Source organism: Lysinibacillus sp. NPDC093688 (assembly GCF_050280145.1).
Lineage (GTDB): Bacteria > Bacillota > Bacilli > Bacillales_A > Planococcaceae > Lysinibacillus > Lysinibacillus xylanilyticus_B.
Map to the genome: position 1 here is coordinate 1 of NZ_JBNNUX010000006.1, position 57,671 is coordinate 57,671.

The 57,671-nt window shown below is 38.4% G+C and carries 51 protein-coding genes, 1 other RNA gene, 1 pseudogene and 2 other annotated features (1 of these 55 running past the window's edge); of the genes and pseudogenes, 8 read left to right on the forward strand and 45 right to left on the reverse strand.

The window, feature by feature from the left end; genetic code table 11:
* Nucleotides 1-185 precede the first annotated feature (185 nt).
* From ACQKN2_RS06955 to ACQKN2_RS06970, 4 genes are read right to left on the reverse strand one after another with little or no spacing between them, the layout of a single operon-like run.
* Nucleotides 186-1,268 carry a DUF871 domain-containing protein gene (locus ACQKN2_RS06955; protein ID WP_427414333.1) on the reverse strand — a complete coding sequence of 361 codons (1,083 nt, stop codon included), beginning with the start codon at nt 1,266-1,268 and terminating at the stop codon, nt 186-188.
* A gap of 27 nt (nt 1,269-1,295) precedes the next feature.
* Complete coding sequence (locus tag ACQKN2_RS06960; RefSeq protein WP_427414334.1) at nt 1,296-2,624, reverse strand: PTS sugar transporter subunit IIC; 1,329 nt, start codon at nt 2,622-2,624, stop codon at nt 1,296-1,298.
* A 45-nt stretch (nt 2,625-2,669) separates the two neighbouring features.
* Complete coding sequence (locus ACQKN2_RS06965) at nt 2,670-2,990, reverse strand: PTS lactose/cellobiose transporter subunit IIA (RefSeq protein WP_323647520.1); 321 nt, start codon at nt 2,988-2,990, stop codon at nt 2,670-2,672.
* A gap of 13 nt (nt 2,991-3,003) precedes the next feature.
* A complete protein-coding gene (locus ACQKN2_RS06970) occupies nt 3,004-3,312 on the reverse strand; it encodes a PTS sugar transporter subunit IIB (RefSeq protein ID WP_323647521.1) in 309 nt (102 codons plus the stop codon).
* 140 nt (nt 3,313-3,452) lie between these two features.
* Between ACQKN2_RS06970 and ACQKN2_RS06975 the strand changes: the two genes are divergently transcribed.
* Nucleotides 3,453-3,575, forward strand: a complete 123-nt coding sequence (locus ACQKN2_RS06975; RefSeq protein WP_427414335.1) for a hypothetical protein — start codon at nt 3,453-3,455, stop codon at nt 3,573-3,575.
* A gap of 206 nt (nt 3,576-3,781) precedes the next feature.
* Here ACQKN2_RS06975 and ACQKN2_RS06980 read toward each other — a convergent pair whose 3' ends face one another.
* The 9 genes from ACQKN2_RS06980 to hisS all read right to left on the reverse strand — a co-directional run bounded on the left by ACQKN2_RS06980 (nt 3,782) and on the right by hisS (nt 12,662).
* Nucleotides 3,782-4,957, reverse strand: a complete 1,176-nt coding sequence (locus tag ACQKN2_RS06980) for a GNAT family N-acetyltransferase (RefSeq protein ID WP_427414336.1) — start codon at nt 4,955-4,957, stop codon at nt 3,782-3,784.
* Between the two features lie 110 nt (nt 4,958-5,067).
* On the reverse strand, nt 5,068-5,337 hold the full coding sequence (locus ACQKN2_RS06985; RefSeq protein ID WP_427414337.1) for an HPr family phosphocarrier protein: 270 nt from the start codon (nt 5,335-5,337) through the stop codon (nt 5,068-5,070).
* A gap of 17 nt (nt 5,338-5,354) precedes the next feature.
* Nucleotides 5,355-6,074, reverse strand: a complete 720-nt coding sequence (locus ACQKN2_RS06990; RefSeq protein WP_427414338.1) for a sugar isomerase domain-containing protein — start codon at nt 6,072-6,074, stop codon at nt 5,355-5,357.
* A 4-nt stretch (nt 6,075-6,078) separates the two neighbouring features.
* Nucleotides 6,079-6,801 carry a GntR family transcriptional regulator gene (locus ACQKN2_RS06995; protein ID WP_427414465.1) on the reverse strand — a complete coding sequence of 241 codons (723 nt, stop codon included), beginning with the start codon at nt 6,799-6,801 and terminating at the stop codon, nt 6,079-6,081.
* A 31-nt stretch (nt 6,802-6,832) separates the two neighbouring features.
* Nucleotides 6,833-7,990: an N-acetylglucosamine-6-phosphate deacetylase gene (nagA, locus tag ACQKN2_RS07000; RefSeq protein ID WP_427414339.1), complete on the reverse strand. Its 1,158-nt coding sequence runs from the start codon at nt 7,988-7,990 to the stop codon at nt 6,833-6,835.
* Nucleotides 7,991-8,391: 401 nt separating this feature from the next.
* Nucleotides 8,392-8,937 carry a GrpB family protein gene (locus ACQKN2_RS07005; protein ID WP_427414340.1) on the reverse strand — a complete coding sequence of 182 codons (546 nt, stop codon included), beginning with the start codon at nt 8,935-8,937 and terminating at the stop codon, nt 8,392-8,394.
* A gap of 112 nt (nt 8,938-9,049) precedes the next feature.
* Nucleotides 9,050-9,248: non-coding RNA, 6S RNA (gene ssrS / locus ACQKN2_RS07010), on the reverse strand.
* Between the two features lie 139 nt (nt 9,249-9,387).
* Nucleotides 9,388-11,157, reverse strand: coding sequence for an aspartate--tRNA ligase (gene aspS / locus ACQKN2_RS07015; RefSeq protein WP_427414341.1), 1,770 nt, complete (start codon nt 11,155-11,157; stop codon nt 9,388-9,390).
* A 239-nt stretch (nt 11,158-11,396) separates the two neighbouring features.
* The gene (gene hisS / locus ACQKN2_RS07020; RefSeq protein ID WP_427414342.1) at nt 11,397-12,662 is read right to left on the reverse strand and encodes a histidine--tRNA ligase; all 1,266 of its coding nucleotides are present in this window, start codon (nt 12,660-12,662) and stop codon (nt 11,397-11,399) included.
* 116 nt (nt 12,663-12,778) lie between these two features.
* Nucleotides 12,779-13,020, reverse strand: a binding site (T-box leader).
* Between the two features lie 163 nt (nt 13,021-13,183).
* On the opposite strand from hisS, the gene ACQKN2_RS07025 reads away from it, so the two are divergent.
* On the forward strand, nt 13,184-14,767 hold the full coding sequence (locus ACQKN2_RS07025) for an SH3 domain-containing protein (protein ID WP_427414343.1): 1,584 nt from the start codon (nt 13,184-13,186) through the stop codon (nt 14,765-14,767).
* Between the two features lie 341 nt (nt 14,768-15,108).
* Here ACQKN2_RS07025 and ACQKN2_RS07030 read toward each other — a convergent pair whose 3' ends face one another.
* From ACQKN2_RS07030 to ACQKN2_RS07050, 5 genes are all read right to left on the reverse strand, one after another.
* Nucleotides 15,109-15,327, reverse strand: coding sequence for a DUF2642 domain-containing protein (locus ACQKN2_RS07030; protein ID WP_427414344.1), 219 nt, complete (start codon nt 15,325-15,327; stop codon nt 15,109-15,111).
* Nucleotides 15,328-15,397: 70 nt separating this feature from the next.
* Complete coding sequence (dtd, locus tag ACQKN2_RS07035; RefSeq protein WP_427414345.1) at nt 15,398-15,838, reverse strand: D-aminoacyl-tRNA deacylase; 441 nt, start codon at nt 15,836-15,838, stop codon at nt 15,398-15,400.
* Between the two features lie 101 nt (nt 15,839-15,939).
* Complete coding sequence (locus ACQKN2_RS07040; protein WP_323647538.1) at nt 15,940-18,135, reverse strand: bifunctional (p)ppGpp synthetase/guanosine-3',5'-bis(diphosphate) 3'-pyrophosphohydrolase; 2,196 nt, start codon at nt 18,133-18,135, stop codon at nt 15,940-15,942.
* 211 nt (nt 18,136-18,346) lie between these two features.
* On the reverse strand, nt 18,347-19,261 hold the full coding sequence (locus ACQKN2_RS07045) for a pseudouridine-5'-phosphate glycosidase (RefSeq protein WP_427414346.1): 915 nt from the start codon (nt 19,259-19,261) through the stop codon (nt 18,347-18,349).
* Between the two features lie 4 nt (nt 19,262-19,265).
* Entirely contained in the window at nt 19,266-20,357 is a 1,092-nt protein-coding gene (locus ACQKN2_RS07050; protein ID WP_427414347.1) for a carbohydrate kinase, read from the reverse strand.
* A gap of 466 nt (nt 20,358-20,823) precedes the next feature.
* Here ACQKN2_RS07050 and ACQKN2_RS07055 point away from each other — a divergent pair.
* A pseudogene (locus ACQKN2_RS07055) lies at nt 20,824-21,420 on the forward strand (DUF3885 domain-containing protein).
* A 229-nt stretch (nt 21,421-21,649) separates the two neighbouring features.
* Here the strand turns inward: ACQKN2_RS07055 and ACQKN2_RS07060 are convergent.
* Together ACQKN2_RS07060 and ACQKN2_RS07065 are read right to left on the reverse strand one after the other, a co-directional pair.
* Nucleotides 21,650-22,357 carry a M23 family metallopeptidase gene (locus tag ACQKN2_RS07060; protein ID WP_427414348.1) on the reverse strand — a complete coding sequence of 236 codons (708 nt, stop codon included), beginning with the start codon at nt 22,355-22,357 and terminating at the stop codon, nt 21,650-21,652.
* A 154-nt stretch (nt 22,358-22,511) separates the two neighbouring features.
* The gene (locus ACQKN2_RS07065; protein WP_427414349.1) at nt 22,512-23,768 is read right to left on the reverse strand and encodes an MFS transporter; all 1,257 of its coding nucleotides are present in this window, start codon (nt 23,766-23,768) and stop codon (nt 22,512-22,514) included.
* Between the two features lie 233 nt (nt 23,769-24,001).
* Here ACQKN2_RS07065 and ACQKN2_RS07070 point away from each other — a divergent pair, with 233 nt between their 5' ends.
* On the forward strand, nt 24,002-24,448 hold the full coding sequence (locus ACQKN2_RS07070) for a MarR family winged helix-turn-helix transcriptional regulator (protein ID WP_323647548.1): 447 nt from the start codon (nt 24,002-24,004) through the stop codon (nt 24,446-24,448).
* A gap of 275 nt (nt 24,449-24,723) precedes the next feature.
* Here the strand turns inward: ACQKN2_RS07070 and ACQKN2_RS07075 are convergent, their stop codons facing one another.
* The 10 genes from ACQKN2_RS07075 to ACQKN2_RS07120 form a co-directional block, all read right to left on the reverse strand.
* A complete protein-coding gene (locus ACQKN2_RS07075) occupies nt 24,724-25,236 on the reverse strand; it encodes an adenine phosphoribosyltransferase (RefSeq protein WP_323647549.1) in 513 nt (170 codons plus the stop codon).
* A 33-nt stretch (nt 25,237-25,269) separates the two neighbouring features.
* Nucleotides 25,270-27,360, reverse strand: a complete 2,091-nt coding sequence (gene recJ / locus ACQKN2_RS07080) for a single-stranded-DNA-specific exonuclease RecJ (protein ID WP_427414350.1) — start codon at nt 27,358-27,360, stop codon at nt 25,270-25,272.
* 115 nt (nt 27,361-27,475) lie between these two features.
* Nucleotides 27,476-29,365 (reverse strand): group II intron reverse transcriptase/maturase, encoded by a 1,890-nt coding sequence (gene ltrA, locus ACQKN2_RS07085; protein WP_427414351.1) that lies wholly within the window; start codon nt 29,363-29,365, stop codon nt 27,476-27,478.
* A gap of 710 nt (nt 29,366-30,075) precedes the next feature.
* The gene (locus tag ACQKN2_RS07090; RefSeq protein ID WP_427414352.1) at nt 30,076-30,366 is read right to left on the reverse strand and encodes a single-stranded DNA-binding protein; all 291 of its coding nucleotides are present in this window, start codon (nt 30,364-30,366) and stop codon (nt 30,076-30,078) included.
* A gap of 148 nt (nt 30,367-30,514) precedes the next feature.
* Complete coding sequence (gene trpA, locus ACQKN2_RS07095) at nt 30,515-31,306, reverse strand: tryptophan synthase subunit alpha (protein ID WP_427414353.1); 792 nt, start codon at nt 31,304-31,306, stop codon at nt 30,515-30,517.
* Nucleotides 31,306-32,514 carry a tryptophan synthase subunit beta gene (trpB, locus tag ACQKN2_RS07100; RefSeq protein WP_427414354.1) on the reverse strand — a complete coding sequence of 403 codons (1,209 nt, stop codon included), beginning with the start codon at nt 32,512-32,514 and terminating at the stop codon, nt 31,306-31,308. Before trpB ends, trpA begins: the two co-directional genes overlap by 1 nt.
* On the reverse strand, nt 32,514-33,128 hold the full coding sequence (locus ACQKN2_RS07105) for a phosphoribosylanthranilate isomerase (RefSeq protein ID WP_427414355.1): 615 nt from the start codon (nt 33,126-33,128) through the stop codon (nt 32,514-32,516). The genes trpB and ACQKN2_RS07105 overlap by 1 nt, the downstream gene beginning before the upstream one ends.
* Nucleotides 33,125-33,916 (reverse strand): indole-3-glycerol phosphate synthase TrpC, encoded by a 792-nt coding sequence (gene trpC / locus ACQKN2_RS07110; RefSeq protein WP_427414356.1) that lies wholly within the window; start codon nt 33,914-33,916, stop codon nt 33,125-33,127. The genes ACQKN2_RS07105 and trpC overlap by 4 nt, the downstream gene beginning before the upstream one ends.
* Nucleotides 33,913-34,944 carry an anthranilate phosphoribosyltransferase gene (trpD, locus tag ACQKN2_RS07115; RefSeq protein ID WP_427414357.1) on the reverse strand — a complete coding sequence of 344 codons (1,032 nt, stop codon included), beginning with the start codon at nt 34,942-34,944 and terminating at the stop codon, nt 33,913-33,915. Before trpD ends, trpC begins: the two co-directional genes overlap by 4 nt.
* Nucleotides 34,944-36,317, reverse strand: coding sequence for a chorismate-binding protein (locus ACQKN2_RS07120; protein WP_427414358.1), 1,374 nt, complete (start codon nt 36,315-36,317; stop codon nt 34,944-34,946). The genes trpD and ACQKN2_RS07120 overlap by 1 nt, the downstream gene beginning before the upstream one ends.
* 501 nt (nt 36,318-36,818) lie before the next feature.
* Nucleotides 36,819-37,103, reverse strand: a binding site (T-box leader).
* Between the two features lie 320 nt (nt 37,104-37,423).
* Between ACQKN2_RS07120 and ACQKN2_RS07125 the strand changes: the two genes are divergently transcribed.
* Complete coding sequence (locus ACQKN2_RS07125; RefSeq protein ID WP_427414359.1) at nt 37,424-39,112, forward strand: methyl-accepting chemotaxis protein; 1,689 nt, start codon at nt 37,424-37,426, stop codon at nt 39,110-39,112.
* Between the two features lie 109 nt (nt 39,113-39,221).
* On the opposite strand, the gene secDF is transcribed toward ACQKN2_RS07125, so the two are convergent.
* The gene (gene secDF, locus ACQKN2_RS07130; RefSeq protein WP_427414360.1) at nt 39,222-41,489 is read right to left on the reverse strand and encodes a protein translocase subunit SecDF; all 2,268 of its coding nucleotides are present in this window, start codon (nt 41,487-41,489) and stop codon (nt 39,222-39,224) included.
* 349 nt (nt 41,490-41,838) lie between these two features.
* Nucleotides 41,839-42,147 carry a post-transcriptional regulator gene (locus ACQKN2_RS07135; protein ID WP_427414361.1) on the reverse strand — a complete coding sequence of 103 codons (309 nt, stop codon included), beginning with the start codon at nt 42,145-42,147 and terminating at the stop codon, nt 41,839-41,841.
* 93 nt (nt 42,148-42,240) lie between these two features.
* Between ACQKN2_RS07135 and ACQKN2_RS07140 the strand changes: the two genes are divergently transcribed.
* Nucleotides 42,241-43,758, forward strand: coding sequence for a putative polysaccharide biosynthesis protein (locus ACQKN2_RS07140; protein WP_427414362.1), 1,518 nt, complete (start codon nt 42,241-42,243; stop codon nt 43,756-43,758).
* On the opposite strand, the gene ACQKN2_RS07145 is transcribed toward ACQKN2_RS07140, so the two are convergent.
* Nucleotides 43,755-44,390, reverse strand: a complete 636-nt coding sequence (locus tag ACQKN2_RS07145; RefSeq protein WP_323647565.1) for a DUF421 domain-containing protein — start codon at nt 44,388-44,390, stop codon at nt 43,755-43,757. The genes ACQKN2_RS07140 and ACQKN2_RS07145 overlap by 4 nt on opposite strands.
* 727 nt (nt 44,391-45,117) lie before the next feature.
* Between ACQKN2_RS07145 and ACQKN2_RS07150 the strand changes: the two genes are divergently transcribed.
* Complete coding sequence (locus tag ACQKN2_RS07150) at nt 45,118-45,972, forward strand: polysaccharide deacetylase family protein (RefSeq protein ID WP_427414363.1); 855 nt, start codon at nt 45,118-45,120, stop codon at nt 45,970-45,972.
* Between the two features lie 65 nt (nt 45,973-46,037).
* Here the strand turns inward: ACQKN2_RS07150 and yajC are convergent, their stop codons facing one another.
* The 7 genes from yajC to ACQKN2_RS07185 form a co-directional block, all read right to left on the reverse strand.
* Complete coding sequence (yajC, locus tag ACQKN2_RS07155; RefSeq protein ID WP_427414466.1) at nt 46,038-46,310, reverse strand: preprotein translocase subunit YajC; 273 nt, start codon at nt 46,308-46,310, stop codon at nt 46,038-46,040.
* A gap of 169 nt (nt 46,311-46,479) precedes the next feature.
* Nucleotides 46,480-47,625: a tRNA guanosine(34) transglycosylase Tgt gene (gene tgt / locus ACQKN2_RS07160; RefSeq protein WP_323647571.1), complete on the reverse strand. Its 1,146-nt coding sequence runs from the start codon at nt 47,623-47,625 to the stop codon at nt 46,480-46,482.
* 53 nt (nt 47,626-47,678) lie between these two features.
* Nucleotides 47,679-48,722 carry a tRNA preQ1(34) S-adenosylmethionine ribosyltransferase-isomerase QueA gene (gene queA / locus ACQKN2_RS07165; RefSeq protein WP_386845414.1) on the reverse strand — a complete coding sequence of 348 codons (1,044 nt, stop codon included), beginning with the start codon at nt 48,720-48,722 and terminating at the stop codon, nt 47,679-47,681.
* 17 nt (nt 48,723-48,739) lie between these two features.
* Nucleotides 48,740-49,744, reverse strand: a complete 1,005-nt coding sequence (gene ruvB / locus ACQKN2_RS07170; protein WP_427414364.1) for a Holliday junction branch migration DNA helicase RuvB — start codon at nt 49,742-49,744, stop codon at nt 48,740-48,742.
* An 18-nt stretch (nt 49,745-49,762) separates the two neighbouring features.
* Nucleotides 49,763-50,383, reverse strand: coding sequence for a Holliday junction branch migration protein RuvA (ruvA, locus tag ACQKN2_RS07175; protein ID WP_323647576.1), 621 nt, complete (start codon nt 50,381-50,383; stop codon nt 49,763-49,765).
* A 295-nt stretch (nt 50,384-50,678) separates the two neighbouring features.
* Nucleotides 50,679-51,557, reverse strand: a complete 879-nt coding sequence (locus ACQKN2_RS07180; protein WP_323647696.1) for a phosphotransferase — start codon at nt 51,555-51,557, stop codon at nt 50,679-50,681.
* On the reverse strand, nt 51,547-52,596 hold the full coding sequence (locus tag ACQKN2_RS07185; RefSeq protein WP_427414365.1) for a LysM peptidoglycan-binding domain-containing protein: 1,050 nt from the start codon (nt 52,594-52,596) through the stop codon (nt 51,547-51,549). Before ACQKN2_RS07185 ends, ACQKN2_RS07180 begins: the two co-directional genes overlap by 11 nt.
* 142 nt (nt 52,597-52,738) lie before the next feature.
* Between ACQKN2_RS07185 and ACQKN2_RS07190 the strand changes: the two genes are divergently transcribed.
* Entirely contained in the window at nt 52,739-53,272 is a 534-nt protein-coding gene (locus tag ACQKN2_RS07190) for a transcription repressor NadR (RefSeq protein WP_427414366.1), read from the forward strand.
* 309 nt (nt 53,273-53,581) lie between these two features.
* Here the strand turns inward: ACQKN2_RS07190 and ACQKN2_RS07195 are convergent, their stop codons facing one another.
* The 5 genes from ACQKN2_RS07195 to ACQKN2_RS07215 all read right to left on the reverse strand — a co-directional run.
* Complete coding sequence (locus ACQKN2_RS07195) at nt 53,582-53,971, reverse strand: thiol-disulfide oxidoreductase DCC family protein (protein ID WP_427414367.1); 390 nt, start codon at nt 53,969-53,971, stop codon at nt 53,582-53,584.
* 30 nt (nt 53,972-54,001) lie between these two features.
* Nucleotides 54,002-54,877, reverse strand: coding sequence for a prephenate dehydratase (pheA, locus tag ACQKN2_RS07200; RefSeq protein ID WP_427414368.1), 876 nt, complete (start codon nt 54,875-54,877; stop codon nt 54,002-54,004).
* Nucleotides 54,878-55,456: 579 nt separating this feature from the next.
* On the reverse strand, nt 55,457-55,912 hold the full coding sequence (locus ACQKN2_RS07205; protein ID WP_053484814.1) for an ACT domain-containing protein: 456 nt from the start codon (nt 55,910-55,912) through the stop codon (nt 55,457-55,459).
* 24 nt (nt 55,913-55,936) lie between these two features.
* On the reverse strand, nt 55,937-57,226 hold the full coding sequence (obgE, locus tag ACQKN2_RS07210) for a GTPase ObgE (protein WP_427414369.1): 1,290 nt from the start codon (nt 57,224-57,226) through the stop codon (nt 55,937-55,939).
* Between the two features lie 5 nt (nt 57,227-57,231).
* A protein-coding gene (locus tag ACQKN2_RS07215) for a Spo0B domain-containing protein (RefSeq protein WP_323647586.1) crosses the window boundary here: on the reverse strand, nt 57,232-57,671 show its 3' portion. The gene runs 88 nt beyond the window's last position; the window shows 440 of its 528 coding nt (coding positions 89-528); the start codon falls outside the window, past its right edge; it ends in the stop codon at nt 57,232-57,234.

Below are 57,671 nucleotides of genomic sequence, written 5' to 3' on the forward strand. Positions count from 1 at the left end.
ACGCCCCCAGGAAGCTCTGCTCTGCGCGAAAGCGAAGCGTCAGCGGCAAATGTTTTATCTGTGCGAAAGCGAAGCGTCAGCAACAAAGCGCCCAGCCGGAACGGAAATCAACCACACGTTTTGGTGATGAACCATAAAAAAGGATTAAGCACTGTTAACGAATGGCTTAATCCCTTCTTCTGTAATCATTTCGTAAAGCCAAATGATCCCCATGGCTGAATATGTGCTAATAAGAATTGTTCTTCTTCTACAACTCTTGCCACAACATTTGTTGACCCGGCATTCGGTATTTCCTTTAAAACAATTTGTAGCTCACCTTTATAACGAACATCTAAATTATTATCGATTGTCACGTCCCCCAATGTTAATGGGTGGCTATCATGTACAGGGAAGTCACCATTTTTATATTTAACACGGGATTGTGTACTACGGATCACATACTCTGAAACATCGCCACGATTAAAATGTGGCTCCTTATAAAGGATTGCTTCTTCTAAAATTGACGTTTCAACAGACTGTTCAACCTTCAGCTCTAGCTTATGGCGATTTAATTGGCCTAATTCACGTAATTCTTCCTCAGACGCATACATATTGCCGATAATACAATCATCTATTAAACCAGTGTGCCATAAATCCTTAGCCTGCACAGTAATTGGCAGATGACGATGCTCTTCTAATGTTGGTAAGCCATGCTCGGTTTCTTCCCAAGGTCCAAACTTAGCATGCTGAGATGAAATCATTGCTGCTGTTCGAATATGATTCGCTTTAAATTGTTGAGATGTTTGTAAAAAATGTTGACGTGATAGACCTGTGAAACGTCTCGGATAAAAATTATGACAACCAATAATATTATCTTTATTCGGTTGATAGGATAATATATTGTCTACATATTTAGTACCGTTACTAATATTTAACTCTATTTTTAAATTGCTTGCATCGAGGGACATAAACGCTTCTTCCTGGCCTGAAAAACCCATATCTAAGCGCAATGCCGCTAAATGATAATGCTCTTTAAAGTACCCAATATCTTTATACGTTAAGCCTAAATCTTCAAAAACAGCTGGTGCAATATCAGCTGAAATTTCAAAGCCAAGCTGCTGCGCAAATTTGTTTATCTGCTGTAATTTTTGTCGCTTCTGATCGTTATTTAACGACATAAGGCATGTAAATATTCGATCAAAACCATTATCATGAGCGAGCTGAACATACCGCTTCATATCTTCTAGTGTACTATGCTGAGGATATAGTGAAATCCCTAATCTTCTCAATTGCAAATACCTCCATTAGTTTCACAATTACACTTCTACTTTTTGATTTTCTAATTCTGTAACTTGCTGTTCGTTATGAGACTCTGATTCTGCGGCTCGCTGTTCATTCTGTTTTGCGATACGGTTTGCCATCGAAATAAACGGTAAATAAATACACACTGCGACGATCAGTAAAACAAGACTAAGTACAGCACCTTGCCAAGATTGAGTCGCTAAGAATCCATTAATAATTGGTGGCGTTGTCCATGGTGGTGAAACTGTAGCTGCCGGCACAAAGCCCCACTTTGTTGCAAAGAAAGCAATTGTTACGTTAATCATTGGTGTCAAAATAAACGGTACAAATAACACTGGATTTAACACAATTGGAAGACCGAAAAGTAATGGTTCATTAATATTGAAAAGACCTGGTGCTGCCGACAATTTTCCAACGGTATTATATTGTTTATTCTTTCTAGCGATAATGAAAATAGCAATAATAAGTGCTATTGTCGTACCCGAACCACCCATATTGATGAAGGCATCGAAGAATGGTTTATTGACGATGTATGGTGCTACTTCCCCAGATGAAATTGCTTTTACATTCGCTTCAATTGCTGGTAAATTTATTGTTTGCATAAATGGTTCGATAATGTTAGCGCCGTGAACACCTAATGTCCATAAAAACGTAGGAATGAATGCTAAAGCTAAAGCCGCAACCCATGTATTCGTTAAGCCCATAAACGGCTCTTGAATCGCTGAGTAGAATGAACCGACAATATCAGGAATATCAAAGCCTGCCGAAATAATTGTACGAACTAAAGCAAATAAACCAATTGTAATAATAGCAGGTAATAATGCAGCGAATGATTTTGAAACAGCTGGCGGTACACCATTCGGCATTTTTATTAGTAGCTTAGGATTGCCAGACAATCTACAAAATACTTCAGTTGACAGCAAAGCAACAATAATGGCTATAAACAAACCACCTGTACCTGTTGTTAATCCTGTTAATCCACCTTCAGCAAAGGTACCAAATGTCATATAACTGGAAAGGCTGATGACACCGGCTGAAAGTCCATCCTTGTCGTAGCTTTTTGCAAGATTGTAAGCAATTGTAAAGGCTAGTAATAGCGAGAGAATTCCAAACGTTGCTCCCCAAATATTGCCGCCCCACTGTGTCCAAGTTTCATGCTTCCAAATAGCATCAAGTGCATTTTGATAAAATTTGATAGGCAAATTATTAACAAGTACCGCAAGTGATCCAACAATTGTCAATGGCATGATTGTAATAAAACCATCTCGTATGGCAACTAAATGACGCTGACTCCCTACCCTAGCTGCAACTGGCACAAATTTTTCTTCTAAAAAACGGAACATTTCACACACTCCCTTTACTTTTTATTGTGACATCAAAACTTGATGCTACTCCCCTTTGATTCGTTCATACAACTCAATCATTTCAGATGCTAGATCACGAAACGTAATGGCATTCATTAAATGATCCTGCGCATGAATTAACAGCATCGACACTTCTACTTTTTCTCCCCTTGCCTCTTGTGAAAGTAAAGCCGTTTGAGAATGATGCGCTTCAATCAATGAATCATTGGCTAGCTGTATTTTTCCCTTTGCTTCCTGAATCTGCCCCTTTTTTGCTAGCTGGATCGCCTCCATACACTCACTTTTCGTATTACCACTATGCACAATCAATCCCATAATGGATTCCATCAAAACTGTTTCTTCCATTGTCGTAGCCCCCTTAACCAATCAACTTTAACGCCTGCTTTAAAACATTTTCGCCATTCATCATGCCGTAATCCATCATGTTAATGACATCAATCGGAAAATTTTCCTTGTATTTTGTTTCAAATGTTCCTTTTAAGTAACGGACTTGCGGACCCAGTAGCAGCACGTCCGCCATTTTAGTAGCTAATATTTTGTCGACCTCACTTTCAGCAATCGCATAAATATCCGCCTCAATATTTTGTTCTTGTGCTGCTTTTTGCATTTTCGACACTAGCAAACTAGTACTCATTCCAGCTACACACACTAGCATAATGTTTTTCATCTAAACACTCCTTTTCGTGATTTAAGTTCGTCTTTCTAGCGATTATATTTATCAATTATGCCTCGGCATAATTGCGTCCGGAATCGTCTTTGTGCTAGCACAAAGAACTCCTTTCCGATGCCGTGACATCCGCCGGAGGCTTGGGCCAACATGACGTTGGTCACTCAGTCGTTGCCACAGGACGTGGCGTTCTTAGACTGAGTTCCTCTACTTCAGCGAATGTTTGGACATTTGCTGAAAGACGTATGAAATCGCTTTCTTAAGTTGAGAATAGCACCTATTGGTATATACCACAATATCCTTTTTACACTATTTTCTTCCTTAAGAAATGGTTTTGAAAATTGGGCTATATCGTTGTTACAGACTACTAAAAGGATTCATTTAAGTGGTATAGTCCAGAAAAAAGTTTAAAAAAATTTAAATTTTCAGAACTAACTGATCGATAGTTATTCATTCATGAACGCTTTTCTTAAAAGTATTCATAAAATGCTGGTTTATTAGAGGGTAATGCAAGCTGCCATCGACCAATCATGTCTTCAGTCAAATGTTTATTTGCATACAAAACCGCATCCTTTACAGAAAAATAGCCAACCATCATCGCTGAAAAAAGATTAATTGGTAATGTTAACATATGCATTTCTGGGATAGAATTAGTCTCAATTATCGAGACATCCCCACTTTTATTTATTTGATATACGTGTTCATTCCAACTACAAAACGCATCTTCAATTTGAATATATAACGGTTCCTGAATATCGCCCCACGGATAAAGTTGCATAAACCTCAAAGCGTCAACGATCCTTACCATCACATCTTGAACGACTTCTTTTTTAAACTGTGGTTCATTAAAATAAAAGCCAAATTGATGGTTGTTAGAAGTAACCCCCTTGATGTTACTTACACTCGCCGCATGCGACGTTATAAAACGCCAAATCGCTTGTTCTGCAAGTAAATCCTCAGCTAGAAAATCATGAATCTCAAACGTCCCATCCTTAATAGTATAACGAATATAACCTGCAATTTTATCATCCTTAAAATATGCCGCAAAATGACTATCAGGCATCCTTCGTTCTATTCTTTTCCACCACGCGTCATCTCGTAGCATACTTCCATTATTGAAAAGAGCCTGTGCATTATGAAAATCCTTAATCGCCTGAAAAAGATCGCGCTCTGGCCATTCAAAGCTCATACGTTTTACGACGTCCAATTGCTTTCCGAAAGAAGGAAACATCGATTGCGGAATCGTGTAATATAGCTTCTCAAAAAATAATTCCCATCCAAAATAACGATAAAAGGATACAGAAAATGGTGCTAATACAGAAATGCTTTGCCCATTCTCGCGCATTTTCTTTAGTGCCTCCGTCATAAGCTTTTTGATAATACCTTGCTGCCGATACTCAGGATAGGTTGCAACAAAGCCAATTCCGCCCATATCATAATTTTCACCATGGATTGTCATATTAAGTGGCAATATTAATAGCTGTCCAACTACTTTATGTTCATCGTAAGCACCCAATGTTGTGCTATGCTCAACCCAATAGTGAAAATCATCCCGTCGCGCACCAGTATACTTATTAGGAAAACAATAATCTCTTAATTGATGTACCTGTAAATAATCTTTTGGTGGGATTATTTTTATTTCCATAGAAAAAATCGCCCCTTCTAACACTGAATATTCTTACAATTAAAGAAAAACTTAAAAACTACCTTGAATCTTTATAGTTTGCCCCTGAGATACAACAATGCCTTTTATTTTTAGCATTCTTCTCCAATTTCTTTAGACACAATTACTTCTGTTACTGTTTGAAAAAGCTTCTCAGCATCTGGCCCATCTGCTGAAATTTCTACAATGCTTCCGGGCGCTACTCCTTGTGCCATAACACCCATAATTGATTTTAAATTGACCGATTTCTCTTTATAGGTTAACTGTACGTCACACTCAAATGGTGTGACTGCAGTTACAAGTAAAGCTGCGGGTCTAGCATGTAGTCCCTCCGGCGCTGTTATTTTATATATTTTCTTCATAGATATCCCTCCGCTTGTCATTTAAAGTTAATTCGATGTTGATAATAGGCAATCATAGCTTCATTATGAGACGAATCCGAGTCAACATTATTACTTTTAAATACTGGTAATACTTCGTCAGATTTGGCCATGATCTCAATGACTTCACTGAATAATGTATTTAAAATAATTGAACCAATAACTGTAGAGGATGGGGCATACTGTATGTCATTGTGATACAGTAAACCATCTCCTATTGGTATATGCGTATTAACCACTATATCTACTACTTCCTCTAAGCGCTTGCCACTTTGATGACGGGTCCTTTGTTCGCAATAAGCAAGAGATTGCAAAGACATGACAAGTACTCCTGCTTCTTTCGCTAAAAATGCTACATCTATAGGTGCTTGATTTCTCCCGGATGTCGAAATAACAATGCAAACATCATTTTCATGAAAATCAAAATGATCTTTATACTGTTCAATGATCGTCGGGTCCTTTTCGTTTTTTGATGATGTCATTGCTCCTGCATGTAATGTTAAAGGTTCAATAATTATAGGACGTACAGGTACAAGCCCTCCCGCGCGATAAAATGTGTCCTGTGCTAAAAGGTGCGAATGGCCACAACCAAATAATTGGACAATTCCTCCGCGTTGAAGCCTTTGTACAATAAATTGTGCGGCTTCTTTTATTTGGGCATATTCTTGCTCCTTGACGAACTGCATTATCTTTTGAATTTCTCGAAAATATGCATCCATAAGATCACCTTTTTATTTCACTAATGAATTTGTATCGATCAGCTCGATAAGTACTTCGCACAAGCTCAAACGGAATTCCATCAGATAAATAACTTGTACGTTTAATAATTAACACCGGTGCAGTATGATTTATTTGCAAAAATTTACTATCTTCTTTTAGAACAATAGCCGCCTCCATTTGCTGAATAGCGTTTCCAATTTTTTGATGGAATTTTGCTTCAATTAACGCATATAATGACCCCATTATTTTCTTTTCATCTAATTCAGGATATATTTTTACTGGAATATATGTTCTTTCGATGGCCATTGGCTTGGAATCTGCACTACGAATTCGTACAACGTAGAATACCTCTTCGCTCGGCTCTAACATTAAATCTCTAGCAATATCAACTGGTGGAACGATTTTCTCAAAGCGTAAAACTTTACTGCTTGGTTCCATCCCTCTAGCCCGCATATCCTCTGTGAAACTTGTTAATCCTTTTAGCGGCTGTTCTAATTTTGGATTAGCGACATACGTACCTCTCCCTTTTTCACGATACAGCAATCCGCTATTGACTAAATTTGTGATGGATTGACGCACAGTCATTCTACTAACATCAAACTGCGTAGAAAGCTCTCGCTCAGAAGGTATATTTTCACCAATTTTGTATTCTTCTAAATAAATACGTTGTTTAATGATCTCTTCTATTTGTATATAAATAGGTATATGAGAATTTTTATCTAACAAATCTTGTACCATCCTTATCGCCTCTTTACTTTCATTTCTCAAATACAACTTTACCCCGACAAATAGTTTTTTGTACATTTAAATTTTCATCTAGTAATACAAAATCTGCATCATAGCCTTCTGCAATACGACCTTTCGTTGCAAGTTGTAATTGCTTAGCAGCATTCGTAGAGGACATTGCGACAATTTCCTGCAATGAGCAATTGGTGATTGCTTTCATATTTTTTACTGCTTGCTCCATCGTTAGCACACTACCAGCTAAAGCCCCATTAGATAAATGGGCGCCATCCTTAGAAACATGAACGGTTTGACCACCTAAATCATAATCACCGTGATGTAAGCCTTTTGCCCGCATCGCATCGGTAATTAGGATAATGCCCTTCGCTCCTTTTATACGATACGCTAGCTTAACAGCTTGAGGATGGCTATGCACGAAATCTGCGATAATTTCAGTCTTTACTAGATCATCTAAAAGCACTGCACCAACGACACCTGGATTACGATGATGGAAAGGGCGCATTTGGTTATATAAATGTGTAGCCTGCCTTACTCCCAATGCTACTGCCCTATTCACCTCCTCAATTGATGCGTCAGAATGGCCAATGGAAGCAATAACATTTAACTCCTTTAACGATTCAATAAACGGAAAGCCTCCCTCTACCTCAGGGGCAATTGTGACTTGTTTAATACGTTGCTTACTTATTTTCTGCCAGGATGCAAATTGCTCCGTAAACGGTAAAATAATGTATTCTATTGGCTGTGCGCCTGCCCGTTTTTTTGATACATATGGCCCCTCTACATGTATACCTAATAAGCTTGCCTCATCCTCATTATTTTCAAATCGACCAACAGTTGCTAAAGCGCTTTCAATTGCTTCTATAGATTGTGTCATTGTAGTAGCAAGGAAGCCTGTAACGCCTTCCTGTACTAAAGAGCGTGCCATTTGATGTAGTGCTAATTGCGAAGCATCCATCACATCATGCCCGGCAGAGCCATGTATGTGCATATCTATATAGCCAGGTAACAGAAACCAATTTTTATCTTTGCCATCTATATAGTGCTCAGCCTTATCAGATAAGTTATTACTTATTTTGATAATCTTATCATTATTAATGTATAGGTCGCCTTTAAACGGTGCTTCATCATGATTGACGATCGTAACATTGGAAATTAAAAGCGTATTCTTCAATAGATCACCCCCTAATCATATTCGAGGAGCATTGCTGAAGTTAACAAGCTATCACTTAATTCGGTATAGTTGTCTATACCAATTATATGCCATTCCCCCAAGAATAAAAAGTGTTTTTTGTATTTTCTAAATTTTTAACCATATTACCATCACGTGGGGTTGATTTCCGTTCCAACTGGGCGCTTTCCTGGGGGCGTCCGATGAGCCGCTTCACTCGCTTCGCTCGCTCCAGGGTCTCATCTGTGACGCTGATCCCCAAGGAGTCGCCCAGCCTCCACTGCAATCAACTTATTCACAAAGCATACGTTTTTAAAAGTTTCATTTTCTTTCATCATCGGAGATGAGAACGTAGTAATTATCATTCAATTTCTTTGTTCTTTCTTCGCAATTATATTCACGCTTTATTCATCTCCTGTTAAAGGACTTCTTTTATCAAAAATCGATTGTACAAATTGCTCTTTATACGATGTATATTCATCTATCCCTTGTAAATTGCTGTTAAGGAAATTTAATTTTAACTTTTCATACTGTCTTTTGATTGATTCATTTTCATTTAAATAATCTCTAAAAAACAATAAATCACACCATTTTTCTCCTTGATAATTTACTAAGTGTACAAAATGTGTTTTGATTTCGAATGTATCGTCTGTAAATTTTGCAAATACAATTTCTGCTGGTCTTTCTACACGTAATCTATAAAAACCAGCTTTTTTCATTGCTTTTAAAAATGAATCTGAAATATTATTGATATCTTCAACACCCATTAAGATATCAATAATTGGTTTTGCCTGAATTCCCTCAATCGATGTACTACCAATATGTTGAATACGATCAAATTGGATATTCGTATGTTCTATAATCTCGGAATGAGTTCGCATAAATTCATTTTTCCATTCACTATCATATGGTACGATTTTCACTTCATTCTTTTTTAAGCCAAGGATCATCGCCAGTCCTCCTCTATGATTTTTTAGTTCTACTTCTAGCAGTTGTTTTTTGAATAACACTAAAAAAAGGAGCTATTTAAAATGCTCCTTTTTTGCTTAATAACTATGTATGACGAATCCCGATTGTGCCGTTATGCCAAGAAACATTCGTTTTGAACCCGCATTCGCAGGGGGGTGCCCGCTTTGCAGCTTTAAACGTCCCGCTCCGCATGGGGCTTGTTTGCGACTACAAAATGAAGGCTCCCGATTCTATAGTGTTCGGTCAAAACTGTTAAGTAGAGCTAGCAATTAGACAAACACATCAGGATTCGTATTACAGTTATAATAACACTATATTTCTGATAATTCAAACTATTTTCTTTAAAAAAATCTAAATTCTTGCGAAAACGCAAAAAATACCTAGATTCCCAACAGTTTTTGCTAGGAAATCCAGGTATTTTGAAGTACAAATTATTTTCTGAACGGTTTGATCGCTAAGCTTAACTCGCTTAATTGATCAGGAGACACTTCACTAGGTGCGTTTGTCATTAAGCAACTAGCACTTGCCGTTTTCGGGAATGCAATTGTGTCACGTAAGTTAGTGCGGCCAGCAAGTAACATAACGAAGCGGTCAAGACCAAATGCAAGACCTCCATGTGGTGGTACACCGTATTCAAATGCTTCTAATAAGTAGCCAAATTGAGCTCTTGCTTCTTCTTCTGTGAAACCAAGTAAATTAAACATTTTTTCTTGTAATTCACGTTCATAAATACGTAATGAACCTCCACCAAGCTCATAGCCGTTTAAAACGATATCATATGCTTGTGCTCGGACAGCTGAAGGATCAGTATCCATTAACTGGATATCTTCATCAAATGGACGTGTGAATGGGTGATGCGCTGCATAGTAACGACCATCTTCCTCAGAGTACTCAAACAATGGCCAATCTGTAATCCATAGGAATGCAAATTCTGATTCATCTATTAAGCCTAATTCTTGACCTAATTTTGTACGAAGTGCACCTAGAGATGCTGCTACAACAGGCGCTTTATCAGCTACAAATACTAAAATATCGCCCACTTCCGCTTTCATACGTTCGATTAAAGCAGCTGCTAATGCTTCGTCAAAGAATTTTGCAATCGGTCCGTTTAAGCCCTCTTCCGTTACTTTTAACCAAGCAAGACCTTTTGCTCCGTAAATACCAACAAATTTCGTTAGCTCGTCCATGTCTTTACGAGAGTATTTATCTGCCGCACCTTTAATGTTGATACTCTTTACTTGCTTGCCTTGTGCCACTGTATCAGCAAATACCTTGAAATCACAGCCATCAAAAATGTCATTTAAATCAACAAGCTCTAAACCAAAACGTACGTCTGGTTTATCAGAACCGTAACGATCCATTGCTTCTTGATATTTCATACGTTGGAACGGAGCAGGGATATCAATGCCTTTTACATCTTTCATAACTGCTTGGATTAAGCGTTCGTTCATTTCTATAATTTCTTCTTGCGTTAAAAAGCTTGTTTCAATGTCAACTTGTGTAAACTCTGGTTGACGGTCAGCACGTAAATCTTCATCACGGAAGCAACGTGCGATTTGGAAGTATTTTTCAAAACCAGATACCATTAATAATTGCTTAAATAGCTGTGGTGATTGTGGTAATGCATAAAATTCACCTTCATGAACACGTGATGGTACTAAATAGTCACGAGCTCCTTCTGGAGATGATTTTGTTAAAATTGGTGTCTCTACTTCTAAGAAGCCTTCGTTTTGTAAGAAGTTTCGAATTGTACGAGTAACGTCAGAACGCATTTTGAAAGTATCAAACATAACAGGACGACGCAGGTCAAGATAACGATATTTTAAACGTAGATCTTCAGAAACGTCTGTGCGATCTTCAATTTGGAATGGTGTTGTTTTTGCTGTATTAATGACGATTAATTTTGTTGCTTCTACCTCAATTTTACCGTTCGGTACATTTGGGTTGATTTGGTCTTCTGAACGAAGGATAACTGTTCCTTCTATTTCAATTACATATTCACTACGTACTTTATCAGCTAAAGCATGTGCTTCTGCTTCATCAGGGCTAAATACTACCTGTGTAATTCCAGTACGGTCACGTAAATCAATGAAAATTAAACCACCTAGGTCGCGGCGACGTTGTACCCAACCCTTTAATACGACTTTTTCGCCTTGTAATGCTTCTGAAAGCTCGTTACTAGCATGTGTTCTTGTTGCCATTTATTTAATTCCTCCAAAATTTATTTGGCTCATCACCATAACTTTTGATGATGGACCGTTTATTTTACTTATGTAGCATACATTTCCTACTAAGTAGTGAATTGATGCCATAGAAAATTAGATATCCGTTCATTGTTAGATGAAATATCTGTCCAAAATAACGTAGATATTTGAATCATTTGGACAGACAATCTTGTATCGAAATATAAACGATATATGTTTAAACAGCTTGTGTTCGTTTATTGTTTTAATAAGTAGTTCACTAATTCTGAGAACGCTACTTTTTGTTGTTCTCCTAATTCCATATGTTTAACAGTAGCTACTTGCTCTTCAAGCTCTGTTTCACCTAAAACAATCGTATATTTTGCACCTAAACGGTCAGCAGATTTCATTTGAGCTTTCATTTTGCGATCTAGATAATCCATCTCCGTAGAAATGCCCTTTGCACGGAAGGTACTTGTTAACTCTACCGCTTTTAACTTCGCTTCATCGCCCATAGCGATCATATAGACATCAAGTCCTGATGCTGTATCCAACTCAACACCCTCAGCTTCTAGCGCAAGCAATAAACGTTCAATACTTAATGCGAAACCGATACCTGGTACTTCTGGTCCACCGATTTCTTGTACAAGGCCATTGTAGCGCCCCCCACCACAAAGTGTAGTAATTGCCCCAAAGCCAGAAGCTGTTGACATAATTTCAAAAGTCGTATGATTGTAATAATCAAGACCTCTTACAAGATTTGGATCGACCTCATACGAAATTCCTAGTGTATCTAAATACGTTTTAACTTGAGCGAAATATGCTGCTGACTCCTCTGTTAGGAAATCGGTTAATGCAGGTGCAGATGCCATTAACGGGTTCTCACGGTCTACCTTACAGTCCAAAATACGCAGTGGATTTTTTTGCAAACGATTTTGGCAATCTGAACAAAACTCATGAATATGTGGTTCGAAGTGTCGTAGCAGTGCTGTACGGTGCGCATCACGTGTTTCTTTATCACCAAGAGAATTAATGACTAATTTTAAATCCTTTAAACCAGCTGATTCATAGACATCCATTGCTAGCGCGATTACTTCCGCATCAATAGCTGGGTCCGCTGAACCAATGGCTTCTACTCCAAATTGAACAAATTGACGGTAGCGCCCTGCTTGTTGACGTTCATAACGGAACATTGGTCCTAAATATGAAAGCTTCACTGGTTGATCAGGTGCACCAAACATTTTATGTTCAACATAAGCACGAACTACACCAGCTGTATTCTCCGGACGTAATGTTAACGAACGGCCACCGCGATCTTCAAATGTATACATTTCCTTTTGAACAACATCTGTTGTTTCACCGACACCACGTGCAAATAAATCAGTTTGCTCAAAAATTGGTGTACGAATTTCATTGTAGCGATAGACACGACAGATATCACGGATAACTGCTTCTATCTTTTGCCATTTTTCAGATTGGCCAGGTAAAATATCTTGCGTCCCTCGTGGCACTTTAAAACTCATATAAATACCTCCTTTATAAATTGCTTATGAGCAAGCTGTCTTCTGGACTTCTATCATTTCAAGTATGGATTCCTTAAAATTTGTCCAATAAAAAAGCCCTCGTCTCCTTGCGTAATGCAAGGGACGAGAGCTGTACAAGCTTCCGCGGTTCCACCCTAGTTGACGCATCAAATACATGCGTCCTCCTCCTGATCGGATAACGGCCGATTCCGTTTTTTCCTACTAAGTATTACTTTTCAGAAAAAAGCCTCTCAAGTGTTATTCACGTTATACATTTTTGTAGGAAAGATTTCAGCCTAGGTCTTTCCCTCTCTTCTCCAATAGAGGTATACGCTACTTGCTTGGTCATAAGCGGTTAATCATTTTTTGATTACCCTTTATGTTAGTCACAACAAAAGGCAATGTCAACTGTTTTTGTTTTTTTTACATTACAATCGTTAAAATAACAATTTCCGTTACCTTTTTCCCACGAATTCTATTACAAAAGCATGGTAAAATAGAACAAGAATAGGAGGAATCTGATGAGGACAAAACTAATACATAATCTAATCATCTTCGTACTAGTGCTAACGTTTACGTTTCCAAGTCACACTGTTCAAAGAGCACTAGCCGACTCCAGTGATTTAAAAGTAACTGGAACGATTCTTCATTTACGTGAGGGACCGGGACTGTCTTATCCAATCATTACGACATTAGATGAGGGTGACCCATTAACCTCTATTAGTCGTGAGGGCGATTGGATACAAGTAAAAGCAGGCAATTACGAAGGTTGGGTAGCATCCTGGCTAACAGCTTCGATAAACGATAAACAAACGGCTGATCAAACGTTGATTTCACAAGTCGATCGTCTAAATATTCGTACTGAGCCTGACATATCTTCAGCAGTTCTTGGACAATTATCAATAGGCGACCAAGCTAATCTTATTGAAAAAAATGGCGAATGGGCGAAAATAGATTGGAACGGACTAGTTGGTTGGGTATCCACTGACTATGTTACGATCAATGATTTACCTGAAAAAAAGGCAAAGGCTGAGGCCGATGAACCTAAAGTTGAAGTATCCACAAAAAAAGTCAACAAAGATACAACATTTACAGTTTTAGTGGATGCACTTAATGTGCGCCAACAGCCAGACTTAAATACTAGCAAAGTAGGAACTGTTTCAAATGGACAAGCCTTTAAGGTGCTCGCTCAAGAGCATAACTGGGTACAAATTCAATATAACGATAATAAAGCAGGTTGGGTTTATAGCTTTTATGGTACTTTTTCAAATATAGAAAAAAAGGCATCCAAATCTTCTTCTGCTTCCTCTGAGCTGGAAACTGTCACAATCATTTATAATGGGACAAACTTACGGACAGATGCATCAACAGTTGCTGATGTCGTTGAACGTGTAGATGCTGGTGAAACCTACCCTATTGTAGGCGCTAAAAATGATTTTTATGAAATACAAATAGATGACAAAACTGCTTTTGTGGCAAACTGGGTCGTTACGACTTCTTCGTCAAGCAAAGCTGTTACTGCGACTAAGAAGGAAAAATCGAAACCACGCAAGAAAGGCACTTTAAATGGGTTAACGATTATCGTAGATGCTGGACATGGTGGGAATGATCACGGTACTACCGGACAACGCGGAACAAATGAAAAGGAAATTACATTGAAAACGGCATCCCTTCTTGCTTCAAAGTTGAGTGCTGCTGGAGCAAATGTTGTCATGTCCAGAGAGTCAGATGAATATGTTGCGCTTCGTAAACGCGTTGCAATTGCACACCAATATGAGGCAGATGCCTTTATCAGTATTCATTATGATGCAACAGACGATAGCTCCGTTAATGGTTTCACCTCATATTATATGAACAGTAATCAACAAGGTCTTGCAGAGGCAATAAATAATGGACTCTCAAATAAGATCGATCTAAAGAATCGTGGTACCCAACAAGGAAATTATTTAGTTCTACGAGAAAATCGTCAAAAAGCTGTCCTTATTGAGTTGGGCTACTTAAGTAATGTTAGTGAGGAACGTGCTATTACAACCGCTAAATTCCGGGAACAAGCTACTCTTGGCATCTACCAAGGCGTTTTAAATTACTTTGACGAAAATCAATAAAGTGAAACTTGAATCATTGAGGACTTTCTTCATCCCCAATGACGCATCGCTTTCGATACAAATAAATTACTGCCCGTTAGGCAAAATAAATAAGCTGCAAAGGAAAGTAGAGTTAATATTCCTTTGCAGCTTATTTTTGATTATCAAACATTTATGACGTTTTCTTTTTAGAAGTGTATATAAGCGATGAACTGAAATCGGCCTCTGTATTGTAAACAACATTGTTTTTAACAAACAGTTCAACTTTATATCAGATTTCAGTACTCACTGTCTACTAGTTACACACTTAAACAAAAAGGGCCTCCAACTCATATTCCATGAGTATAGAGACCTTTATGCGCTTATTTTTTCTTTGTTGCCAACGTAACCCACACAATTTCTTTCATACGAATGAACAGCGGCATACGACTAATCTCTACAACGATATCGTCAGGTAATACAGAGATTAATTTTCCTTGTTGGATATTTTCCTCTGTTTGCACTACTATTGCCTGATCAATCATCATGTTTAGCGTTTCGTATAAATATGGATTTGATATACTTCCTCCCTGAGTCACCATTCACACACTTCCTTCCTACAAAACTAACCATACTATTAAATGTATGAATGAATTATAGGAAATGTACCATTTATTTAGACTCAAGAAGTATCGTAATTGGGCCATCATTTGTAAGTGCAACGTCCATCATTGCACCAAATATTCCTGTTTCCACATGTAAACCGTGTTCGCGTAAGGTATTATTAAAAGCCTCCCATAACGGTTCCGCAACTTCTGGCCTTGCTGCATTTGTAAAACTTGGACGATTCCCCTTTTTTGCGTCCCCATACAATGTAAATTGTGAGACGGACAGAATAGCCCCTCCATGCTCTAAAATGGAATGATTCATTTTTCCATCAATATCTTCCCAAAGGCGGAGATTAGCTACTTTTTTTGCTAAATATTCAACATTCTCCTGCGTGTCCTCGTGTGTAATGCCCACTAGAAGAACATAGCCACTATCAATAGCTCCCGTTACTTTTCCGTCAACCGTAACAGAGGCTGCTTTACTACGTTGTAAAACTACTTTCATTCTTTAAAAACCTCAATTCCTCATTGTAAGCACCGGAAGTATGATATTCAGTACATAACAAAGTTGCTACTGCCCAACCATTCATTTAGTAAAGAAATCAATTAGTTAATAACACGTTGTACTGAATATATATCAGGTGTTTGCTTAATACGTTCCACTACTTTATGCAAATGCGAAATATTTGAAATCGATATCGTTAAATGAATCGTTGCCATTTTATCGCGATCCGCACGACCACTCACTGCTAGAATATTCGTTTTCGTTTCGCTAACAATTTGCATGATTTCATTTAAAATGCCTGGTCGATCGAAAGCTGAAACTTCAATATCGACAGGGTATTCTTTTCTCTCTGGAGTAAGTCCGTGTTCCCACTCTACTTCTATTAAACGCTCCTGCTCATCATCTACTTGAATATTCGGGCAGTCTGCACGGTGTACTGAAACACCTCTACCTTTTGTAATGAAGCCTACAATTTCATCTCCAGGAACTGGCGTACAACAACGTGAAAGTCGAATAAGCATATTGTCAATATCTTTTACGATAACACCCGATTCCGTATGTTTTTGCGGAATAGGGTTTTTCATTTTTTGTTCAATTTTCTCAAGTGCTTCTTCCTGTTCACGCTCTTTGCGGCGTTTTTCCGCTAGACGATTAGCAACTTGCTGAGCTGTAATTCCATTCATGCCGACAGCAGCATATAAATCTTCTTCATTTGTATAGTTAAATTTTTCGCATACACGCTTCAAATTTTCCGCTGACATTGTTTCTTTAACGTCAAAACCTTGTGCACGGATTTCCTTTTCTATCATCTCTTTGCCCTTGATGATATTTTCCTCACGAAGATGACGTTTGAAAAACTGCTTTATTTTATTTTTTGCCTGTGAGGATTGGGCTATTTTCAGCCAATCACGGCTCGGACCAAATGATTGCTTTGAAGTTAAAATTTCAATAATATCTCCCGTTTTTAACGGTGTATCAAGCGGCACCATTTTACCATTGATTTTTGCGCCAATTGTACGATTTCCAACTTCTGAATGCACACGGTATGCGAAGTCGATAGGTACAGAGCCTGCCGGTAATTCAATGACATCTCCTTCAGGTGTGAATACATAGACCATATCAGAGAATAAATCAAATTTTAAAGATTCCATAAATTCTTCAGCATTCGATGATTCGTTTTGGAATTCTAAAATTTCTCGGAACCACGTTAATTTTTGGTCGACATTTTGTTTTTCATTATCAACTTTTTTACCTTCCTTATATGCCCAATGCGCTGCAATCCCGTATTCTGCAATTTTATGCATTTCCTTCGTACGAATTTGTACTTCTAATGGATCACCATAAGGACCAATTACTGTCGTATGCAGGGATTGATATAGGTTTTGTTTTGGCATCGCAATATAATCTTTAAAGCGGCCAGGCATCGGCTTCCATAACGTATGCACAATCCCAAGTACGGCATAGCAATCTTTAATACTATCGACAAGTACACGAATGGCTAATAAATCATAAATCTCGTTGAATTGTTTCTTTTGTAACACCATCTTACGATAAATACTGTATATATGTTTTGGGCGACCATAAACATCCGCTTCAATCTCAACGTCTGTAAGCTGTGACTTCATCTCAGTCATGACATTGTCTAAATATGCTTCACGCTCATCACGTTTTTTCTTCATAAGACTGACAATGCGATAATATTGCTGGGGGTTTAAATAACGAAGTGCTGTATCCTCAAGCTCCCATTTAACAGTCGAAATCCCAAGACGATGCGCAAGTGGTGCAAAAATTTCAAGTGTTTCTTTAGAAATACGGCGTTGTTTTTCTGCAGGTAAATGCTTTAACGTGCGCATATTATGTAGACGGTCTGCCAGTTTAATTAAAATGACACGAATATCCTGCGCCATTGCTACAAACATTTTTCGATGATTTTCTGCTTGTTGCGCTTCTTTAGATAAATATTTAATTTTTCCAAGCTTTGTTACACCGTCTACAAGTATCGCAACCTCTTCGCCGAATTCACGAACTAAATCGTCGCGCGTAAAATCCGTATCCTCGACAACATCATGTAAAAAACCAGCCGCAACTGTTTCAGGATCCATTTGTAATTCAGCTAGAATACCAGCTACTTGCACTGGGTGAATAATATACGGTTCACCTGAGCTTCGGAATTGCTCAATATGGGCATCCCTTGCTAATTCATATGCTTTTTTCACGAATGCGACATTTTCATCATTCATGTAGGATTTGACTAACTCAAAAACGTCCTCGGGAGTCAAAATTTGCTCTTTCGCCATAACATGTCCACCTTGCTCGTCAAATTTTTCAGATTAGATATAAACTTAATTGTATAAAATTTAATGGGCTATTGTAAAGTAACTGTGTCATTTTGTTTAGTTATTCTCGTGAACATTGTGAAAAATGGAAAAATATACCCTAGAATGAATAAAAAGACCCTTTGCGAATTCTACATTTCGCAAAGGGTCTCTTTTCTCGTCCTAAAGTTAATTAGCTAAATTTATTATACGCTACAGCAATTTTTGAACCAACTACTGCATTATTTTTTACTAATGCAATATTGGCATCAAGACTTTTACCTTCTGTTAATTCTTTCACTTTTCCAAGTAAGAATGGTGTCACGTTTTTACCTTGAATACCGTTTTCTTCTGCTTCTGCTAGAGCTTTCTCAATGATTCCTGTAATGAATGCATTTTCAAGTGCTTCAGACTCTGGGATTGGGTTAGCAATGACCGCTCCACCTTTTAAGCCTAATTGCCATTTTGCACGTAGCATTTCTGCCACTTCCTCTGGCGTATCAATCTTGAAGTTTACATCAAAACCACTTTGACGTGTGTAGAATGCTGGCAGTTCATCTGTACCGTATCCAACAACTGGTACACCTTTTGTTTCAAGATATTCTAAAGTTAAACCAATATCTAAAATGGACTTAGCACCCGCACAAATTACAGCAACATTTGTTTGTGCTAATTCTTCTAAGTCTGCTGAAATATCCATTGTTGTTTCAGCACCACGGTGTACGCCACCGATACCACCAGTTACAAAAATTTCAATACCAGCTAGCTCCGCACAGATCATTGTTGCAGCTACAGTTGTTGCTCCTATTTTTTTTGATGCTAAAAGATAGCCTAAGTCACGACGAGATGCTTTTGCTACACCTTGTGCATTACCGAACATTTCAAGTTCTTCATCTGATAAACCAATTTTAATTTTACCATCGATTAATGCGATAGTTGCTGGTACTGCACCATTATCACGAATAATTTGTTCTACTTCACGTGCTGTTTGTACATTTTGTGGATATGGCATTCCGTGAGAAATAATTGTTGATTCTAATGCTACGATTGGTAAACCTTTCGCTTGTCCTGCTTTTACTTCTTCTGATAATACGATGAATTCTTTCATGTTGTTATTCCTCCATTTCACTGTTTAACAAATCAACTGATAGTTCAGGTCTTACGGTATATGGCGATGCAAGCGTATTTTTGGCATTTGTTAAACCTGCATCAACACATGTTGCAAAGGATTGGCCAGTAAGCCAGCTATGGATTACTGCACTGACAAAGGCGTCTCCTGCACCTGTCACATCTTCAATTTTTTCTATGGCTTTAGCTGCGAAATGACTTGGCTTCGTTGTAGTGGAAGCTGCATACACTCCCTTACTACCAGCTGTAATAATGACATGCTCAGCACCTAATGTAAGAAGTTGCTGTAAAGCCTTTTCATAATGCGTTGAGTTTTCGATTGTATGACCAACAATCGTCTCCGCTTCATCTGTGTTACAAATAAACCATGTTACACCTTGCAACGTATCTGGTAATCGATTCATTTTTGGCGAAGATACCGGCACGATGACAAATGGAATCTCACGGGCAATCGACACCTGCTGAATGTAAGCCACTGTTTCCTTTGGACAGTTTAAGTCCATAATAAAGCAGCCCGCATTCATCAGCATTGCCTCATGTTTTTTTAGCAAACTTGGCAATAAAAGATCATATACTTCCATATTTGCTACCGCTAATGCTAGCTCGCCCTGCTCATCCATAACCGCAGTATAGGAACCAGTCGAAGCGTCTGGTAGCTGCTCCACATAACGTAAATTCATAAATGGCTCTGACGCTTCTTGGATCACTTGCCAATCAGCATCTTTGCCGGCAGTAGTCAACAATGTTACTTGATGATTTAATCTACCTAAGTTTTCAGCAATGTTTCGTCCAACACCACCTACACTAAAAGAAGAGCTAGCAGGATTGGACGTACCGAATTGGACATTCCCCTTTACATGAAATTTTCGGTCAAGATTGGCTCCACCGATACAAATAATTTCATTTTCCTCAGGCAAAATATATGCACGACCTACAATTTTCCCCTGCTTCGTTAAGCTCGACACTAAATTAGCAAGGACTGGTCGAGATAGCTTCATCTTATCTGCCATCTCTTGCTGAGACATAAACGGATTCTGGCGAATTAATGCAAGGACCGCCTGTTCTCTTTCATTCATAGCATCACCTTTTATTATATTTGTTTACATTATAAACTTTTGTTTAGATGATGTCAAAAAAATTTTTCCATTTTAGATTTAAACAAAAAAGTTGAACCTTATAAATATCTTTTATTAATATCAATATATAAGCTGGAACTATTATAAATAGTGAATTCTATTTAATTTCACACATCATATGCTTAGAAATTAAAAGGCTAGAAGGGCTTGAATAAACTCGCTCTACCTAGCCTTTTTTTACCGCAAATGACCAATTATTAAAATGGACATTCAAGTCTATTTCTTAAACCTCTAAATATTAAAAGATATAGGTTGTTAAAGATAGTTGCTATTCAACGAATGGTGCAGTTTAGTTGAATAAGAGGTTTGTATCATTGGATTTGGTTACAATAGAAAGGCTTGAAAGCTTAAATAAGGTGCGTTAATGATGGGAAATTCACAGAATTTATATAAGGGAGTAACTCCAATGAAGGAAAAAATATTGAAGTATATAGATAGCAATTTCCCTAACCTAACTAGTGAATTACATTTAAGGTTTGAACTAGGAAAACCATATGAAAATGGAACTGAAGATAGATTCAATCAAGTTGTTACAAGAGTTACTACATTATTTGAAGAAGTGTTCAAGCCCGATGATTCTATTTATATTTATATATAAGATTGGGAAATTACCGAGGATATTATGTTTGGAAATACTACTCCTGAATATCTGTATGATCTATTATGTGACCAAAATTTAGAAGAGGAAACTTTATACGATATAGATGAGGATTATGATGAGGTCACGGGTCAAACAATAGAAGTTAAGAATGAATACAAAGTGAAATTTGTATACTCACAATTAAAGTCTGTACCCTACCAGGAAATACTTAAAGGTACAGGGAATTATGAACAAGGAAGAGAACCTTCTATTGGACAATCTGTGTATTTTATTAGTATTGATAAGGACTTAATATTTCATATGTATGATGATAGAGGTTGTTTAATACATTCTAAGGGTATTGAGAAATTGTTGCCTTTGTATCATACATATAATAATTGGCTAGTTGATTATTGGCGTTAATACTTTGATAGCATTTTCAAGAAGGTATAATCTTTTTTATTCGACAAACGGAGAGTGATTGTTTAATTAGAGCAATCGCTTGTTGTGCTAACGGTGCAGGATAGCTCAATAGTGGGCTAGAAATAATTCTTGACTTTGCCGTGAGGGGGAACTTTATTATAGGGGTACCATCGCGGATTTACAACGCTAAGCCCATTTTCCTGACGGTACCCCTTTATGCAGTTTTAATTTATTCCCATTCATCAGATTTTTGAAATCTTATTCTATCCTTATTTGTTGGAATCCCATTATTTACTTTTTCCCATATGCCATCTTTAAATATTTCGTATTGTTCAAAAGCAAAAAGCAATCCGTTTGCAGTAGCTATGTCACTACTATCCATAAGTTGAAAATGCAAATGCGGAGCAAAGGAATTACCGGAATGACCAACCCTACCAATAACTTCACCTTTTTTTACACGCTGACCAACTGAAACCTGAATGGACCCAGTTTGAAGATGGACTAATCCAGCATATACATTGTTGGGACATTCTATAATAATGTAGTTGCCAGCAACTGATTGTATGTCATCTTTCTTTGGGTCGAAATAATGAGCATTTTTATAAGCGTTAGACATATCTGAAAGCAATTTTGTACGTGTTCGTTCTTTATATCCATCCTCTGCTTGGACAACGATCCCGTCGCAAGGAGCATATACTTCTTGCCCCCAACAATAATATTCATCTAAAGGAACACCAAAAAGTAGATATTGCGCCAGACTAACGCGATAGGCAGGCCAGCCCTTTCTTTCCCAATCCACTTGAATAAAGTCAAAAGCATATCTTGATCCTAATTGGTTTGTGCCGTGACTCGGAATTTTTGTCCCTGGAGTGTTAGGAGAGTGCCATTCTCCTCTCAAAGGAAACTCTACGATTATTGGCTCACACGCATCAATCATCTCATATCCCTCCTCCGCCGATTCTTTACCTACATTATTGAAAATGACTAGTACTACAAGTACGATACTGATATATTACTGTTTTATAATACATTCACTTGTCTTTAATCTTACAGAGTAATTTGGTTCAACTTTTTAAATTGATTTTTGATTATCAAATATTGGCTTGATGAGGTGTTTGTTTTTTCACGATGATAACAAATAAACTTGCCAATGCACAGAACATCCCAGCAAGGAAAAAGGCCCAAGTATATGAATTAAAAAACTTGTAGATAAGGCCTCCACCATAAGCAGCAACTGCGGCTCCTGCTTGATGAGATGCAAAAATCCACCCATAAATAACGCCACTTTTATTTGTACCAAAAATTTGTCTAGAAATACTAATCGTTGGAGGTACTGTGGCAATCCAATCTAATCCATAAAATATTGTAAAAATTGTCAGTAAGGTAAGTGACCCTTGCATTAATGAATATGGGAGTAAAAGCAAAGATGCTCCTCTTAAAAGGTAATACCAAAACAATAACCATCGATTATCAAAACGGTCGGACAGCCATCCTGATAATGTGGTGCCAACAAGATTAAACACCCCCATAAAAGAAAGAAAAGATGCAGCGGTTACTAAAGGAACACCAAAACTAATACAGTAAGAAACAAAATGAGTACCAATCAACCCACTAGTTGAAAGTCCACAAATAAAAAAGCTTCCCGCTAGTAACCAAAATTCTTTCCTCTTTATAGCCTCAAATAAACCGTTAAAAGCAATACTAATGGGATTTTTCTTTTGATTCTCTTGTTGTATGTCTAACTCTTCTTCCATCCCATAAGGAAGAATTCCAATATCCTGTGGTTTATTTTTTATAAATATAGAAATAGTGATGAACATAATCATACTTAGCACGAGAATTAATACAATCGCCCATCGCCAAGAATAATACTCAATAATAATTGCCAATATAGGGAGAAGAATTAACTGCCCTGTTGCAGTACTTGCCGTTAAAATCCCTACTGCTAGCCCTCTACTTTTCACGAACCAATGATTGGCTACATAAGGACTTAACACCGTTAAAAAGAGACTCGCTCCTAAGCCAATAATACCGCCCCATATCATGATTAACTGCCATGATTGTGTCATAAAAAGAGTAAGCGACACACCTATTAATAATGTAGCCATCGCTCCTAGCATCATTTTCTTTAAACCAACTATTTCTAATAACGCCGCCATAAATGGACCTGAAAACCCATATATAAATAAACTCACTGCAAAAGCTAAAGCAATTAAAGATCGATCCCAATTAAATTCTTTTTCTAAGGAGTCTATAAAAACTCCTGAAGATGACAATGTAATTCCTGCAACAATAATTGAGAAAAAGGTTATAATTAAAATAATCCAGCTATAATGAATACGCTTCATCTTATCACCTTCATTTCTTGAAAGATTTTTTTGATGTATTAATTATATTTACGACCATTATATATGTATATGCATGTATTTTCGGAGTGAATACCTTTCCAAAATACATGTATATACATATACTTAATTTTAGGTACAACTTTTATTACTGTCAAGAAACATTTTCCAGCTTAAGAAAATAAATCAATAAGGCTACTATAATAGTGAACCAACTCGAAAAGGAGTACGGAGCAATGAAGAATATAGATTACACACATATATGTGTATGCGCAAACCTTCGAAAAAAATCAAGAGTCGTGACACAATTGTATGATAAATTACTACAGCCCACTGGCTTAAAAATTACACAATACTCAATGCTAGCAAATATCGATCATCAACAATCAGTTTCCATAAGTCGACTAGGTGAAATTTTGCTACTCGATCAAACAACCATTACTCGCAATATTAACTTGTTAAAACAAAATGGCTATGTGGATTTAACGAGAGATCCGCAAGATGCTCGAACAAAGGTCATTACACTAACTAAAAAAGGGATTGAAAAATTAAACGAGGCAGCTCCAATTTGGCAAGATATCCAAGAAAGAATTATCAATGATATTGGCATAGAGAAGTACGAGGATTTTTATGAAACATTGAAAACGATTCAAAAAATAATTCAATCTTATGATGAAGAATAAAGAAGACATAAATGACTTTTTAATTACCTTCGGCAAAGCGAGAGGGTGATTTTCGTTCCGACTGAGCGCTTTCCTGGGGGGCGTCCGATGAGCCGCTTCGCTTACGCTGCAGGGTCTCATCTGTGACGCTGATCCCCGAGGAGTCGCTCAATCTCCACTACAATCACCCATTTCACTAGCATTTATCTTCTGGCATGTTACTCTAATTAATAATAAAAAACGCCACAAAATTGTGACGCTTTTCTGCATTCTTTATAAAAAGAAACTAATCTTTATTAATATTGGATAAGTGTTTTAATGTCTAGGTCGCCAAGTTTTGCACGACCGTTTAGATCTGTTAACTCGATTAGGAATGCACAACCAACAACTTGACCACCTAATTGTTCAACTAAACGCACTGTCGCTTCAACTGTACCACCAGTCGCAAGTAAGTCATCACAGATTAATACTTTTTGACCTGGTTTAATTGCATCTTTGTGCATCGTTAACGTATCTTTACCGTACTCAAGACCGTAGTCAGCACTGATCACTTCACGTGGTAATTTTCCTGGCTTACGAACAGGGGCAAATCCAATTTCAAGTGCATAAGCAACTGGGCATCCGATAATGAAGCCACGAGCCTCAGGACCTACAATAATTTCAGCCCCTAATTCTTTTGCATAACTTACGATTTGATCTGTTGCATATTTGTATGCCTGACCGTTATCCATAATTGTAGTAATATCTTTGAAGCTGATACCTTCTTTCGGCCAGTTTTCAACCGTTGTTACATATTGCTTTAAATCCATGTTATTGTTCCTCCTACGAAACTTTTTCGTATATTAATGTAATCGTTCATCAAACCATTGTTTTAGTTCTATATAAGGGGCATACACAAGCTTTTGCTCCATTTCAATCTGTTCTGAACGCTGTTTGTAAGACGGTGCCTCTGTAAGTGCCTTTTTCGGTGCATCCACGTTGACAGTCGTCAGTCCACTCTCCATTTTAACAAAATCAAGCTCAAAAAACACCTGTGTCATAAATTTTAATGCATCTAATGGCCAGCCTGTATGCTTCGCCAATTCAGCCAAATGCATATTCAGTGGAAAAGCAGGGCGATTTTTTAAAAACTTATAATACCAGGAGAATTGCTCACGTGTAGGCAAACCACTGAAATACTGAGAATCAGGCATGTAAAAATGTGCATAAATTCGGGAAGGTGTTGTTTTTCGCAAGACATCTTCTAACAGTTGAACATTTTGCGGCAAATCTAGTAGCACGATATAATTGGTTTGTTCTACACTTGAAAGCGTAGGATCCACTACTAGGATTGGAACACCAATTAGAGATTGGTAATAGGTCACCGTCTCTGGACGGAAGGCAATGAATGTTGCCTCCTCTTTTGGGACCGTATTTAACCAGCGTGATGTTTGACGAATACCACGAATATCAAATAATTGCCACTCAGTCGTTTGGACATCCTCTATCATAAATTGTGCTTTTTTACGCCCTTGCCATTCGTTAATTTGTAAATCCCCAGTAAATGACACTTTTATTCCGTACGTTAACTCGTCGTGTAAATGTCCCTTATTGAAACCGACACTATCCAATTTTTCGTAGCCATCGGTCAATTCCATTTTTATATGATTTTCTGCTGCTCCAATTTTCCGCATGGAGGATATCTCCACATCTTCGAGCACATAAACAGGCTTCGGAAAATCCGTACCATATGGACCGAGCGTTGAAATTTCTTCAATGGCATCTGCTGAAATTTCATCCATTTTTAGTGGTATATCAATATTGAGTACAGGTGTTAATTGCTCTTCTGATAAACATGCTCTTGCTTGAGTATCTAAGCGTGATCTTAATTCATCAACATGCTCAATGGATAACGTCATCCCTGCTGCCATAGGATGCCCACCAAAATGAGGTAATATATCTCGATTCTTCGCTAGTTCATTAAATAAATGGAATCCTTCAATACTACGAGCTGAGCCTTTAGCTGTTCCTTTTTCATAGTCTAGTGACAGTACAATGGTTGGACGATAGTAAAGCTCTACAAGACGAGACGCGACAATCCCTACTACTCCAGCATTCCAGCCTTCTCCAGCAATCACTAAAACGAGTGAATCCCCGATTTTTTTATCTGATTCAATGAGAGCAATAGCCTCATCTGTAATACTCTTTACAATATCTTTGCGCTCACTATTACATGTATTAAGCTGTTTCGCCAATGCTGTTGCTTTAGCATTATCCTCGGCCATTAATAGCTTAACACCTGGTGCAGCTTCTCCAAGTCGACCAACTGCATTTAAGCGCGGCCCAAAGTAAAAACCGATTGTTTCTTCACTGATTTTACCTTGCTCTGCACTTGCTACTTCACACATCGCTTGTACCCAAGGGCTGAGTGAACGACGCATTTCTTCTATTCCTCGCTTTACTAGGTAGCGGTTTTCATCAACTAATGGTACTAAATCCGCTACTGTTCCAACGGCAACATATTCAATTAAATGCGTTGGCAGTTCCCCATATAGGGCATGTGCTAACTTAAACGCTACACCCACACCTGCAAGCTCGCCAAATGGATAATGTCCTTCTGGTATACGAGGATGTAAAATAATATCAGCAGGTGGTAATTCATCGCCTGGTTCATGGTGATCTGTAACGATAACATCCATGCCTAGTTCCTTTGCGACACGAATCGGTTCAATGCCCGAAATACCATTATCAACTGTAATAATTAGCTGAACACCCTCTTCATGTGCTTCACGAAATAGCGCCTCATTCGGTCCATAGCCGTGAATAAAACGATTCGGTATTTTAAACGAAACATCGGCACCGAGATCAAGTAACACATTCAGCATTACTGTCGTGCTAGTGACACCATATAGTGATAGGTAAGCCTTTGAAGTTATCTCTGGCTTTTCCCCCACTTCACACCGTGCGTGAGACTTTCACCTCACACGGCGTTCCATCGAATAGATTCAAAACTTTGGTAATCTACATAACTTAACAGAATTCACTTTTCTTATATTCTAATCGTCCAAATTAGATTGTTAATTTTTCTACTTCTAATTTCTCTCTTAGCGTATTTAACTTGTTTAAACTTTTCATGTTCGTAATTAGATGTTTATACTTTGAGATTGTTTCTTCATCTTTAGCATGTATTAAGATATGAATGTCTTTATCAACGAGGCAGAGGTTTTTGTATTCGTCAGTACCACCTTGCAATCGTGGTACTTTGTGATGACTGTGAAGCGTCATCGGGTTCAGTTCTTGCCCTGTTACATGGCATTTACCTCTTTGCGCACAGTATAATGCAATTCGATTGTCGTTGTATTCGACACTTCGTTGTGAAATCGGATGTTCCATTAAGAAACGAAGTACACCAACATCAATAGTAGAGAGGTTTTTATGAATTTCTTCTCTACCTTCTTTTGTATATGCATTTACTGCATTTCGTTTCATCATTGGACTTTTGTGTTTAATGTAGCCAATAGGTAGAAACGGTTCTCGTGATATAAATCTAAGTTGCTTGCTTTTTCCGTATTCTTTCTTGATGAAATCAGATGTGATAACACCCGTTTTCTTGATTCGCCGTTTCATTCGATGGTCTTTCAAACACGCGTTTACTTCATATGCGATGTTTCCCATATCCTCGGCTATCATTGTTGCTATACGGAAATATTGATGAAGTCCTATTACAGTTGAGTTATATAGAGCTATTTTTCTTGCTTGGTCATTTGAGCCACTATCATATCGAATACCATTAATAATTTCTTTTAGGTTATTCTTCGTGCGCTGTACTGCTTTGTCACACATATGGCTTTTCACAACCCATTTGTTTCCTTTTGGTATGAGTTTCATTTTCAACCCTAGAAATTCAGAATGGTCCTTTTTAAGATTCACGATTTTTGATTTGTCTTCACTAATTTCTAAACCTAGTCTATCTTTCAGCCATTTTTGAACCGCAATAAATAACTTTTTGGCATGGTTAGGATTACTACAAAAGATTTTGAAGTCATCTGCATAGCGAACAATGTAACATTCTTTCAGTTTAGATGATTTCTTTAACATCCTATATTTATAACTATTATGAGGATGTCTATTTTCTCCCTTACCACCATATTGCGTATAGTCTTTTAAAGTAGGGAATGTTTCCCATTGGCTTTCAGTCCAACGGTCAAGTTCATTAAGCACAATATTAGACAACAACGGAGATAAAATACCTCCTTGTGGTGTACCTTTTTCATTCTCAATAATTTGACCATCTGGCATTTTGACTTTGGCTTTTAGCATTTTTGAAATAATCGTGAGTAAATTTTTGTCTTGTATACCTAGTGTCCACATTTGTTTTAGCAACTTTGCATGTGAGACGCTATCGAAAAATCCCTTTATATCTATATCAATTACATACGACATTTTGGAATGTTGCATTAACCGATAACTTTGAGCAATCGCATTTTCTACTGAACGGTTTGGTCTAAATCCATGACTTCTACCAGAGAATTTTGCTTCTGCTATAGGCTCAAGAACTTGTAAAATACATTGTTGGACAACTCTATCCCAAATTGCAGGAATTCCTAAAGGTCTTACTTTACCATTAGGTTTTGGTATTTCAACTCGTCTAACTGCTTTCGGTTTGTAATCTTGTAATTTATTTCTAACATAACGAACGAATTGTTCTTCGGTTAGCTTCGAAACATGTTCGATTGTTCGACCATCTACGCCTGCAGTTTTACTGCCTGTATTTTTCTTGATATTACGATACGCTAACTTAATGTTTTCAGACGAACTGATAATCCCCATTAAGTTTTTAAAATTACTACCGCTTTTACTTTGGTCATATAGCATGTCAAAAGTTGACTGCATACTATAATATTCAGCATTTCTTAACTTGGACTTTTTAACATGTTGTGCGATTCGTGAATTTGCCACAGACATCAGCCCCTTTCTCAAGTGGTGATTCTATTAGTCATACTCGAATCTGTGTCTGTTATGCATTTATAAGTCTTTGAAACTTCCGACTAGAGCCTATCCCTCCACCGCTTATTATCACAGTTTCAAAGGTACTGTGGCTCCACTTTCACGAAAGGTTAATCAGTTTTAATAGGTTGCCCTTTATATACTGAACTGCTTCATAGGTCGGTTAATACCTCCACATCCTTCGCTTTCCACGTTCCGATTCCTCTATCCTTGCATATATCCTTAGGTTTCTCCTATAGTCCTGTATGCTTGAATTCGCCTGTAACGAATTATGGGGTTTCATAACTGCAGATTTTTACTCACCCACACATACGATGGCACTGCCACCTATTACATTTCTGTAACATCTACGTCTAGACCCGTACATTCAGAGATTCGTCAGTGCTTATGCAGCACATTCTAACCATAGATACTTTATGGACTCCCGGCATATAGGACACACCATCCACCGCTGGACAGCTTTCGTGTAAGTTACTAATCCAACTTACTTACGGTATCTCTCTGCCGACTTCACCGAGCTTCATACTTCACTATTTAACCTTAGCTAAAGCATGTCGGAGTATCAGAGTAGGCGTTTCAAGGCGTTACCCTATCATTCCACCTATCAAGAAATCAGTTCTCCTAGGGAAATTAAGCGACTCCCTAGTGTCTAAGCTTTTCACTTAGAAACGTGTCGCACCCGCGTCATAATCGCCAAATACTAGGATTTTCTCTCCGTTTTCAAGAGCTTGCTCTATACGTGCTACAGCTTCTGCCATTCCATGCATTAAAAACGGATCATGGATACTTGCTTCTGTCATATTTAATAAGCTCTCTGCATCAGCAGTTGTTTCGCAACCTCGTGCTGCTAAAATTTTTGCTGCAATCGCAGAAAGTTGTAGGTCATTTTGTAATGTTTGGACAAGCTTAGCGTCTGGGCGCTCTACCTGCCATCTCTTTTTCGATAGAATCATCTTTTCACTTCCTCACGAAAGCTATTATACCGAAAATCTAGCCTATCCGCACTATCCGTGAAAATGATAGTTTTACCTGTAAAGTTGTGGAAGTCCGTCGTCTTTTCTACTTATATCTAACAATCTTAAAAGAAAAAAGCCTACTCCATTAAAGAGTAGACTTCTGAAACAAACCTTTTGAGGCAGATACTAATGCCTCAATCTTCTCCAAATTACCTTCATGTAATGCTGTCACTATCGCACTACCAACGATTACACCATCACTAAGTGCCCCTATGCTTACCACCTGTTCGGGAGTTGAAATTCCAAAGCCCGCTAGTACTGGTATTTGGCTTGCTTCACGTAAGCGTGCAAAATGATTATTTAAATCATTAGCAAAACTTGTACGGGCTCCGGTGATTCCATTGACAGTTACAGCATAGACAAAGCCTTGACTGGCAGCCGCGATACGTGCAAGTCGCTCTGGCGGACTTGTTAACGATACAAGTTGTACGATGTCGATCCCATGTGGATTTAATGTATCACGTAAGATCGCACTTTCTTCAAGCGGTACATCAGGAACGATTAACCCTTTAACGCCCCCTGCCACGCAAGCATTAGCAAAAGCCTCTAACCCAAAAGCTAAAACAGGATTAAAATACGTCATGACAACTAACGGAACCTCAATTTCTTCTTTACATAAAGCTAATGCTTCTAGCACTTTACGTAATGTCACACCTTCTGCTAAAGCACGTTCACCTGCCTGCTCGATCGTCGGTCCATCTGCTACAGGATCTGTAAATGGTATACCAACTTCAATTGCTGTTACACCCATTTGCTGTAGCTTCAGAATTGTTGGCTTCAAAGTTTCCAGACCCCCATCACCCGCCATAATATAGGGTACAAATGCTTTATTACCAGCGATTTTCGTTTGTTCAATTGCCTGCTGTAGTGTCGTCATTACACATCTCCTCCTAATGCTTTTCGGACAGTATGAACATCCTTATCTCCTCGGCCGGATAAGCACACAACAATGATGTCATCTGTAGACATTGTCTTCGCGAGTTTTGCTGTATAAGCAATAGCATGAGAGCTTTCTAGTGCAGGTAGTATACCTTCTGTTCTACACAGTAACTGCAAGCCCTCAAGAGCTTCACTATCTGTAATCGAATCAAATTGAACACGCCCAATATCATGTAAATAACAATGCTCTGGACCTTTCCCTGGGTAATCTAGACCAGCTGAAATAGAATGTGCTTCCTGCACAAAGCCATTTTCATCTTGTAATAAATACATGTATGCACCGTGTAAAACTCCAAGCTGTCCACCGGCAATTGCTGCTGCATGCTTACCTGTCTCAATGCCACTGCCCGCAGCCTCTACTCCGTATAGTGCTACAGTGTTGTCATCGACAAAAGGATGGAACATACCAATTGCATTACTACCGCCGCCTATACAAGCAACGACTGCATCTGGTAAACGACCTTCCTTATTTAAAATTTGCTCTCTAGTTTCAACACCAATTACACGCTGGAAATCCCTTACGATTTTCGGGAATGGATGTGGCCCTAAAGCCGAGCCTAAAATATAATGAGTATCCTCAACATTTGTCACCCAGTAGCGCAGTGCTGCATTAACAGCATCCTTCAATGTTTTTGAACCTGTTTCTACAGATTCCACTTTTGTACCGAGTAACTCCATGCGAAACACATTCAACTGTTGGCGTTTGATATCCTCTGCCCCCATAAACACAACACAGTCAAGATTCAATAATGCGCATGCAGTTGCCGTTGCCACTCCATGTTGCCCTGCACCCGTTTCTGCTACTATTTTCTTTTTACCCATTCGTTTTGCAAGAAGCGCTTGACCAATTGCATTATTAATCTTATGGGCTCCAGTATGATTCAAATCTTCACGCTTTAAATAAACCTTCGCGCCCCCTAGCTCTTTTGTTAAATTTTCTGCGTAATACAACGGCGTTTCACGACCAACATATTGTTGTAAATAATAAGTTAATTCCTCAGTAAACGCTTGATCATTCATTGCCTCATCATAGGCCGTCTCTAATTCCAACAATGCTGTCATTAATGTTTCAGGAACAAATTGTCCTCCAAATTTTCCGTAACGCCCTTCCTTTGTAGGTACACTATTTGCAATTGAATTCGCCATTATGCTCTCCCCTTCTTTACTGCCTTTATAAATGCGGTTATTTTTGCTATGTCTTTTACTCCGTTTGTCTCCACACCGCTTGATACATCTACCATAAATGGCGATACAAGCGACACTGCTTCTTCAATATTTTCAGCTTGCAAACCACCTGCTAAAATTAACTTTTCACGCGGAATCCCTACCGTCTCTAGGCGGGTCCAATCAAACGTGTGACCACTGCCTCCTTTAAAATCTGTCCCTGGTGCATCAAATAAGTAGTAGTCTACACCGTAGTTAGCAGCCATCTGAACATCTTCAGCACCTCTCACGGACAAAGCTTTAATTGCTGGATAGCCTTGCTGACGAATAAACTCCGGAGACTCTTCCCCGTGGTATTGCACATAATCTAATGGCACACTTTCTATTGCTATGCGTAATTCCTCTGCGCTTGGATTGACAAAAACACCGATTTTCAAAACGCCCTCTGGCACATGTTTGGCTAATTGCTGTGCCTGTTCAACCGTCACTTGTCGTTTACTTGACGCAAAGACAAAACCAATGGCATCCGCTCCTGCCTCTACTGCTGCCTGCACATGCTGTTGTTCCTTCAGTCCACAAATTTTCACCTTCGTCATACAGATGCCCCCACCTTTTTTACCTGCAAACTTTTTAGAGCAGTACCTGCATCACCACTGCGCATTAATGACTCACCTACAAGAACGCCACTAGCTCCCATGGCCGCTACCGCTTCAGCGTCTTCTTCTGTCCAAATTCCACTTTCACTTATTAATACTCTCTCTTCTTCGAACGGAAAAGCTTCAGCAATTTCACGTGTTCGGTCTAAGCTCACTTCAAACGTACGTAAGTCTCGATTATTGACGCCAATTAGTTTGGCACCAACTGCAATCGCCCGCTCAAGCTCTTCGAGATCATGCACCTCCACTAATACCTCTAAATTTAAACTTGTTGCATAGCTATACAGATCACGTAATGCTTGATCTGTTAACGCGGCTACAATTAGTAAAATAATTGATGCACCTGATGCCTTCGCAAATCGAATTTGCACACGATCGATCATAAAATCCTTACAAAGAAGTGGTGTTTGGACAGCATTTGCAACTGCAGCCAAATCATCAAAGGAACCTTTAAAAAACGTTTTATCTGTTAAAACAGAAATGGCCGCTGCCCCTGCTTCTGCATAAATTTTTGCTTGTGCCACTGGATCTGCCCCTTCTGCGATTAACCCCTTCGAGGGGGAAGCACGCTTCATTTCAGAAATAACCTGTAATGTTTCAGCTTTTCGCAATCGCTCAAATAATGATGGACGCGGTTTTTCTGTAAAATTCGCTAATGGGTCGGGCTGTTCAAGTAAAGCACCAACTTCAATCTTTTTTTGTTCGAGAATTTTATTTAAGATATTCATTGTTGGACCTCCACTCCTTTAATATGCTCACTATAAGTAACGACTGCCTCTAATTTTTGAAGGGCGCGCCCGCTATAAATACTATCCTTCGCTATTTCTACACCTTCTTTAACGGTTTCAGCAATGCCATAGCTGAACAACCCAATACCAGCATTCAATAAAACGGTGTCAAAATAAGCACTTTGTTCACCAGCTAATAATGTACGCATAATAGCAGCATTTTCATCAGCATTACCTCCACGAATGGCCTCTATTGGTGCATAGTTGAGACCCGCTTCTTCTGCAGTTAATGAAAATGGAATTAAGTCTCCCTTATCTACTAAGACAAACGTATTTTGACCCGCTAATGACGCCTCATCTAAACCTAGTGGCCCAGAAACGACCATTGCACGTTCTCGCCCGAGCATTTGTAATACGGAAGCATACTCCATGACAAAATTAGGACGGTTTATGCCTGTAAATTGCGTCGATAAAGGCACTGGGTTCGTAAGAGGACCGACAAGATTAAAAATAGTTGGCTTGCCAAGTGCACGACGAACCTCCCCAATTCGCTTTAATTTCGGATGAACATTTGGAGCATATAAAAAGGCAATTCCTTCTTTCTCTAACAGGTCAACAGTTTGTCCAATGGAAATATTCGTATGAATCCCAAGTGCTTCCAAAACATCAGAGCTTCCTGATGACGAAGAAATTTTGCGATTGCCATGCTTCGCCATTTTGACACCTGCCCCCGCTAAAACAAAGGCGCAAGTTGTACTGATATTGAATGTATTAAGACCATCGCCACCAGTACCGCAATTATCCATATAGACCCCTTCGTTTGCTGGTACGTCTAATGCAAACGAACGCATAGTTGTAGCTAATGCCGCTACTTCATGTGCAGTTTCACCTTTGACCGATAATGCCGTTAAAAAGCTTGCAATTTGTTCCTTAGGTGTGTCATCTTGAAACATCCATTTTGCTGCCTGAAGCATTTCCTCATACATTAAATGCTCTCGTTGTTGTACTTTTTGACGAATACCTTCCATTAGTATGAACCTCCTTCTTTTTCAAGTAGCTGTAAAAATTCCTGTTCGTCCTTTTCTACTTGTTTTAAAACTTCCTCAACATTTGTGTATTTCGTCACCATTACAGTCGATTGCATTTGCATCGTTTCATTTTCTATGACTATGGATTTCCCTATTAAGGCAAAATCAAGATGACCGTTAAAACCAATAAACCCCAGAGCTCCTCTAAATATCCTAATAACTTGATCAGATTTTTCTAAATGATCTATTGCCTGACCCTTTGGAACACCTATTGATGTAAAGGATGGTAATGTCGTAGCTAATACATCAAGTGCATGAAGCATCGGTAATATTTGTCCCTCGACTCTCGATGTCATGTGTAATGCATGCTTGGAACGCTCAATTCTCATCGCCTCAATGACTTGAATGGAATCTCGGAAGCACACAGACTGTAGCTCTTGTTGCACGGCAGAAACAAGTACAGCATGTGACTCCCTAATATTTGTGTTTTCATTTAGCTTGCGTTCCTGCTCTAAATCTTCACCTTTTGTGGAACCTCTAGGAAATGTCCCCTCTGTTGGTGTTGCAATCACACGCTCACCCTTTACTCGAATTAAACTTTCAGGAGATGTCCCTAAGACAACATGATCGTCAAATTCTACATAATACATATAAGGAGCAGGATGTTTTTTACGCAATTGACGATATAAAGCGAAAGCATCTCCTTGTAAATTTGCTAAAAAATACTTTGATAACATAACCCTAGTAATATCTTCATCTAAAGTAGCTTTAATCGATGTAAGGGATGTTGCAAACTGTTCATTCGTAGTCGATTCAAAAGGTTCAAAGCTACATGCCGTATCCTCATTCTCTCTGCCTTTTAAAAGTTGCTCTGCCAAATCTTCTAAATTTGGTTCTTTTTTTTCCGCATCAATATTCGTATGAATCAAAGTAACCTCATCTGTTACATGATCAAACACAATAACTGTCTCATACACATGGAAATGCATATCTGGTAGATGCTCTTTATCCTGAGCAGTCGATAATATTGTTGTTGTACCATGACCAACATAGCCAACAGCTCCGCCTGAAAACGGGAATTGTGTCGTATTGGATATACGTGGCATTAACCTTTTCAATAAAACAAACATGTCGCCCTTATGTGTATAGGTGTTTCCAGTCTTATATGAATATTCCTGAATCTCATCTCCAAAGCCTTTATACGTTTTTCTTGGATTAGCACCAATAAAAGAAAAGCGTCCTGCTCCTTCATGCTGTGCTGAACTCTCCAGCAAAAATTTATGTTTCCCTTGAAGGCGTCTAAAAATTAAAATCGGTGTTAAAGAATCAGCATTAATGGTTTTCATTTTCGTTCTTGAATTCGTCGATTGCATAATTACCAAGCTCCTTTATTAAACTTCTTCACGTAAAACTTACAAAGGTATAGCTGCTAAATCGGTTTTTGTTGAATAAAAAGGATCATCAGCATAGCGTAGGGTTGATTTCCGTTCCGGTTGGGCGCTTTGTCGCTGACGCTTCGCTTTCGCGCAGAGCAGAGCTTCCTGGGGGCGTTCGATGAGCCGCTTCGCTTCGCTGCAGGGTCTCATCTGTAACGCTAATCCCCGAGGAGTCGCCCATCCTCCACTCCAATCAACTTATATGCATGGCGTACGTATCAACAAAATGTCACCCCTAATTTCTGATAATGAACAAAAATTTATTAGAAATCATTTGTATGGCATTTTACCAAATGTGGTATTGATTCCTGTTCCGACTGGGTGCTTTCTCGGGAAGTCGGGGCCAAAGATGTTTTTTGCGTAAAAGCGAAGCATTCATCCCCCCTGCAAATTAAAAACAACAAAAAAAGCCCCCTGCAAAAAGGATTTTTCCTAATTGCAGAGGACGATCATGACCGCGTTGCCACCTCATATTAGAGCGTATTCGCTCTCCCTTATGTGCTCAGCTTAGTTCATCAGTAAAATCGCCATATCTTTTGAGTTAATGACGAAAAGATTTTTCTTGTCTAAGTTAAAGCACCCCCCTTTAACGTGGGGAATCCGTTCGCTATTATAATTAGCGACTCTCATAAGTCCATTCACATAAGCTACAAACCAGTTTGCACCAACCACTGACTCTCTAAATTGCACACTTATGCTACTACTCTTATTCAACAATTTCTCAGCTATTCTCATCTAAACTCAGCTCATCTGTTCTAAGGCTGGCCTCGCTCCCGAGACCAACTACCTTGTACCGAACAAAAAAGTTAGCCTTATTTTATGCCAAACTATAAAAATTGTCAATCAATTCAGAGAAAAAGGAAAATGTTGAGAGGACTTTTGAAATTATATAATAGGAAAAACCACCTTCTTTATGCACCAATAAAAGGGAATTAAAATACCTACTTTTGAGAATTTATCAAGTATTGACCTTGTAAAAATATCAAGTTATAGTAAATTCAAACCATTGATTCTCTAATACATTAAAGAAGGTAGGAACGAATATGTCCGTTCGAAAAAAACTAAATTTAGGTTTTATTTCACTCATTTGTTTACTCTTATTATCAAGTATTATTGCATTTTTTCAATTTAAGTCGGTTGAGGGAGACATAGTAGAGGTACTTGATCACAGAATCGTGCAAATTCAATTAACAGAGGAAATACAGCAGCAGCTTGCCTCACAGGGGCTTTTTTTACGTTCCTATATTCTAAATAGTAAGGATGAGACGACAAAATCAAATTTAGAACGTTATGAAAAACTATTACCTGAAACAATTCAAGAGCTTTCAGGTATTGTTCGTTCCGATTACACAAAAAATATTTTGAAGCAAGTAACCGATTTACAACAAGATTTACTAACAAGTTCTGATAAAGCAGTGCAAGCATTTAATAGTGGAAATACAGATTTAGCCTTATCATACATAAATGGAGAAGTTACAAAAAGCAACAAAGAAATTTATACACTGACAAATGATTTATTAAATTATCATGACGAACAGCTGCAAAAGGTTAAAAGTAGTGTTGTCCAAACAGTTACTCGAGCTATTATTATTTCAATTGTCTTTCTTGTTATAAGTGCAATTGTTGGTTTATATTTTATGTATTTTGTAAAACGCTCCATCATTCAACCACTTCTTAAAGTGATTAATGCAGCCGATACGTTAGCACACGGTGACTTAACGATTGCTCAGCTTGAACATAACTCAAAAGATGAGATTGGTACACTTGCCACAGCAGTGAATGCGTTAAAACAGAATTTATCTGTACTACTTAAAAATGTTCAGGACAACGCTACACAATTATCTGCCGCTTCTGAAGAGCTTTCCGCTAGCACTGTGGAAGTGACAACAACTTCAAGCGACATCTCACATCGAGTACAAGACACGTCAAACCATCTAGCTTCATCTGCTAGTGCCTCTCAACAAAGTGCTCTAGCTATGGATGAAACAGCTACTGGTGTACAACGAATTGCTGAGGCTACTCAAAATTTGCATCATAATGCTATAAATATGACACAGCTTGCTAATACCGGCGGAAAAACTATTACTACTGCCAAAGAGCAGATGGATACAATTTCTGAGGCAACTACACGAATTGCCGATTTAACGCAAAAGCTAAGTAAGCAATCTGAAGAAATCGGGCAAATTACAAAAGTAATTACCGCTATTACTGAACAAACCAATTTACTGGCACTCAATGCTGCCATCGAAGCAGCACGAGCTGGTGAGCACGGCAAAGGCTTCGCCGTTGTAGCAGATGAAGTACGAAAGCTTGCTGAAGAATCCAATCAATCTGCTGGCCAAATTGTTGCCCTTACAACTGAAATTCAAACAGATACAAGAAATGTTGCCGCTGCTGTTCATGAAGGATTAACATCTGTCCAGGATGGAGTAGCAAAAATTCATGAAGCTGGTGATGCATTCGATTCTATTACAAAGTCTGTGCAAACATTTACTGATCAAATTGAAGATATTTCAGCTACTTCGGAACAAATCTCAGCGAGTGCTGAAGAGGTCGCTGCCTCTGTAACAGAAATTGCAAATAGTGCGAGTATTTCAGCGGGTAACTCACAAATCATTGCTGAAGCAGTAGAAGAGCAAGCTGCAACAATGCAGCAGGTGAATGAGGTAGCCGAGGAATTAAGCAACAACGCTCAGCAACTCCAAGCATTACTACTGCAATTTAAACTTTAAACTTAACAAAAAGAATCTGCTGCTTTCCAAAGAAAGCAAGCAGATTCTTTTTTTCATCAAAAAACAGGGAAAGAAATGTATCCTTCCCTGCTTCATTTAAAGACTTATGTTAAACAGTAGGCTCGTCAGTACCCCATTGTTTTTTCTCTTTTTTGTGTATTTGACCATCTGATTTTTTCATTTCACGAACTTTAAGTGAATACCAGATTTGTGCAGCAATACAAATTGAAGAATACATACCTGTGATTAAACCAACTAATAACGCGATTGAGAAGTTTTGAATCGATGGTGCACCTAAAATAAGAAGTGACACTGTAACGATAATAACCGTTAACACTGTGTTAACAGATCGACCCATTGTTTGACGAAGTGATTTGTTAACGATATCCGCTAACACTTCACGGTCTTTAATCGTATCATATCGATCTAAGTTTTCACGCATACGGTCAAACGTAACGATCGTATCGTTAATAGAATAACCGACAATTGTCAGTACAGCTGCAATGAACGTAATATCCACTTCTAAGCGCATAAAACTAAATACAGCAACAATTAAGAATACGTCATGTATTAACGAAACAATTGCCCCTACACCCATGCGCCATTCGAAACGAACCGCTACATAGATAACGATACCGATAGCCGCAAGAGATAATGCTTTAATCGCATTTTTCACAAGCTCTTTACCAACGGTTGGAGACACTGTACTTACTCCAGGTTCATGACCATATTTTTTGCCTGCTTCTTTTTTGAATTTTAAAATTTCTGCTTGCGTTAGATCATGTTTATAACGGATTACCGCAGAGTTGCTCTTTTCACCTGTCAAAACGATATCTTCTGATGAGAAGTCGATACTATCTAAGTATTTAGATACTTCTTCTTTAGTTAAAGTTTGATCCGCTTCAATTTGCACACGTGTACCACTAGAGAAATCAATACCAAGGTTTAAGCGGAAAATACCAAGAACCACTAAACCGGCTACTAAAATAGCTAATGAGAATGTATAGAATTTCTTACGGTTGTGTACAAAGTCAAAACGATCAAATTTCGTTGATAAATCTAATGTTCCGATATTTTCATCCAGGCTATGCTGTTTAGATTTTGGAATACCAAACCATGCTGGATTGTTGAAGTAGCCACTATTTACAAGTAATCCTTGTAATACACGAGAGCCCCAAACAGCTGTTACGAAGCTTAGTAAAATACTAATAATCAATGTTGTGGCAAACCCTTTAACAGAGCTTGTACCCCATTGGAATAATACAGCAGCTGCTAATAATGTAGTTAGCTGTGCATCGACAATTGCTGATAAAGACTCCTTCGAGCCAATTTTGAATGCTTGCTTAACCGAATAACCGACACGTAATTCCTCACGAATACGTTCTGCGGCAAGAATATTTGCATCTACCGCCATCCCTATACCAAGCACGATTGCTGCGATACCTGGAAGTGTTAACACTGCATTAATCCAATCGAATACAACGAGTACTAGGAAAGTGAAAATAGCAAGTGTAATGATGGAAATAAAGCCAGGCAAACGGTAGTAGAATAGCATAAATAAGAAAATTATTACTACGCCCACAATACCAGCGAAAATTGTACTTTTCAGTGCTTGGTCACCAAATTGTGCACCAACTGAAGTAGAATAAATTTCATTAAGCTTAACAGGAAGTGCCCCAGCATCTAAAATATCCGCTAAATTTTTCGTTTCTTCAACTGTGAAGTTCCCGCTAATCATAACATCTGTTGTATCTAATCTTTGGTTAACTGTTGCAGCAGATGCATAGCGAGGCTTCGCTTTTTGTGATTCAGCTTTATATGAATCAACACCTTCTTCAAAGTCTAACCATACAACGAGTAAATTTTGACCTGCTGGTTTAGCGGCAATTTTACTTGTGATATCAGCAAACTTTTTCGCATCCTTTAATGTTAGTGAAACAATTGGACGATTTTGCTGGTCAAAGGAACCTTTAGCGCCACCTGGCTTTAAGTCATTACCATCCAGCAATAAATTGTCATCGACATCACGGAATGTTAAATTTGCAGAAGTAGACAATAATTCACGTGCTGATTCTTGGTCTTCGACACCTGCTAATTGCACACGAATGCGGTTATTGTCTTCAACCTGAATGCTCGGCTCACTTACCCCGATAGCATTTACACGTTCACCAAGGGCTGTTGCTGTTGCAGTTAAAACTCCCGGTGTAATTTCTTCTCCCTTGTGTAATTCTTTCACCTCATAAAGAACCTCAAACCCGCCCTGTAAGTCAAGGCCTAGCTTAATGTCCTTTAAGACGCCGCCTACAGTCGTACCGATGGTTGCTACAAAAATAACCATTAATAGTACGAATGCAACTATACGACTTTTAAGTTTCATTTATAAATCCTCCTCGAATTGGTGTAAGGCAAGTCCTTACACTACAAACAAGCATAATAGCAAGTCCTTTTGAAACGTTTATTCCTCCTTTTCCTTTAGAATAATGTTGCCTGTGCTTCAAAAAGATTGCTCTACTTATTTCAATCGTTCATAACGCGCAAATTTATCCCTGTATTTGAATAGGTGTTTTGCCTCCAAATTTGGAAAAGATCTATTAGGAGGTTTTTGGTGAATATACTTATACAAATAAAAAAAAGCGCAACACACTCATTATGAAACACGTTGCGCTTGGTGTCAATTCAACACTTTTAGTATTCTTTTATTATTTGACAAATTTCACACATTCTTCTTAAGTTTTGACCGGACCAAGCAGCATTTTTAACTCTTCCGTATTCACTTCTGTAAACCAATCATTACTTTGTAAGAATTCTACTTGATTAAAAGATACGATATCAGACGGTGATACTGCAAAAATAGTGGCGATAATTTCATGTATGCGTAGTTGTTCAATATTTTTCCTGCGCCATTTTTTTTCTACACAATAGCGCCATAGTTCTTCTGCTGTAATCGCATTGTATTGATAATATTTAAACTCTTCCATCTTACTATCAATTGCAGGACGGATTTTTTCAAATAGTTGCTCATGCTGCATACTCATTTTGAATCATCTCCAATCAAAGTCGTATCGTGAGACAAGTTTGCATACAAATAGTGTAAATGAATTTTTGTGGCTTGAGAAGGGACGGATGGCATGAGTTCTTTTGTACGTGGTACACTATTTTTAATGTTCGTGATTTTTTTATCGAAACTCTTTGGCTTCTTTTATAGAATGCAATTTATGCGTATCGCTGGTGAAGAGGCGGTCGGCATTTATATGACCGTCTATCCGGCGTTCATTTTCTTCATCTCACTCATTCAACTTGGACTACCTATCGCTGTGGCAAAAATTGTAGCAGAGTTATTAGCAAAAAACAAACGCGAAGGCATCTATGGTGTTATGCGTACGGCTATCCTTTGGTCATTTATTGGAATGATCGTCTTTATGCCGATTGTTGCACTAACTATACCATATATATCGACTACGCTTTTACATAATGAACAAACTACAGTTACGCTTTGGATTGCACTCTTTGCTGTACCAGTGTCAGTTGGCTCTGGATTATTACGCGCTTATTTACAGGGTATTGCCAAAATCACACCAACAGCTTGGGCTCAAATGATTGAACAAATTATCCGTATTAGCTTCATCACTTTAACGCTGCCTTATGTGGCTGCCTATAATAATGCTGCCGTTACAGCAGCCTCTGCTATGGGTATTACGCTTCTAGCTGAAGTCGTTGCTTTCTTATATTTGTGGATGCATTATATAGTCTCAAAGAAAAAATTATTGACACGAAAAAACAAAATAGAGGCTTATCCTGCCTCCCCGATGTTACGAATTGCTCTTCCTTCTGCTGGAAGCAAACTGTTCGGATCTTTTACTTGGTTTTTAGAACCTATCATTTTTTTAAAGGCGTTAACTATGGCTGGATTGACAGCTTCAGCAGCAACCATTCTATACGGGGTTATTTCGGGTGTACTAGTCCCTCTATTATTATTCCCGGCTTTTGTGTCTGCAGCGCTTTCAATCGTCCTTATACCAGCTGTTAGTGATGCCGTTGCCCGTCAGCATATACCGCTCCTACAGGAACGTATTTCTGTATCATTACGACTATCTTCCTTAGTAGGTTGTGTTGCTGCTACGTACTTTTTCGTTCATGGTGACGAAATAGCTATGAAGCTCTTTCATTTACAAGAAAATCGAGGTTATGTGAAAATATTAGCTCCCATTTTTTACTTTTATTATATTCAAAGTCCTTTGCATTCGATTTTACAAGCAATTGGTGAGGCCCGTGCCGCGATGATGAACTCCATTTACGGTGGTCTTGGCAAGCTATTTGTCATGTTCGTGCTCGCCTCCCAGCCTGGTATACAGGAAAAAGGTGCCGTTGTGGCAATTGGCTTTGGTGTGTTACTGACTTCGTTTATGCATATTGCAACAGTAAGACAACGTAAAAATTTACGTGCAGGTTTTAGAATGTTTATTGTTCCATATAGCTGTTTTATTGCTGTTTGTGTAACCCAGTATTTTCTGATGCAAATAATGCCATTGCCATTAATTTTAAGTAGCTGTGTAACCTTGTTTTTACTATTTACATTCTTACTAGTTTCCAATCAATTACGCATAACTGATTTGCGCTACCTTCGTAAGTTGGCAAAAAAAGTTTAAGATTCTTTCAGCTGGATATGTAGCCGATCTTCCTCCCAAACACAAAAAAATACAGTGTTACTATCCGTAATATTATTTTTAGCAAGCTCTGCCATTAACCAATCACCATCTTTATGCAATACCTTTAAATGCCTATCCTGAATATCACCGTCGATAATCAGCGGGTAAACAAATGCCTTTTCATCTTTTTGGTATACGGACAGATTGCCAGATGGCTCTAAATAGGCATAAGCAATATCTGTAACGGAAGCATTTCCATTTTCACGTAATTGTTGACACAAATCATCTAGATTATAGCGTTGCTTGCGCATTTCACTTTCTAAAATAACACCGTCTCTTATAAGCAATACCGGATCACCATCAACCAGATCACGGAATTTTTTATTTTTGAGTGAAATATATGCTGTTGTTATTTGAATGAAAAACAATATGATGATTGGGAAAATCACTTTAAATAAAGGACTTTCGAAATCATCAAGTGCAAACGCAGCAACCTCAGCCATTAAAATGGATACAACTAAATCAATTACAGATAATTCGCCGACTTCACGTTTACCCATTAAACGAAAAATTATTAGGATAAACACATATAAAAAGCATGTTCTAAAAATAATCGTTAAATATTCTTCCATATAGTCACCCCCATACTATTCAAGGTGACCTTACTCATCGTTTTTTATACAGGATGATGTTATACCTTAACTTTGATTTTTTAACATTTATCGTCTTCGAAAATTTTTCTTATGATTGATTTTATTTTGCATGCTAATCTTTAAGCAAACCGAGTTTTCAATTAAGTCACAACCTAAAAAATGCACGAACAACTTTAACAAAATAACACTCTTTTGCTTATAATAGGGAAATGATGCTGTGAACTTTCGTAAATCAAAAGAATAAACCTTAGTTGTTTGTATACAATAAAAGGAGCTATAATTCCTGCTTTTCAAAATGGCAAAAAAAAATTCGGACAATTATCAAGGACATTTCATGATGCTCACCCAACAATAATGTAGTTATTGTATCAATTATGCCTCGGCATAATTGCCGCTGTCGCTTCGCTTTCGCGCAGATAAACAATGCGTCCGGAAATCGGCTTTGTGCTTAGGCCTGCACGAGGGCCGACACGATGTCGGTCATTTCGGTAATGCCACAGGACGTGGCGTTTTTAGACTGAGTTCCTCTACTTCAGCGGGTGTTTGGACATCCGCTGAAAAGCAGCTTAAATCCGTATTCATCTCATCACCTATAGAGGTGGGAGACTTCTGCTGAAAGAAGTTAAAGGTCACCTCTTATACTTCCGTATTTAGTAAATGATCCACTATTTTCCGATTCAAGAAAAAATGAAAACAAGGTGAGAAAATGAAAAGGATAGTAATTTTTCTAGTTACTGTTGTTATTGTTGCTTCTAGTATATTGCTCATTAAACCTTACCCTATTTATGGATATAAAAATGAGAAGATTCCAGTTCTAATGTACCACCATTTGGATAAAAGCATAAATAATAATACAGTCATTTCCCCAGAGAATTTCGAAAATCAAATTAAAACGCTTAAAGAGAATGGGTACAATTCGATTACAGCCCAAGAATTATATAATTACTTGAACGGTAAAACAGAATTGCCTAAAAATCCGGTGTTAATAACTTTTGACGATGGTTATTTAAGCAACTATGAAAAAGCTTATCCAATTTTGAAAAAATACAAAATGCATGCAGAAATCTTTGTTATCGCCAGTCATATCTTAGAAAAAGGCGGAAAGAATGAATATCCAAACGAAATTCCCAAAATGAATTGGGATCAATTAAAAGAAATGAAAGATTATATCACCATTCAAAGCCATACTTGGAATTCACATTATAAATTACAGTCATTCAGCGGTGGAATGAAAGGTGCCATATATGGTCGTAGTTACATTAATGGAAAACTAGAAAAACAAGAAGAGTACGAAGAAAGGGTTAAAAAAGATTTTATTCTTTCCAGGAAAATTATTGAAGAAAAGTTAGGATATGAACCAATTGCTCTTAGCTATCCCTTCGGAACAAATTCTGAAGATGCAATGAAATTAGCGAAAAATGTTGGATTTAAAATGGCTTTTGTTATTAAAAATAAAGGTGTTTCTATGGGCGATAATGTATATGCTTTAAGCAGAATAACGGTAAATGGTAATGAAACGGGAGCAGAATTAATGAAGAAATTAAGAAACGGCGGCAATTGAAAAGAGAAAATCGTGTATCGAGCTTAAAAAAAGACTTACAACTAATGTAAGTCTTTTTCTCATTATTATTTTAATTGGTCGGCATTTACTACTCGTCCAATTGCTTGACGGTCAAATTTAACGCGCACATTGTCTGCAATTTTTATTGTCACAGTTGTGTCCTCAATTGAGTCAATCTCACCATGTAAGCCACCGATTGTAATCACTTTATCTCCACGTTGCAAATTACCTTGCATATTTTGCGTTTGCTGCTGTCTCTTTTTAGCAGGGCGGATTAAAATAAACCACATTGCAACGAACATGATTAAAATCATGATTAAGCCAGAATATTGTTCCATCATTCTTGCCCCCTTTCCAATTCTTTATTAGTATAGACTATTCCACCATAAAAAAGCGACGGACAAGCCCAAAATTTTTCTATATTACTAATATTTTTTCTAAGATAGACATATTTTTGCTAGAAATATTCAAATTCCACACAAATTCACATGATTTTTTTCCTAAATATTAGAAGTTCTTTGCATTTGGTCCATTAAAGCCATATTTCTCGAAAAATTCTTCTCGGAAATCACCAAGACGGTCTTCTCGGATTGCTTCACGCACTTGTTCCATTAGCTTCAATAGGAAGTGTAAGTTATGGTAAGTTGTTAAACGAATACCAAACGTTTCTTCCGTACGAATTAGATGACGAATATATGCGCGTGAATAGTTTTTACATGTATAGCAATCGCAGTTTGGATCAATTGGTCCGAAATCACGTGCATATTTCGCATTTTTTACAACTAAACGACCTTCAGATGTCATTAATGTGCCATTACGGGCAATACGTGTCGGTAATACACAGTCAAACATATCAATGCCTCGAATAGCACCATCTATCAATGAATCAGGTGAACCTACACCCATTAAGTAACGTGGTTTATTTGTTGGCATTAGTGGTGTTGTAAATTCTAATACTCGGTTCATAATATCCTTAGGCTCACCAACAGATAGCCCTCCAATTGCATAACCTGGGAAATCTAGCTCTACTAATGCTTCTGCAGAACGACGGCGTAATTCCTCGTATTCTCCCCCTTGAATAATACCGAATAGACCTTGTTCTTCTGGACGTTTATGTGCCTCTTTACAACGTTTAGCCCAACGTGTTGTACGGTCTACTGATTGCAGCATATAGTCATATGTCGCAGGGAAAGGTGGACATTCATCAAAAGCCATCATAATATCCGAACCTAAATCATTTTGAATTTCCATCGCCTTTTCTGGACTTAAAAACAATTTGTCCCCATTCAAATGATTGCGGAAATGAACCCCTTCTTCTTCGATTTTACGGAATTGACTAAGTGAAAACACTTGGAAACCACCTGAATCTGTTAAAATCGGGCGATCCCAGTTCATAAATTTATGCAAGCCCCCTGCTTCCTTAACAATATCATTACCAGGTCGTAGCCATAAATGATACGTATTTGACAGAATAATGCCTGCATTCATTTCCTTTAATTCCTCAGGCGACATTGTTTTAACAGTTGCTTGTGTACCAACAGGCATAAATGCTGGCGTCTCGAAAGAGCCATGTGGTGTATGCACGATGCCAAGTCGTGCTCCAGTTTGTTTACAAGTATGAAGTAGCTCATACCGAATTGCTGGTTGTGTCATATTATAAAAATCCCTCTCTTATCTAAAGTAAAAACAGTACTCCGATTTTTTCTTTATTCGCCTTTTGGACGAATAAACATAGCATCACCAAAGCTAAAGAAACGATATTTTTCTTCTACAGCTTGTTGATATGCACTTAAAATTGTTTCTTTTGTTGCAAGCGTACTAACAAGCATGACAAGAGTAGACTTTGGTAAATGGAAGTTTGTGATTAAACCATCCACCACAGTAAATTCATATCCCGGATAAATGAAAATAGACGTCCACCCTTGTTCTGCTCGTACTTCGCCTCCATATTTAGAGCCGATAGTTTCTAAAGTACGTGTAGAGGTTGTACCAACTGCAATCACTTTTCCACCATTACTCTTTACTCGGTTTATGATAGATGCGGTTTCTTCCGTTACACTATAAAATTCAGAATGCATTTCGTGATTTTCAATTGAATCTACACTTACAGGACGGAAAGTTCCAAGTCCCACATGTAAAGTGATAAATACAACTTCGACCCCTTTTGCTTTCACCTGCTCTAGTAATTCTTCTGTAAAATGCAGGCCTGCGGTTGGTGCTGCTGCTGAGCCGCGCTCTTTTGCATAAACGGTTTGGTAGCGATCCTTGTCCTCTAATTTTTCGCGAATATATGGAGGTAGTGGCATCTCACCAAGCTGCTCTAAAATTTCATAAAAAATTCCGTTATATTTAAACTCAAATGTACGTCCACCATGATCAAGCTCTCCTGTACAAGTAGCTGTCAGTAAGCCATCTCCAAATGTTACAACTGTGCCGACTTTTACACGCTTAGCTGGTTTAACAAGTGTTTCCCATTCATCCGTACCTGCCATTTGCTTTAATAGTAGTACCTCTATATGAGCACCCGTTTCCTCTTTTACACCCATTAAACGCGCTGGTAATACCCTTGTATCATTTAACACAAGACAGTCTCCAGCTTGTAGCTCATCTAAAATATGAGCAAAATGGTGATGCTCGACATTTGTTGAGCCTGGCGTCACTACCATTAATCGACTAGCTGTACGGTCTAAAAGTGGTGTTTGTGCAATAAGTTCTTCTGGCAATTCAAAATCAAAATCTTCTACACGCATGAAAATACTTCCTTCTTCTAGGTTTGTTGGGGATATTCATATCCAAAATGTTCGTAGGCTAAATGTGTTGCCACACGTCCACGTGGCGTCCGTTGGATAAAGCCGATTTGCATCAAATATGGCTCGTACACATCCTCAATCGTAACGCGTTCTTCGCCAATAGATGCTGCCAACGTATCTAAGCCTACTGGGCCACCGCGGAAGCGCTCAATCATATTGGTCACGAGTTTATGGTCAATATGGTCAAGCCCTCTAGGATCGACTTGTAATAGCTCAAGCGCTTGCTTAGCAAGTCCCTCCGTTATCATACCATCTCCAAGCACCTGTGCATAATCTCGTACTCGTTTTAGCAGACGGTTAGCAATACGGGGTGTACCACGCGAGCGCGTTGCCATTTCCAGTGCTGCTATCCGTTCAATATCAACATCAAATAAATGCGCACTACGTACAACAATTTCTGCAAGTGAAGTATGATCATAATACTCCAATCTTAATAATACGCCAAAGCGATCCCTTAAAGGTGCTGATAATGCACCTGCTCTTGTTGTTGCACCAACGAGTGTAAATGGCGGTAAATCAAGTCGTACAGAACGCGCTTCAGGGCCTTTACCAACGACAATATCTAAACAAAAATCCTCCATGGCAGGATAAAGCACCTCTTCAATTGCACGAGGCAGGCGATGTATTTCATCGATAAATAGCACATCCCCTGGCTCCAGTGAGCTTAAAATAGCTGCTAAATCGCCAGGACGTTCGATTGCAGGGCCGCTAGTCATGCGCACATTGACATTCATTTCATTAGCAATGACAGCAGCTAATGTAGTTTTCCCAAGTCCGGGTGGTCCATATAACAGCACATGATCTAAACTTTCCTGACGAAGCTTTGCCGCTTCAATGAAAATTTGTAAATTCTCCTTTACCTTATGTTGACCAATGTATTGTGCTAATCTTTGTGGGCGTAAAGATAATTCAAAATGTTCATCATAGCTACCTGACTCACTAGCCATCATACGTTCAGACATGTACTTTCCCCCCTTTCACTATTTTAACTTTAATAGTAATTGTAAAGCTTGTTTCATAAATGCATCTGTTGTTTCAAGCTTGTCGTTATCTTCGAGCTGTGGACGTATTTTTTCTAGTTCTTTTTCAGAATAACCAAGTGCCATTAAGGCAAGAATAGCTTCTTCAAGCTCATGTTTATATGGATTCACACCAAATAACGGTAGCTCATCTTCTGTACTTGGTAGCTCAATAGATTCTAACAATCCGCCAAGTTTACCTTTTAAATCTAGAATCATTTGACGTGCCGTTTTCTTACCCACACCAGGAAACTTTACTAAAAACGATTCATCCTCTCGTTCAATGGCACTGATAACCTGTTGCGGATTCCCAGTAGCTAAAATAGCAAGTGCACCCTTTGGTCCAATTCCTGACACTAAAATAAGTTTACGAAACAGCTCTCGTTGGTCTAAATTTGGAAAGCCATATAACACTTGTGCGTCCTCGCGCACATGCAAATGTACATATATTTGCTGTTCAAGAGCTGATGTCCTGAACACAAATGGATTAGGTGTATTCAGCTGCCAACCTATTCCTTGTTGTTCAAGGACGATATACTCAGGAGTTATACGCTTTATTTGTCCTTTTAAATAATCATACATTCTATAATCCCTCACAATCATCGTCTTCGATTATAGCATATTGCGAACGAATGCTCGACTATAACAAATGCGCTAAAGCGCTCGTTTACATCCGACAAGCGCTGGAGAGCCCGAAGCAAAAGTAAGCGATCCACCACTTTTGCCCGAGGGATCGAAGCGACCTCGAGGATGTAGCGCTTTAGCCTAGACGAAAACTATGCTCTTGGTTATCCACAATTAAAAACCTATAATTTCCTTAACATTTAGAAATAGCACAAGTAGTCGTTCACAGACAAAAATGACCGCCGAAAGACGGTCATTTCTTTATCATTTTATCAATATCGTACCACAGTTTTGGCCAATATGTGAGAGCTCGTTTTGTAAATGGCACTAAATAATCTATAAATACCAGCTGTTGATCTAAAGGTAAATCTACTGCAAAAAGCCATTCACGTAATAGCTCATTTGGATATTTTAAACGATGTAGCTTTCTTTTATCTAATCGTTTCATCTCTGGTAGCTCTGCAAATATTTTACCAAGGTCATAATTTACAGCTGGCAGTACACGATGCAACCATAAAATATATTCATCATCCGCTTCTCCAAGGTGAGCCAAATCAAAATCGATTAAACGCAATTCTCCATCTGAGCACCATAAGAAATTATGATGTACGACATCTCCATGTAAAAGTGTTATTTCTTTTTCAGGTACATCTTCCTGCGCGATTAGTTGTAACGATTTCTCACTATAATGTAAAATTTGATCGATTTCTTCTTTTGTTAAAAATGCACGAAACTCTTTCCGTCTGCTTTTAAAACGCATATGACGCATTTGCCATTTTAAAAGCTGTGAATAGGTGTGCAAGCCTGGCACACGCTGCCAAGCAATTTTTTTATGTGTATCATGTAACATATTTAATAATTTAAGTGATTCCTTCCGATCTTTTTTACGAGCAAAATTAGCACCATGACTTCCCTCTTGCCAATCTTGCACAATTAAATACTCGTCATCACTTTTCATTACAGGTAAGATCAACGAGGGTTCTAGATATCCAAGCTGTCGATGAATAACCCTCACCTTTTCTGCTATTTCTATCTGCTTTGCCCGTTTTACAAAATAATTATTGGATTGATATTTATACTTCCAAATATTCGGCTTTACTTCTTCAATGATAAACGCTTTTTCACCATCGATAAGGCGTCATCCCGCCTGGGTAAAAGTGCGGTGACATCCATGGCATATGGCAATGTGATGGACATGGCATTGGGCATGGTGGCGGACATGGTGGTGGACAGAAACATTGGTCCATTTGCCAATTTGGCATCATGACTGGTTGTGCATGACAACCACAGGGCTGTTCCATTTCCGGCATAGCCTCAAATTCAGGTTTCATAGGGAAGAATGGAGATGTACTAGATTCTAAGAAATCCCCCATCCCAGCAACTTTTTCGCATCCCATATCACATGATGTTGGTTGCTCCGGCATTGTATATTGCGGCTCCATTTGCGGCTCCATTGGCATATGCATCGGCATTGGCCAATACATATGATGATGCACTGGTTGATGGCAGCTTGCACAATGTGGTACTGCTGGCATTTGTGGCATGATAAAAATCGGTTGCGGCATTGGCATTGGCATTGGCATTGGTGCTGGCGCCGGTTGGGCTATAGGTTGTGGTTGTGGTTGTGGTTGAATTTGAATTGGTGATACAGTTTGCTCTACACTTGGCATGACAACGTTTTGATTCCAGCTAAGCTCAACAGGCGCTGGCTGAGGCATCGGCATCGGCATTGGCATTGGATAAGGAATTGGAATCATCTGTGGTTCAGGCATTGGTGGTGGTGGTACAATAATTGGTGGTGGCATTGGTCTCTGAACCTCTTTTTCTTTAACATGCCTTGTAGGTGACTCCTTATGCATATGTTCCTTGTGCCCCTCTTTATGTGGTTCCCTATGTCCTTCTCTATGCCCCCCCTCTCTATGTCCGTCTCTATGCATTCCCCAATCTGTTTCTCGATGATGTTCTCTATGTGGTTCTCTATGTGGTTCTCTATGTGGTTCTCTATGTGGTTCTTTGTTTATTTTTTCAGGTAGGATAATTTCCATGCCCGGTACAATATAATCTGGGTTAGCGAGATGGGCATTAAGCCGCTTTAAATCTTCAAACGAAACTCCGTACTCTTTCGCAATCTTCCACAACGTGTCTCCCTTTTGGACAATATGAATACGCAATTTTTTCCTCCCTTCCTCTCTCCGTATCATATGTTCAATGTTCCATTTGGATACAAAAAATTCACCCATGTTAGAAAGGCTTCATGGTACACTAGTTTTTAAGGAAAACTGCTTCCTTTATTACAAGCAGAGGTGATCTCTTATGAAAAAAATGTTAGGCGAAGAACGCCGACTGCAACTTCTAGCACAACTAAAAAACAGCACAGCACCTATAACAGGGACGGACTTAGCTAAATTCGCTAATGTTTCTAGACAAGTCATTGTCAATGATATGACATTATTAAAGGCTAGAAATGAACCTATTATTGCTACTAGCCAAGGATATCTTTATATGCATCAGGAACAAATACAGCAAACTGTTGAACGTACAATTCCTTGCTTCCATACTGCAGAGAATGCAGAAGATGAACTTATAACTATAGTTGATTGCGGTGGTACAGTAAAAAATGTTATTGTTGAACATCCTATTTACGGAGAAATTACTGCATCGATTATGGTCTCTAACCGTCATGAGGTAAAAAAATTTATTGAACGTGTTAACGAAACACAGGCAAGTTATTTATCCGAACTAACAGGTGGTACACATCTTCATGTTATTTCTGCGCCTTCTGTTGAAATTTTAGATTTAATTGAGCTTACTTTACAAAAAAAAGGCTATTTAGTTGTAGATCAATAATTCAACAAATCCAACTTCTATAATATGTAAAATCAAATAATTGGATTCATAGCTGCTAGCCTTCACGGAGACTAGTAGCTTTCTGTTCATTCATGAGGTATTTAAAGACATCCACTAGAGGCTTTAACTTCTTTTTAAACATTGCCGCTTTCGCACAAGAAATATCTGTTGCCCCAATCGGCTTATCGCACGCCCCCAGCACCAGTCAGAACAGAAATCACCCCTACGTTATGATCTTATGCATATGAATTAGCTTTTTCAATTTTCTCTAAAAAAAGAGCTATCCATTTATATTGGATAGCTTCAGAATTAGAGAAATCTTCTTCGTTGAGAAGGTGTTGGCAATAAACATTTTTCTTTTCGTCCAAAAAGACGATATCTATTTTTAGCAAATAGTCGATACATTATATTTCGTATAGATGGAGGAATAAGAATGAAAACATAGCAGACAGGCCAAAAACTATTTAATCTCCTACAGATTTTAAGTGCTGCTGTAGATTCAAAATAGACCTTCCCATGCTCAATTAAAATGACAGTATCTATATTTTCTGGTATTTCGTATTGTGCAAGTAACGCCTGCCCTGCATCACTCTGGATGGATGCAAATTGGAAATATGCTACCTGATCATATTTGATAATAAATTGCACACTGCTATCACAAAAATTGCACACGCCATCAAATAAAATAACGCCGCCCATATTGATTCCTCCTAGCCAAGACGACATTGATTACTCGTCTGCTGTTCGATAAGTAAAGTATGTACCAAGCGACTTCACCTTGCAACCCAGTGCAGCTAGTTCTTCCATAGCCCCGCGCATCATAGGCTCCTTTTCATCCGCTAAAACATCAATCATAAAGAAATAATCACCTAAGCCCGTTTTTAATGGACGTGATTCGATCTTACTTAAATTTAGCTGTCGCCATGCGAATACCGATAATACTTGATGTAACGCACCTGAACGATCTGTTGGCAATGTAATCATGAAAGTTGTCTTTGCCTGTCCATCTGATAATTCTTGCGGTAATCGTTTATTTTGCTTAGATAATACGAAGAAGCGTGTATGGTTAAAATGAAAATCATGAATATTAGATTGAACGATTTCTAAGCCATATTTATCCGCTGCTGCTGCATTTCCAACTGCAGCAATGCACTCGTTAGGATTTTCAGATACAAATTTTGCCGCTGCTGCTGTTGATGTCGTTTGATGTAACGGAGCATGACTGAAACGATAAAATAAATATTTATGACATTGGGCTAGAGCATGTGGATGTGAGTAAACTCCTATTATTGACTCCCAATTGTCCTTCTGCGCTTTATTGACCATTAAATGCTGCTGTATTTTTAACTGGAGCTCACCTGTAACATATAAGGTCGCCTCATGAAATAAATAATCAAGCGTTAACGATACTGATCCTTCTAAAGCATTTTCCAGTGGTACAACTGCTAAATCTACCTTCCCCTTTGCTACCGCCTCAATACATTCTGGAATTGTAGAACAAGGGACAAGCCACTCATTCGGAAAGGTTGCCTTTGTTGCTAAGTATGTAAATGATGCCTCAGGTCCTAAATATCCTATTCGTTTTTCCCATTGTTGCTCTGTCATTACATTTCCTCCTGTTCATGGTTTGATTTGATTGGCTCACCATCAAAACGTAGGGTTGATTTCCGTTTCGACTGGGCGCTTTCCTAAGGGCGTCAGGCTAACAGATGTTTTTTGTGCAAAAGCGCAGTGCTAACGTAGCGACACGAAGTCACGAAGGCGTTATTACAGTACGTGATGCTTTTAGCCTTCGTTCCCCTACCCGCTTGCGCTCCAGGGTCTCACGCTAAACCGCAAGGAATCGCCAGTCTCCATCCAATCAACTAATATACATGGTTATGTTTTAACAAATGTCACCCCTAACTTTTGATGATGAGCCTCTTAAATTTCACTAATGTAAAAATTCGGAATTTTCCAGATCCCAAAAACTCCTTTTATTTTACATCTAATGTTGGGGAGATACATATAAAGAAGTTTCCCAAAACCTCATTATGACGTTCTATCCATTACTTTTCTTTCTATGCATTTTCACTATCGATATAGAATAAGGAGCTGTCCCATGAAGTGCTAATTACATCACATGGGACTGCTCCTTTTGAGCTTATTTACATTTTGTCAAAAATTCAAACTTGCTGACACTCATTACAATGCACCAGAACTAATTACTTCCGCTGACTCTACAAAATCTAAACGCTTAAGTTGCTGTATTAAATCATCAAGTTCACATGTCATACTAGTGACATCTAATGACAATGTAACATTAGCACGTCCTTGAATCGGTATTGTTTGATGGATAGTCAGTACATTACAATGCGTAATTGTCACTGTTTCTAAAAGCTTTGCAAGTGTTCCTTTACGGTCCTGAAGCTGTAAAAAGACTGTTAAAATGCGTTCCTGCACAATTGAGTGAAAAGGAAATACAGCATCACGATATTTGTAAAACGCACTACGCGATAAATCCACCTGCTTTACCGCATCCCAAATGGAAGATACCGAACCACTTGAAAGCAAGTGTTTCGCCTCCAAAGTTTTTTGCATAGCATCCGTTAAAACATCTTCACGAACTAAATAATATCGCTGATTCGCAACATTCTTCATACGCTTCCCCCTAAAACTCTTGTCTTAATCGACAAATTCAAATTCAAACTCTTGCAGACGAACTATGTCGCCATCTTGAGCACCGCGTTCACGTAGAGCTTCATCCACACCCATTGCACGTAATTGACGAGCAAAACGACGAATACCATCTTCACGGCTAAAGTCAGTCATTTTAAATAGGCGTTCAATTGCGTAACCACTAATGATAAATGTACCATCATCATCACGAGTAATTTCGAAATCTTCACCTTTTGCTTCGTGTTTATACATTACCGTTGCTTCGGATTCTTCCTCTGTATCTTCATATAGTAGGAATTCAGGCGTTACTTCAAGTAAATCGGCAATAGCAAATAGTAACTCTTTTAAACCTTGACGTGAAACAGCCGATATCGGGAAAATTTGAACGTCTTCTCCCACTTTTTTGCGGAATTCCTCTAAGTTTTCTTCTGCATCAGGCATATCCATTTTATTGGCAACAATAATTTGTGGACGCTCTGTTAAACGAAGATTATATTGCTTTAGCTCTTCATTAATCGTTAAATAATCCTCGTACGGATCGCGGCCTTCCATTCCTGACATATCAATAACATGGACGATAACACGTGTACGCTCGATATGTCGTAAAAATTGATGACCTAACCCTACCCCTTGGTGTGCGCCTTCAATAAGACCAGGTAAATCTGCCATAGCGAAGCTTCGATGATCGTCTGTTTCAATCATCCCTAAATTCGGAACAATTGTTGTAAAATGATATGCACCAATTTTTGGTTTCGCAGCAGAAACAACAGATAAAAGCGTTGATTTACCAACACTTGGGAAACCTACTAGTCCCACATCTGCTAAAACTTTTAACTCTAATATAACATTTAATTCTTGTCCTGGCTCACCTTTTTCAGAAAGTTCTGGCGCCGGATTTGCAGGTGTTGCAAAGCGTGAATTCCCACGTCCGCCACGGCCAGATTTTGCGATAATCGCTTGTTGACCATGCTCGACTAAATCGGCAATAACAGCACCTGTTTCTTCGTTCATTACGACTGTACCTGGTGGTACTTTAACGATTAAATCGTCTGCACGTTTACCATGCATTCCTTTACTCATACCGTGCTCACCACGGTCAGCCTTGAAGTTGCGTTTGTAGCGGAAATCCATTAATGTTCGTAAGCCCTCTTCAACTTCAAACACTACGTTACCACCATGTCCGCCATCACCACCAGCTGGACCACCATTCGGTACATATTTTTCTCGGCGGAAGGCAACCATTCCGTCCCCGCCGTCGCCACCTTTTACATAAATCTTAACGTGATCGACAAACATTTAGTTCACTCCCTATTTGCTTTCAACACATATTGCCAGCACGTATTCGTCTGTTCAATTGTTTGAATGTCTAATTGTTTCAAACCTTTTTCGGTGAATGCATCAGCACTCCATAGCCCATTTAGCGTGAATGTCACGGCAAATGTATGATCGTCAACACGTACATCGAGCGCTAGGCTCTGCTCTGTAAATGGATCTAATGTATCATAAACATGCATAACTGTTTTGTTTAAGTAATCTACAACTTCCGAATCAATCGTATTTGTGACAGACATTTTTATGTCACCACTAAGCTTCATTGGTAATGAAGGATAGCGCCAGCCTGCTGTTTGCAGCCATTCGATTGTTTGCGGTAATTGTATTCGATTAAAGATAGAAAGTATTTGTAACTGTTCTGAATAATTTTGAATAAGTTTTTTTGATTCATCAATTCTACCTAAATCTA

Bases quoted from the DNA above. Each gene is read 5' to 3' on its own strand.
- ACQKN2_RS06960 (WP_427414334.1), bottom strand. From the start codon at position 2,624: ATGTTCCGTTTTTTAGAAGAAAAATTTGTGCCAGTTGCAGCTAGGGTA.
- ACQKN2_RS06965 (WP_323647520.1), bottom strand. From the start codon at position 2,990: ATGGAAGAAACAGTTTTGATGGAATCCATTATGGGATTGATTGTGCAT.
- ACQKN2_RS06970 (WP_323647521.1), bottom strand. From the start codon at position 3,312: ATGAAAAACATTATGCTAGTGTGTGTAGCTGGAATGAGTACTAGTTTG.
- ACQKN2_RS06980 (WP_427414336.1), bottom strand. From the start codon at position 4,957: ATGGAAATAAAAATAATCCCACCAAAAGATTATTTACAGGTACATCAA.
- ACQKN2_RS06985 (WP_427414337.1), bottom strand. From the start codon at position 5,337: ATGAAGAAAATATATAAAATAACAGCGCCGGAGGGACTACATGCTAGA.
- ACQKN2_RS06990 (WP_427414338.1), bottom strand. From the start codon at position 6,074: ATGGATGCATATTTTCGAGAAATTCAAAAGATAATGCAGTTCGTCAAG.
- ACQKN2_RS07005 (WP_427414340.1), bottom strand. From the start codon at position 8,937: ATGATCCTTGGCTTAAAAAAGAATGAAGTGAAAATCGTACCATATGAT.
- aspS (WP_427414341.1), bottom strand. From the start codon at position 11,157: ATGGCAACAAGAACACATGCTAGTAACGAGCTTTCAGAAGCATTACAA.
- hisS (WP_427414342.1), bottom strand. From the start codon at position 12,662: ATGAGTTTTAAAGTGCCACGAGGGACGCAAGATATTTTACCTGGCCAA.
- ACQKN2_RS07025 (WP_427414343.1), top strand. From the start codon at position 13,184: ATGAGGACAAAACTAATACATAATCTAATCATCTTCGTACTAGTGCTA.
- ACQKN2_RS07030 (WP_427414344.1), bottom strand. From the start codon at position 15,327: ATGGTGACTCAGGGAGGAAGTATATCAAATCCATATTTATACGAAACG.
- dtd (WP_427414345.1), bottom strand. From the start codon at position 15,838: ATGAAAGTAGTTTTACAACGTAGTAAAGCAGCCTCTGTTACGGTTGAC.
- ACQKN2_RS07040 (WP_323647538.1), bottom strand. From the start codon at position 18,135: ATGGCGAAAGAGCAAATTTTGACTCCCGAGGACGTTTTTGAGTTAGTC.
- ACQKN2_RS07045 (WP_427414346.1), bottom strand. From the start codon at position 19,261: ATGAAAGAATTCATCGTATTATCAGAAGAAGTAAAAGCAGGACAAGCG.
- ACQKN2_RS07050 (WP_427414347.1), bottom strand. From the start codon at position 20,357: ATGAATGAAAGAGAACAGGCGGTCCTTGCATTAATTCGCCAGAATCCG.
- ACQKN2_RS07060 (WP_427414348.1), bottom strand. From the start codon at position 22,357: ATGATTGATGCGTGTGAGCCAATAATCGTAGAGTTTCCTTTGAGAGGA.
- ACQKN2_RS07065 (WP_427414349.1), bottom strand. From the start codon at position 23,768: ATGAAGCGTATTCATTATAGCTGGATTATTTTAATTATAACCTTTTTC.
- ACQKN2_RS07070 (WP_323647548.1), top strand. From the start codon at position 24,002: ATGAAGAATATAGATTACACACATATATGTGTATGCGCAAACCTTCGA.
- ACQKN2_RS07075 (WP_323647549.1), bottom strand. From the start codon at position 25,236: ATGGATTTAAAGCAATATGTAACAACGGTTGAAAACTGGCCGAAAGAA.
- ACQKN2_RS07090 (WP_427414352.1), bottom strand. From the start codon at position 30,366: ATGATTCTATCGAAAAAGAGATGGCAGGTAGAGCGCCCAGACGCTAAG.
- trpA (WP_427414353.1), bottom strand. From the start codon at position 31,306: ATGACGACACTACAGCAGGCAATTGAACAAACGAAAATCGCTGGTAAT.
- trpB (WP_427414354.1), bottom strand. From the start codon at position 32,514: ATGGCGAATTCAATTGCAAATAGTGTACCTACAAAGGAAGGGCGTTAC.
- ACQKN2_RS07105 (WP_427414355.1), bottom strand. From the start codon at position 33,128: ATGACGAAGGTGAAAATTTGTGGACTGAAGGAACAACAGCATGTGCAG.
- trpC (WP_427414356.1), bottom strand. From the start codon at position 33,916: ATGAATATCTTAAATAAAATTCTCGAACAAAAAAAGATTGAAGTTGGT.
- trpD (WP_427414357.1), bottom strand. From the start codon at position 34,944: ATGGAAGGTATTCGTCAAAAAGTACAACAACGAGAGCATTTAATGTAT.
- ACQKN2_RS07120 (WP_427414358.1), bottom strand. From the start codon at position 36,317: ATGCAATCGACGAATTCAAGAACGAAAATGAAAACCATTAATGCTGAT.
- ACQKN2_RS07125 (WP_427414359.1), top strand. From the start codon at position 37,424: ATGTCCGTTCGAAAAAAACTAAATTTAGGTTTTATTTCACTCATTTGT.
- secDF (WP_427414360.1), bottom strand. From the start codon at position 41,489: ATGAAACTTAAAAGTCGTATAGTTGCATTCGTACTATTAATGGTTATT.
- ACQKN2_RS07135 (WP_427414361.1), bottom strand. From the start codon at position 42,147: ATGAGTATGCAGCATGAGCAACTATTTGAAAAAATCCGTCCTGCAATT.
- ACQKN2_RS07140 (WP_427414362.1), top strand. From the start codon at position 42,241: ATGAGTTCTTTTGTACGTGGTACACTATTTTTAATGTTCGTGATTTTT.
- ACQKN2_RS07145 (WP_323647565.1), bottom strand. From the start codon at position 44,390: ATGGAAGAATATTTAACGATTATTTTTAGAACATGCTTTTTATATGTG.
- ACQKN2_RS07150 (WP_427414363.1), top strand. From the start codon at position 45,118: ATGAAAAGGATAGTAATTTTTCTAGTTACTGTTGTTATTGTTGCTTCT.
- yajC (WP_427414466.1), bottom strand. From the start codon at position 46,310: ATGGAACAATATTCTGGCTTAATCATGATTTTAATCATGTTCGTTGCA.
- tgt (WP_323647571.1), bottom strand. From the start codon at position 47,625: ATGACACAACCAGCAATTCGGTATGAGCTACTTCATACTTGTAAACAA.
- queA (WP_386845414.1), bottom strand. From the start codon at position 48,722: ATGCGTGTAGAAGATTTTGATTTTGAATTGCCAGAAGAACTTATTGCA.
- ruvB (WP_427414364.1), bottom strand. From the start codon at position 49,744: ATGTCTGAACGTATGATGGCTAGTGAGTCAGGTAGCTATGATGAACAT.
- ruvA (WP_323647576.1), bottom strand. From the start codon at position 50,383: ATGTATGATTATTTAAAAGGACAAATAAAGCGTATAACTCCTGAGTAT.
- ACQKN2_RS07190 (WP_427414366.1), top strand. From the start codon at position 52,739: ATGAAAAAAATGTTAGGCGAAGAACGCCGACTGCAACTTCTAGCACAA.
- ACQKN2_RS07195 (WP_427414367.1), bottom strand. From the start codon at position 53,971: ATGGGCGGCGTTATTTTATTTGATGGCGTGTGCAATTTTTGTGATAGC.
- pheA (WP_427414368.1), bottom strand. From the start codon at position 54,877: ATGACAGAGCAACAATGGGAAAAACGAATAGGATATTTAGGACCTGAG.
- ACQKN2_RS07205 (WP_053484814.1), bottom strand. From the start codon at position 55,912: ATGAAGAATGTTGCGAATCAGCGATATTATTTAGTTCGTGAAGATGTT.
- obgE (WP_427414369.1), bottom strand. From the start codon at position 57,226: ATGTTTGTCGATCACGTTAAGATTTATGTAAAAGGTGGCGACGGCGGG.